General features: G+C 50.9%; 47 protein-coding genes and 1 tRNA gene (2 of these 48 running past the window's edge). 32 read left to right on the top strand and 16 right to left on the bottom strand.

Annotation, left to right across the window (positions count from 1 at the left end; genetic code table 11):
* The 7 genes from Q4501_RS10440 to Q4501_RS10410 all read right to left on the bottom strand — a co-directional run.
* A protein-coding gene (locus tag Q4501_RS10440) for a cytochrome c (protein WP_303596155.1) crosses the window boundary here: on the bottom strand, positions 1 to 185 show its 5' end (the start). 283 nt of this gene lie to the left of the window's left edge; 185 of the gene's 468 nt are visible here — the first part of the coding sequence; its start codon is at positions 183 to 185; its stop codon lies off the left edge, out of view.
* A gap of 290 nt (positions 186 to 475) precedes the next feature.
* Positions 476 to 552: transfer RNA gene (locus tag Q4501_RS10435), tRNA-Val, on the bottom strand.
* Positions 553 to 606: 54 nt separating this feature from the next.
* The gene (locus Q4501_RS10430) at positions 607 to 1557 is read right to left on the bottom strand and encodes a DMT family transporter (RefSeq protein ID WP_303596154.1); all 951 of its coding nucleotides are present in this window, start codon (positions 1555 to 1557) and stop codon (positions 607 to 609) included.
* Positions 1558 to 1677: 120 nt separating this feature from the next.
* Entirely contained in the window at positions 1678 to 2766 is a 1089-nt protein-coding gene (locus tag Q4501_RS10425) for a hypothetical protein (protein WP_303596153.1), read from the bottom strand.
* 36 nt (positions 2767 to 2802) lie between these two features.
* A complete protein-coding gene (locus Q4501_RS10420) occupies positions 2803 to 3876 on the bottom strand; it encodes a hypothetical protein (RefSeq protein WP_303596152.1) in 1074 nt (357 codons plus the stop codon).
* Between the two features lie 124 nt (positions 3877 to 4000).
* Complete coding sequence (locus Q4501_RS10415) at positions 4001 to 4618, bottom strand: YceI family protein (protein ID WP_303596151.1); 618 nt, start codon at positions 4616 to 4618, stop codon at positions 4001 to 4003.
* On the bottom strand, positions 4605 to 5345 hold the full coding sequence (locus Q4501_RS10410) for a CDP-alcohol phosphatidyltransferase family protein (protein ID WP_303596150.1): 741 nt from the start codon (positions 5343 to 5345) through the stop codon (positions 4605 to 4607). The genes Q4501_RS10415 and Q4501_RS10410 overlap by 14 nt, the downstream gene beginning before the upstream one ends.
* 182 nt (positions 5346 to 5527) lie before the next feature.
* Between Q4501_RS10410 and Q4501_RS10405 the strand changes: the two genes are divergently transcribed.
* The 4 genes from Q4501_RS10405 to Q4501_RS10390 are packed head-to-tail and all read left to right on the top strand — an operon-like array spanning position 5528 to position 9818.
* Positions 5528 to 6535 (top strand): zinc-binding alcohol dehydrogenase, encoded by a 1008-nt coding sequence (locus tag Q4501_RS10405; RefSeq protein WP_303596149.1) that lies wholly within the window; start codon positions 5528 to 5530, stop codon positions 6533 to 6535.
* A 10-nt stretch (positions 6536 to 6545) separates the two neighbouring features.
* Complete coding sequence (locus tag Q4501_RS10400) at positions 6546 to 6944, top strand: 6-carboxytetrahydropterin synthase (RefSeq protein ID WP_303596148.1); 399 nt, start codon at positions 6546 to 6548, stop codon at positions 6942 to 6944.
* On the top strand, positions 6931 to 8868 hold the full coding sequence (locus Q4501_RS10395; RefSeq protein ID WP_303596147.1) for a glycosyltransferase: 1938 nt from the start codon (positions 6931 to 6933) through the stop codon (positions 8866 to 8868). Before Q4501_RS10400 ends, Q4501_RS10395 begins: the two co-directional genes overlap by 14 nt.
* A complete protein-coding gene (locus Q4501_RS10390) occupies positions 8865 to 9818 on the top strand; it encodes a lysylphosphatidylglycerol synthase transmembrane domain-containing protein (RefSeq protein WP_303596146.1) in 954 nt (317 codons plus the stop codon). The genes Q4501_RS10395 and Q4501_RS10390 overlap by 4 nt, the downstream gene beginning before the upstream one ends.
* Here Q4501_RS10390 and Q4501_RS10385 read toward each other — a convergent pair.
* Positions 9793 to 10671, bottom strand: a complete 879-nt coding sequence (locus Q4501_RS10385; protein WP_303596145.1) for a RibD family protein — start codon at positions 10669 to 10671, stop codon at positions 9793 to 9795. The two genes, Q4501_RS10390 and Q4501_RS10385, sit on opposite strands and share 26 nt — an antisense overlap.
* Positions 10672 to 10787: 116 nt before the next feature.
* On the opposite strand from Q4501_RS10385, the gene Q4501_RS10380 reads away from it, so the two are divergent.
* Positions 10788 to 11204: a helix-turn-helix domain-containing protein gene (locus tag Q4501_RS10380; protein WP_303596144.1), complete on the top strand. Its 417-nt coding sequence runs from the start codon at positions 10788 to 10790 to the stop codon at positions 11202 to 11204.
* 30 nt (positions 11205 to 11234) lie between these two features.
* On the opposite strand, the gene galU is transcribed toward Q4501_RS10380, so the two are convergent.
* Positions 11235 to 12071: a UTP--glucose-1-phosphate uridylyltransferase GalU gene (gene galU, locus Q4501_RS10375; RefSeq protein WP_303596143.1), complete on the bottom strand. Its 837-nt coding sequence runs from the start codon at positions 12069 to 12071 to the stop codon at positions 11235 to 11237.
* A gap of 319 nt (positions 12072 to 12390) precedes the next feature.
* On the opposite strand from galU, the gene Q4501_RS10370 reads away from it, so the two are divergent.
* The 10 genes from Q4501_RS10370 to prpF all read left to right on the top strand — a co-directional run bounded on the left by Q4501_RS10370 (position 12391) and on the right by prpF (position 26099).
* Complete coding sequence (locus tag Q4501_RS10370) at positions 12391 to 13545, top strand: ShlB/FhaC/HecB family hemolysin secretion/activation protein (RefSeq protein WP_303596142.1); 1155 nt, start codon at positions 12391 to 12393, stop codon at positions 13543 to 13545.
* Between the two features lie 115 nt (positions 13546 to 13660).
* Positions 13661 to 15211 carry a glucan biosynthesis protein G gene (locus Q4501_RS10365; RefSeq protein WP_303596141.1) on the top strand — a complete coding sequence of 517 codons (1551 nt, stop codon included), beginning with the start codon at positions 13661 to 13663 and terminating at the stop codon, positions 15209 to 15211.
* A 38-nt stretch (positions 15212 to 15249) separates the two neighbouring features.
* A complete protein-coding gene (locus Q4501_RS10360) occupies positions 15250 to 15519 on the top strand; it encodes a hypothetical protein (RefSeq protein ID WP_303596140.1) in 270 nt (89 codons plus the stop codon).
* Positions 15512 to 17635 carry a glucans biosynthesis glucosyltransferase MdoH gene (mdoH, locus tag Q4501_RS10355; protein ID WP_303596139.1) on the top strand — a complete coding sequence of 708 codons (2124 nt, stop codon included), beginning with the start codon at positions 15512 to 15514 and terminating at the stop codon, positions 17633 to 17635. Before Q4501_RS10360 ends, mdoH begins: the two co-directional genes overlap by 8 nt.
* 50 nt (positions 17636 to 17685) lie before the next feature.
* Entirely contained in the window at positions 17686 to 19272 is a 1587-nt protein-coding gene (locus Q4501_RS10350) for a glucan biosynthesis protein (protein ID WP_303596138.1), read from the top strand.
* 119 nt (positions 19273 to 19391) lie between these two features.
* Positions 19392 to 20072 (top strand): GntR family transcriptional regulator, encoded by a 681-nt coding sequence (locus Q4501_RS10345; RefSeq protein ID WP_303596137.1) that lies wholly within the window; start codon positions 19392 to 19394, stop codon positions 20070 to 20072.
* A 47-nt stretch (positions 20073 to 20119) separates the two neighbouring features.
* Entirely contained in the window at positions 20120 to 21007 is an 888-nt protein-coding gene (gene prpB, locus Q4501_RS10340) for a methylisocitrate lyase (protein ID WP_303596136.1), read from the top strand.
* 25 nt (positions 21008 to 21032) lie between these two features.
* Complete coding sequence (gene prpC, locus Q4501_RS10335; protein WP_303596135.1) at positions 21033 to 22163, top strand: 2-methylcitrate synthase; 1131 nt, start codon at positions 21033 to 21035, stop codon at positions 22161 to 22163.
* A gap of 75 nt (positions 22164 to 22238) precedes the next feature.
* The gene (gene acnD, locus Q4501_RS10330) at positions 22239 to 24851 is read left to right on the top strand and encodes a Fe/S-dependent 2-methylisocitrate dehydratase AcnD (RefSeq protein WP_303596134.1); all 2613 of its coding nucleotides are present in this window, start codon (positions 22239 to 22241) and stop codon (positions 24849 to 24851) included.
* Positions 24852 to 24920: 69 nt separating this feature from the next.
* Positions 24921 to 26099, top strand: a complete 1179-nt coding sequence (prpF, locus tag Q4501_RS10325; RefSeq protein WP_303596133.1) for a 2-methylaconitate cis-trans isomerase PrpF — start codon at positions 24921 to 24923, stop codon at positions 26097 to 26099.
* An 85-nt stretch (positions 26100 to 26184) separates the two neighbouring features.
* Here the strand turns inward: prpF and Q4501_RS10320 are convergent, their stop codons facing one another.
* Positions 26185 to 26946, bottom strand: coding sequence for a PEP-CTERM sorting domain-containing protein (locus Q4501_RS10320; protein WP_303596132.1), 762 nt, complete (start codon positions 26944 to 26946; stop codon positions 26185 to 26187).
* 277 nt (positions 26947 to 27223) lie between these two features.
* Here Q4501_RS10320 and prpD point away from each other — a divergent pair, with 277 nt between their 5' ends.
* Together prpD and Q4501_RS10310 are read left to right on the top strand one after the other, a co-directional pair.
* Entirely contained in the window at positions 27224 to 28708 is a 1485-nt protein-coding gene (gene prpD / locus Q4501_RS10315) for a 2-methylcitrate dehydratase (RefSeq protein WP_303596131.1), read from the top strand.
* A 170-nt stretch (positions 28709 to 28878) separates the two neighbouring features.
* Positions 28879 to 29601 (top strand): PEP-CTERM sorting domain-containing protein, encoded by a 723-nt coding sequence (locus Q4501_RS10310; RefSeq protein WP_303596130.1) that lies wholly within the window; start codon positions 28879 to 28881, stop codon positions 29599 to 29601.
* 65 nt (positions 29602 to 29666) lie between these two features.
* Here Q4501_RS10310 and Q4501_RS10305 read toward each other — a convergent pair whose 3' ends face one another.
* Positions 29667 to 30707, bottom strand: a complete 1041-nt coding sequence (locus tag Q4501_RS10305; RefSeq protein ID WP_303596129.1) for an ExeA family protein — start codon at positions 30705 to 30707, stop codon at positions 29667 to 29669.
* 31 nt (positions 30708 to 30738) lie between these two features.
* Positions 30739 to 31647 carry an XrtA system polysaccharide deacetylase gene (locus Q4501_RS10300; RefSeq protein WP_303596128.1) on the bottom strand — a complete coding sequence of 303 codons (909 nt, stop codon included), beginning with the start codon at positions 31645 to 31647 and terminating at the stop codon, positions 30739 to 30741.
* A gap of 318 nt (positions 31648 to 31965) precedes the next feature.
* On the opposite strand from Q4501_RS10300, the gene Q4501_RS10295 reads away from it, so the two are divergent.
* The 14 genes from Q4501_RS10295 (at position 31966) to Q4501_RS10230 (ending at position 51231) form a co-directional block, all read left to right on the top strand.
* Positions 31966 to 33372 (top strand): TIGR03013 family XrtA/PEP-CTERM system glycosyltransferase, encoded by a 1407-nt coding sequence (locus Q4501_RS10295; protein WP_303596127.1) that lies wholly within the window; start codon positions 31966 to 31968, stop codon positions 33370 to 33372.
* Positions 33373 to 33411: 39 nt separating this feature from the next.
* Entirely contained in the window at positions 33412 to 34050 is a 639-nt protein-coding gene (locus tag Q4501_RS10290) for an XrtA/PEP-CTERM system exopolysaccharide export protein (protein ID WP_303596126.1), read from the top strand.
* On the top strand, positions 34050 to 35639 hold the full coding sequence (locus Q4501_RS10285; RefSeq protein WP_303596125.1) for an XrtA system polysaccharide chain length determinant: 1590 nt from the start codon (positions 34050 to 34052) through the stop codon (positions 35637 to 35639). The genes Q4501_RS10290 and Q4501_RS10285 overlap by 1 nt, the downstream gene beginning before the upstream one ends.
* A complete protein-coding gene (locus tag Q4501_RS10280) occupies positions 35639 to 36514 on the top strand; it encodes a polysaccharide biosynthesis protein (RefSeq protein ID WP_303596124.1) in 876 nt (291 codons plus the stop codon). The genes Q4501_RS10285 and Q4501_RS10280 overlap by 1 nt, the downstream gene beginning before the upstream one ends.
* A gap of 4 nt (positions 36515 to 36518) precedes the next feature.
* The gene (locus tag Q4501_RS10275) at positions 36519 to 37874 is read left to right on the top strand and encodes a hypothetical protein (protein ID WP_303596123.1); all 1356 of its coding nucleotides are present in this window, start codon (positions 36519 to 36521) and stop codon (positions 37872 to 37874) included.
* An 8-nt stretch (positions 37875 to 37882) separates the two neighbouring features.
* Positions 37883 to 38878 carry a polysaccharide deacetylase family protein gene (locus Q4501_RS10270; protein ID WP_303596122.1) on the top strand — a complete coding sequence of 332 codons (996 nt, stop codon included), beginning with the start codon at positions 37883 to 37885 and terminating at the stop codon, positions 38876 to 38878.
* Positions 38875 to 40701: a carbamoyltransferase C-terminal domain-containing protein gene (locus Q4501_RS10265; protein WP_303596121.1), complete on the top strand. Its 1827-nt coding sequence runs from the start codon at positions 38875 to 38877 to the stop codon at positions 40699 to 40701. Before Q4501_RS10270 ends, Q4501_RS10265 begins: the two co-directional genes overlap by 4 nt.
* A 21-nt stretch (positions 40702 to 40722) precedes the next feature.
* On the top strand, positions 40723 to 41850 hold the full coding sequence (locus tag Q4501_RS10260; protein WP_303596120.1) for a GNAT family N-acetyltransferase: 1128 nt from the start codon (positions 40723 to 40725) through the stop codon (positions 41848 to 41850).
* Complete coding sequence (locus tag Q4501_RS10255) at positions 41840 to 42955, top strand: FemAB family XrtA/PEP-CTERM system-associated protein (protein ID WP_303596119.1); 1116 nt, start codon at positions 41840 to 41842, stop codon at positions 42953 to 42955. Before Q4501_RS10260 ends, Q4501_RS10255 begins: the two co-directional genes overlap by 11 nt.
* On the top strand, positions 42952 to 45297 hold the full coding sequence (locus Q4501_RS10250; RefSeq protein ID WP_303596118.1) for a glycosyltransferase: 2346 nt from the start codon (positions 42952 to 42954) through the stop codon (positions 45295 to 45297). Before Q4501_RS10255 ends, Q4501_RS10250 begins: the two co-directional genes overlap by 4 nt.
* Positions 45297 to 47192 (top strand): asparagine synthase (glutamine-hydrolyzing), encoded by a 1896-nt coding sequence (gene asnB, locus Q4501_RS10245; RefSeq protein ID WP_303596117.1) that lies wholly within the window; start codon positions 45297 to 45299, stop codon positions 47190 to 47192. Before Q4501_RS10250 ends, asnB begins: the two co-directional genes overlap by 1 nt.
* Entirely contained in the window at positions 47189 to 48340 is a 1152-nt protein-coding gene (locus Q4501_RS10240) for a glycosyltransferase (protein ID WP_303596116.1), read from the top strand. The genes asnB and Q4501_RS10240 overlap by 4 nt, the downstream gene beginning before the upstream one ends.
* 38 nt (positions 48341 to 48378) lie before the next feature.
* Positions 48379 to 49719, top strand: a complete 1341-nt coding sequence (locus Q4501_RS10235; protein ID WP_303596115.1) for an O-antigen ligase — start codon at positions 48379 to 48381, stop codon at positions 49717 to 49719.
* Between the two features lie 69 nt (positions 49720 to 49788).
* Positions 49789 to 51231, top strand: coding sequence for an oligosaccharide flippase family protein (locus Q4501_RS10230; protein ID WP_303596114.1), 1443 nt, complete (start codon positions 49789 to 49791; stop codon positions 51229 to 51231).
* 31 nt (positions 51232 to 51262) lie between these two features.
* On the opposite strand, the gene Q4501_RS10225 is transcribed toward Q4501_RS10230, so the two are convergent.
* The 3 genes from Q4501_RS10225 to Q4501_RS10215 form a co-directional block, all read right to left on the bottom strand.
* Positions 51263 to 52183 (bottom strand): phosphotransferase, encoded by a 921-nt coding sequence (locus tag Q4501_RS10225; protein ID WP_303596113.1) that lies wholly within the window; start codon positions 52181 to 52183, stop codon positions 51263 to 51265.
* A gap of 5 nt (positions 52184 to 52188) precedes the next feature.
* Positions 52189 to 52659 (bottom strand): hypothetical protein, encoded by a 471-nt coding sequence (locus tag Q4501_RS10220; RefSeq protein WP_303596112.1) that lies wholly within the window; start codon positions 52657 to 52659, stop codon positions 52189 to 52191.
* A gap of 133 nt (positions 52660 to 52792) precedes the next feature.
* Positions 52793 to 53899 (bottom strand): glycosyltransferase family 4 protein, encoded by a 1107-nt coding sequence (locus tag Q4501_RS10215; protein ID WP_303596111.1) that lies wholly within the window; start codon positions 53897 to 53899, stop codon positions 52793 to 52795.
* A 1476-nt stretch (positions 53900 to 55375) separates the two neighbouring features.
* Here Q4501_RS10215 and Q4501_RS10210 point away from each other — a divergent pair.
* The gene (locus Q4501_RS10210) at positions 55376 to 56599 is read left to right on the top strand and encodes a hypothetical protein (RefSeq protein WP_303596110.1); all 1224 of its coding nucleotides are present in this window, start codon (positions 55376 to 55378) and stop codon (positions 56597 to 56599) included.
* 114 nt (positions 56600 to 56713) lie between these two features.
* Here the strand turns inward: Q4501_RS10210 and Q4501_RS10205 are convergent, their stop codons facing one another.
* Positions 56714 to 57671: the 3' portion of a glycosyltransferase family 2 protein gene (locus Q4501_RS10205; RefSeq protein ID WP_303596109.1), read on the bottom strand. It continues 14 nt past the right edge of the window; the window shows 958 of its 972 coding nt (coding positions 15–972); the start codon falls outside the window, past its right edge; it ends in the stop codon at positions 56714 to 56716.

Raw genomic sequence — 57671 nt, 5'->3', positions numbered from 1 at the left:
TGTTGTTCGTTGTAGGCGACATCACCGTCGATGGCCTGAGCCTTGATTTTGCCCATGTTCCATCCGGCAAACGTAAACGCGCTCTGACGGGTTTCAATCTGATCTTCCACATCCATTTGGGCTGCAACTGGAGTAGCTACCATAGCGCTCAGTGCCAGAGCCGCAAAAATTCCTGATTTACGCATGCTCTTATTCCTCTCTCATCTATGAAAATAATTAAGCCGATTATACCGCGTTAATGATTTCACAAATATGGCATGGTTTGAATCGATACGCTGTAAAATTCCGGTAAATCCCAGGTGACCAGATCAATGTTAGGACGGCCTTTTGGCGTTGGGAAACTTTGTTGGGGAAGCCGTTTGTGGAGCGGTGCTTACAAGGAGGGTTTGTCAGTCGTTCGATGAGAATAAGTACCCAGGCACAAAAAAAGCCAGTTCTTACGGAGGGCGCAAGTAACTGACTTTTCTTGCAGAAATGGTAGGACCACCCAGATTCGAACTGGGGACCTCTACCATGTCAAGGTAGCGCTCTAACCAACTGAGCTATGGTCCTGCGTTCTGCAACGGGGCGAAATATACTGACTCCGGCGTTTTTGGTCAACCTCTTTTATCCGGTTTTTCTTCTCCTCGATGAGCTTCTGAGAACTTTGCTAAAGGCACTCCAGCGATTAACGATCAGCGCAGCGAAGATCAACCCGCAGCCGGCCAACTGGGTTGCGGTCATGGTCTCACCAAACCATCCGGCGGCGAACAGGGATACCCAAACGGGTTCCAGCACCAGAATAACGGCACCATGGCTATGAGTGGACAGGCTCTGGGCATAGGTTTGTACAAGAAAACGCCCAGCGGTTCCTATGATAGCGCTGGCAAGAATCCACCAGATTAACAGTGGTGGCGGGTTGCCAAACGTTGGCCCCCAGGGCTCCAAAATGAATGATTCAACCAGTGTCACAATCCCCACAGTAAGCAGCGCAATGGCTGTAAGGGGCAGAGCGGGGATACGGTGTTTTTCAACGGTCTCACCCTGGCGATTGATGACCTTGCGCTGGTTCGCGGCCCGGGTATTGAGGGTGAAATACAGCGCAAAAATTGAAGCGGCCACCACGAAGAACATCTGCCCCGCCTCTGGCTGAAAACCGTTGCGAAGGGAGAGAAGCGCTAATCCGGAGACGGCAACGGGAATGGCCAGCCAGGTACTTGCGGGTTGCGCCTCCTTGAACGCGAGACGGGCAATAACGGGAACAATAACCACGCCCAGGCTGGTAATGAAGGCTCCTTCACCCATGCTGGAGGCATTGAAAAGACCCATGACCCAGAAACTCATGGCTACGCCGAAGACCAGCCCGACCCCGATGCCGCGTTTCACCTGATCGCGGCTGAGGCGTGATAGTGGTTGCCAGGCGAACAACGCCAGAAAACCGCCCGCAACCAAAAAGCGTACGGCCATGAATAACAAAGGCGGCATGAGCAATATGGCTTCTTTAGAAAAAACCCAGCTCACAGCTGCAAGCAGAGTAACTGTAACAAGTAAAAGGTCGGATTTTTGAGCGTCAGACATGGTGTGGGGAGTTCACCAGAGTTAGGGAAGTGGTGTATCCCGCCAATGTATAGTTTGCGAAGTAAAAAGGAAAGAAGGCTCATCCGTGAGCCGGGTTGAATCCCTTATACAAAGCCGCTGTTAATTGTTAAGCGTTGAGTAAACCAGTGCGGACATATCGGTCTGGTCTGAGCCGGGCACCTCTATATACCGGTCTTTCGAACCCCAGAGCTTCCACCAGGGACGTTTGCTGTAGCTTCTGCTTGCAAAGTCGACCTGCAAGCCGTTCAAGGTAGTGTTGTTCACCACCGGCACCGATATGTTGCCGGTCTCTGAGCCCAGAACGCCACTGTGTGTAACGCCTTCGTTCATCAGTACCGGATAGTGGTTGTAGTAGAGGCCAGAGGGCGCGCTCTGGCTGGTGACCTTGCCTGCGAGGCTGAGATTGCTGGTGCAGGAGTCGATACCCTGGGCTGAGGTTGCGCCACAGGATGAATGTGCAGGTACTACGCCGTCATCTTTGCCGGCTATGAAGGGCTTGGTGATGCCCGCATAGGGTGAGCCACCGGCGACGAAACGAAGCCTTGGTACAGAGTTAGGGCTTAAGGCAAGGTTTCTCGCTGTATTGGTTTGCAGGTCATTCACCACGCCCAGTTTGCCCGGCTCAGGTTCAATGCCTGTGAAAGCCTGCACGGCCGCTCGAAGTGGCCAGTTATACCAGGTCGGGTTGTACGCAAGGCTCAGCGCCAGGTTCGCCAGGTCTGTGCCACCACCAGCGCCAGCGTAGTCTATGGATGCAAGGATTTTCAGTGGGGGTAAACCTTCGTTCTGCAACCAACGCGCCTGGTTTTCCAGGAGATAGCGGGTGACAAGATCGCCAGTTGAGTGGGAGACAACTATGCAGAAGTCATTGCACAGTCCTTGCTGACTGATTTCGCGGATCTGCGCATAGGCTTGTTGCGCAATGGAGCCTTCTATCCGGCCGTCGCTTGGCCAGTCAATACGTGCTTCCGAGCGTGATAACCAGAATGTTTGCCAGTAATCCTCGCCGGCGTCTCTGATTGCCTGCAGGTTCGCAGGGGGGGTATCAAGGTCCTCCATTTGGAAGCCATGCACCAGAATCACATTGTGCCCGGCCAATTGCGCCTGGGCGGTCCCGGCCATCATAGCGCTGGTCAGCGCGGTGGCCATTGCAATTTTACAGGCATATCGGGTCTTTTTTGTTGTCATGATTGCTCCGTTTTGCTTGATTTTTATTGTGGTATCTCAGAACTTGTCAGCCAGTTGTTTCAACAGAGCTGCACGCTGTTCTGATTCGGGATTTACCGCCGGCGTGTCATTAAGAGCGTCAAGATCCGGCGGCTCAAAGCTAAAACCATCATCCGGGCCGAAGGCATAATGGGTTCGGTCACCGGGCTGGGCTGGTAGTTGTCGTATCTGCAAATTTCGTAGCTGGAACGCTCCGCTAAACGATTTGTTGGCGAGCACCGTACCGTGCGCTTTCAGTAAGACCGTGTCGGCAGTGCGATCGAGCCGTCTCTCGGCCTGGAGCTGGGCGACAGGTTGCTGCCCGTTATAGAGCTGGGCAGATAACGCATAGAATCCGGAAGCCTGCGGTGAAAAGGTAACGGGAATGACAAGATTGTTGTTGCTGAGATAGGTGTCTTCCAACCCTTCAAAATCCCCGAGATAGGGTTCTATGGTAAGGCTGGAGGCATGTCGCACGGGCTTTCCATCCACGAGTGCTTCGACAATAAGCCGGTATTCTCCTGGCTCTTCGTCGGTGCCAAGGCTGCCCTGGTAGTATCCGGTCTGGGCCTCCTGCTCAAGCGTTGCACTCCCGACCGAGTCTCTGGAATCAGGGCGCTCAAGAGTCGCCTTAAGCGAATAGCCCATTACCTGGGGCCCTTGCAGTGAGGCAACGACAAGAATGTCTTCACCCCGAGTGAAGCGGAATTTGTCGAGGGTGACCGTGAACTGGCCGCCGTTTTCCAGAGGCAAGGTCACAGGCTCATAGCGATTGCCTTGGTATCCCTCTGCCTGGGCTTCGGTCAGAGGGACTGACCAGGGGGGATATCGAACAGACTCGGCGTACTGATCCGCTACCCTGGCCAGCATAAACCCGACCGGATTATCTGAAGGCGGCTTCTTATGCCGGCCATCAGTCGGCTGAAAGGCTCCTTTCACGGGGCCGGGCCCGACGGTTTCCAGGTGGCCTTCACCCCCCTGGGGCAAGGTATTCCAACTGAGACCGAAGCGGTTCTCATCTGATAAAAGGTAGCCGGCGCCGACAACAATGGAGGCTGCGGCAAATACGGCTACGAGCGCCTTCGAAGGCATTCGTTTGTCCTTTTCTATTGTTATGTTGTCTGACAAATAGGCTTTTACTGCTCAGTGCCGGCTAAAATATAGTCAAAACCTGCGGCGATGCCGGCAAATTATGTGATTGGTCTCACAAACGCATTCAAAACCAGCCGGAATCCTTAATTGCCTCAAAACCAAACCGGAGGTTTACTTCGTCCCCCACAAGCGCCGGGTCCAACCCATAGGTCATGCCCCAGTCGCTGCGTTTCAGGGTGGTTTCAGCGCTGATGCCCAGGGTGTACTCTTCGTGGCCAATCGGGTACTCAGCGGCCTTGTTCAGCGCAACGTCCAAATCCACCGGTTGGGTTTTTCCGAGCATGTTCAGGTCACCGGTTACCACGCCGGTTGATTCCCCCGTTGGCTCAAAACTGGTTACGGTGAATGTAATGTCCGGGAACTTGTCGCTGTTCAGGAAGTCTTTGCCGGTAAGGTGGTCATCGCGCTTCTCATGATTGGTAAATACGCTTTTGCTTTTGAACGCCAGCTTTCCGGAGATCAGTTCCTGAGTGTCTTCGTCGTACACGAATTCGCCTTCGACCTTTCTGAACATTCCCATGACGGGTGCGTAACCAATGTGCATGATTTCGAAAACCATCGAGAAATGCTCATCGTCCACTTCAAATGTGGAGGGCTCGGCATTGGCGACGGTCGCTACAGGCGCCAGGGCTATGCAGGTGACAAAAGCCGGAGTCAGGAAAAACGATTCAGGCTGTTTCATGGTGAAGTCTCCTTTGGTAAAGCCAGTACACGTCAGTCGTAAAAGACCAGGCGAGTAACAACAGGGCGGTTGCCAGCGTCAGGCTGGCGAAGGTAGATGAGATGGGTGGCAGTATCGCGACCATCAGGGTAACGATTTGCCACACACAGATGGTTTTGCGACGAAAACTGTCGGGCAGGGGATTATTTAGCCAGGTTAACAAGGAAGCGGCGGCCACAAACAGGTAGCGCATCAGCCCCAGGGCGAGAACCCAGGCTCCGGCTTTACCGCTCATGATAACGGCTATGCATAAACCCAGAATCAATAGCGCATCCACTTCCATATCAAAGCGGGCGCCGAAGTCACTGCCGGAGTTGGTGGCCCTGGCAAGTTTGCCGTCGACGCCGTCGAGAACCAGGGCAAGAAGGGCGCCAATGGCATAGAGCCAGAGCGCAAACTCAGAGGCCTTCATGGGGATGAACGGAGACGCCGCCACCAACACGATAATAAGGCTACTTCGAAAAAGGGTAGCGCGATTTGCCCAACCGAAATCTACATCGCTGGGCCAACGTGCGAGCACGGCAGTGCAGATTGAGCCGTACAACAGAGTTGCGAAGGCAAGCATCAGCCAGGATGATGAATACAGTTGCGTAGCAACCAGTAGCCATAACATTGCGAGCGCAGCGCCCCAGAGTAAGTCCATCCAGGGCGGTATTATGGAGTGTTTCAGCTGCCTCTCAGAATCCATAATATAACTCCAGCGTATAGGCTTCTGTGTGTCGCCGTCGATGCATAACCTTCGGGGTTAATCGGTGCCCGACGAATAATAATGACTATAGTGTTCGGAATGCGTTAGTGCATACGACAGCGAATCCTATTTGGAGGTTGTTTCTATCTATCAATTAAGAGTGCTGACACAGGGAGGGCAGGATGAGTTCCGGCTTTAGCGGTTCATCAGACAAAAATGTGTCCCGGGCCTTCTGGATTACCGGGCCTGGAGAAGGTCATGTCCGCGAAGCGCCGGTGGTGTCTGGCTTGCCGGATAGCAACGAATCCCGGGTGGTTGTGCAAACGCTCTGGTCGGGTGTCAGCAGAGGCACGGAATCCCTGGTGTTCAATGGGCGGGTTCCCGAAAGTGAATTCGAGCGTATGCAAGCGCCTTTTCAGGAAGGGCGGTTCCCATGGCCGGTAAAATACGGATACGCCAATGTCGGGCGCGTACTTGAAGGGCCGGACGAACTTATTGATAAAACGGTGTTTTGTCTTTTTCCCCATCAGGAATGCTATTCAGTCCCTGCCAGTGCGGTGACACCTGTTCCCGATGGTGTACCGCCGGAACGGGCCATTCTTGCAGCGAATATGGAAACCGCCATTAACGGTCTTTGGGATGCCATGCCAGCGGTGGGTGATCGCATTGCGGTGGTGGGCCTTGGTGTTGTGGGTCTTCTTGTCAGTTGGCTCGCCAGCCGCATTCCCGGAACGCGAGTAACCGCTATTGATACTAATCCTGCCCGGGCTTCAGTTGCGGAGGCGCTGGGGCTAACGTTTGCAGCGGGTTCGTCGGCAGATGATCACGACCTGGTTATCCATGCCAGCGGTCATGAATCCGGCCTTAAAACCGCGTTGACACTGGCTGGGCAAGAGGGGAGGGTGCTGGAAATGAGCTGGTACGGCGACAAGCCGGTTTCCATCCCACTTGGGGGCGCATTCCATGCCCGCAGGCTCACGCTGAGGTCCAGCCAGGTTGGCCAGATTCCGCCGGCTCGCCTGCCACGATGGACATATCGCAAGCGCCTCGCGTTGGCGCTTGAACTGCTGCAATACGATGTTCTGGACCACCTGATTACTGGTGAAACGGCATTTCACCAGATGCCAGAAACCATGAGCCGAATTCTTGCAATTGGCAACGATACGCTCTGCCACCGCATAAAATATTGAGGAGCTTGTTATGTTCAGCCTTACAGTCCGGGATCACATGATGATCGCGCACAGCTTTAATGGGGAAGTTTTCGGCCCGGCTCAAAAAACACACGGTGCCACTTACGTGGTTGATATGACGTTCGAGCGCCACGAGCTGGATAGTGACGACCTTATTATTGATATTGGCCTGGCCTCAGAGGCGCTGAAGCAAGTGCTGAGTGAATTCAACATGAAAAATCTTGATGATATCGAGGATTTTCGGGGCCGTAATACCACCACAGAGTTCATGGCAAAAAAAGTATTCGACCGGATGGCTACCGCCATTCATGCCGGCCGGCTGGGTGAGACGGCAAAGGGCGTGTGTGCGCTGAAAGTAACTCTGGCTGAGTCCCACATTGCCTGGGCCAGTTATCATGCTGGAATCTGAAACGACCCTGCACTTTGTTGTGCCTGGAGATCCGGATCAGAATACAGGTGGTTATCGCTATGTGCGTAAACTGGCCGAAGCGCTGAACCTGGCCGGTGCAGCAGCGGAGGTAACTGGGTTGCCGGGCAGCTTCCCCAAGCCCGATGCAGTTGCAACACAGGCAATGGATAGCCTGCTTTCCCGACTTGCAGACGGCTCCCGCGTCATTCTTGATGGGCTTGCCATGAGCGCAATGCCCGACGTGCTCGAAAAGCACGCTCAGCGTTTGTATCTGGCGGCGCTCATTCATCACCCGCTGGCAGATGAAACCGGGCTGAGCCAGAGCGAACAGAGCTGGTTTTTTGAGCGTGAAAAGAGAGCACTGAAAATAGTTCGCGACGTTTTCACAACCAGCGCATTCACAGCTACCCGGCTTGCGGCTTACGGTGTTTCAGCAGGACGTATCCGGACTGCCGAGCCGGGAGTGGAAAGCCCGGCGGGCAGGGCTACGCTGACTGCCAATAAAGCCGTAGAAAATCAGGCTCCGCACATTCTCTGTGTTGCACACCTTTCACCGCGCAAGGCGCAGCACCAGCTTGTTGAGGCTCTTTCCGGTTTAAAGGAGCTGCAGTGGCATTGCATACTCGCAGGTTCATGCGAGCGTGATCTGGTCTATGCAAGTAGCGTGCGACAGCAGATTCAGGACTCGGGGCTGCGAAGCCGGATTGATCTTGCTGGCGAGGTAGATGGAGACAAGCTCGCCAGCTTATATCGGCAAGCGGACATATTTGTGTTGCCATCTTTATACGAAGGCTACGGCATGGTGATAGACGAAGCCGTGGCTGTGGGCTTACCGGTTATTTCATCGGATGGCGGCGCCTTGAAAGCTACCGGAGACAGGCCGGGCGTAATGTTATATCCGGCAGGGGATGTGAACGTTCTGCGAGCGAGCCTGCGTAAATGGATTGATGATCCCGATTCCCTGGCGCATGCCCGTGCGGTTGCCCGAGGCGAGGCCTGCAACACAAGAACCTGGGCGGATACAGCAAGCCTGTTTCTGCAAGGGCTTGGATACTTTGATCAGAACCACCGCGAGACGCATTTCCCGGGCGAATGGCTGCAGGTACGGGAGACGGCAGACCATCGTGCGCGCTCCGTAAATCTGACACATAAGCTGGAGCATTGGCTGCATGCATTACCTACTGATGATGGCCCTGTCAGAATTGTAGACATTGGCACCGGTCGTGGGTCAAATGTAGCCTATCTGGCCCCAGCGTTATCAATGTCTCAGGAATGGCTGTTAGTTGATCAGGATGAAAGTTTGCTCGCTGAAGCGGCTCTCAGGTCCAAGAAACTGGACGTGTCCATGAGAATGCTACAGCATCGCCTGATGCCGGGGGACTTTCACGGGTTTCTTCCTCATCACATCTCTTTAGTGACAGCTTCGGCGCTGATTGATCTGGTATCTGAAGCCTGGCTCGCAGAGCTTGTGAAAGAGGTGGTTTCAAAGCAGGCGGCCATTCTTGTTGTGTTGAGTTATACCGGTCGTTTTGCGCTTACGCCGGCTCACGAACAAGACGATTTGTTGATAGATCTGGTAAACCAGCATCAGCACGGCAATAAAGGCACTGGCGCCGCGCTTGGCCCGGATGCCGCCTCTGCGCTTGCGGAAAAACTGGCCTTAAACGGTTACGAAGTGCAGGTTGAAGAAACCCCCTGGCATCTCCCCTGCAAAGACGCAAGGCTGGCTGAAATGCTAATGGCTGGCTGGGTAACTGCGGCCAAGCAACGAAGCCCGGATGCCGTTGCTCTTCTCGATGCCTGGTTTGTCGCCAGAAAGCACCAGTTGGCAGCGGGCGAACTGGAAATTACCGTGTGTCATCAGGACGTACTCGGGCTTCCCCCAGTCCGCACAACAACAAAGATACCCGAACAACCAATATGACCTTTTCTCGCAGCACGGGTATTCGCATCGCATTTAAATGGGTGTCGACTGCTTTGATCATCCTGGCGGTGCTGTTGTTTGTTGATGTGAAAGCACTGATTAATGAAATTACGCGCATTCCGAAGACTGCGATGATTGCCGGCCTCGTTCTGGGGGTAATCCAGGTATTTCTGTCGGCCTGGCGGTGGCGGTATACCGCCGGGCTTCTGGGTCTGCCGATACCCTACATACAGTCGGTGCGGGAGTACTATCTGGCAACCTTTACCAATCAGGTTTTGCCCGGCGGCGTTCTGGGTGATGTTAACCGGGCACTTCGCCATGGCGCTGATACTGACAAGAGGCTGGCAGCCGCCCACGGGGTTGCTATCGAGCGTTTATCCGGGCAGGTAGTGCTGGCGGCCGTGGTTATAAGTGGCCTTATCTGGTTGTTTATTACTGGCAGGATTGTTGGCGCAGACCCTGTGGAGCGTGACTCTACCAGCCATCTTTACTGGCTCCTGGCGGGTTCATTTGCTGGGATTTACCTGCTGTGGTTTCTCGCACGCAGGAGCGATCGGGTGTGCAGATATTTCGCCACTCTGCGCGGAGATCTCGCCCGGGCCTTGCTCTCCTGGCCAGCTTTTCCATTGCAAGTGCTGACGTCGTTGATGGTGGTGGCAAGCTATCTGGCCGTGTTCCTCGTGTTGGCCACCGGCGCGGGTTATATCACCGATCTGCCTTCGGCAGCTGTCTCAGGGGCTCTGTGCAGTCTTCTCCTGCTGAGCATGGTGATACCGGTTACTGTCTCGGGCTGGGGTGTCCGTGAAGGCGCAGCGGTGGTTCTATGGCCAATGGCGGGCTTGCCCGCAGAGCAGGGTGTGGCACTGAGTGTGGCCTATGGTGCACTTATATTTGTCTCCAGCTTACCAGGTGCTCTGTTCCTGTTCAGTTCGCCGGCAAGGCAACACTGAAATCAAGATCAAACAGCATGTCGGTGCCCAGGTTTACGAATTGAGAGGCAGGCCTGAGCGCGTCATCCAACAAGTCAATTTCCGGCAGGGAAAAGGCCGGCCTGCCACTGCCGATAATCATGGGAGCCACCATGACATGGAGCCGGTTTAACAAGCCAGCTTGCAGAAAAGACGAAACAGTCATGCCACCGCCTTCTATAAAAATCTTTCTCAGCCCGAGATCAGCAAGAACCTCAAGAACACGTTTCGGGTTCGCGAGTTCTTTTCCACTGCCGAGGCAAGGAATATCGATTACCGAACTCCTGCCGTAACCATCAATCATGCCAGGACTATAGTCGCCAGCAACCAGGCGCAGTGTCGGTGCAGATCCGTCGGTAAACAGGTGGTGGCTTTCAGGTACCCGACGATGACGATCAATAACAATTCTTACCGGATTGGCTCCGCTGGCACAGCGCACGGTCAGCCGGGGGTTATCCGTCGTTGCCGTGCCGGCGCCGACAATCACAGCATCGGAAAGGGCCCTGATGCGGTGCAGGTGGGTAATCCCATCGCCGCCGTTGATAAAACGGGAATTCCCGGTAACCGTTGCGATCCGGCCATCGAGACTTTGGCCGAGCTGACCGATAACGTGCCAGGGTGCGGATTCAGCAAGTGGACGGCACAAGGGTAAAAAAACACTCAGTAATGCGCGGGCTTCTTCTGTTGCTTCCTGCAGCAGCCGCCATTCTCCATTGCGGTGCAGCTTGAGTACCGGCTTATCGGAGTCTTGACGCGTTAGCGTTGCACCCGAAAGGTTCTCTGCTTGCAGAATAAGATTCCAGGCGGCTTCTGTGTCCAGTGCTTTAAAAGTCATAAGTTTCCTGGGTGGTTGCGTTCAAATCAGTATAGGCAGATTGTGCATAAAGCTATATGTACGTTACATTTCCTGATTAACTCACTTTTCCTGATAATTTTGCAGAGGCGAATACCATGCGTTACCTGCAGACATTCAACCGCCGGTTACGGCAGATGCGCGAGGCAGGGCGCTTATCCTGCCAGGATGTCGCCGAGATTTGTGGTGTGGAAGAAGCGCAGGTAATACGCTGGGAAGCTTCAGATGCCGGGCAACGTACCTATCCGGATTTAGCGGCGTTGTTGGATTTCTGTATAAAAACAGATACACCTCTGGAAGATCTGCTGGATCTGACAGCCCCCGGCGACGGTGGACAGCTCGAATTACCGGGGCTGGTGTTCAGCAACAGCGATGATCTCTCAATGGCGTTGAAAGAGCTGGAGCAGGTAATAGACAGGGTTCAGCTTTCGGAGGAAGAGGCAGAAATGCTGCGCCGTTTCCGCAAGACGACTGCGGAAAATCGGCGCATGATATTGCAGATTTTGGGTACCTGAGCAGCAAATCGATCAGCTTGCTGCCCTTTATTACTGTTTCTTGTAGATGTTTTCGTATACGTAGTTGGTCGCTTCCACGAAGCCGTCAATGCTGCCGCAGTCGAATCTCTGGCCCTTGAACTGGTACGCCAGTACACAGCCATTTTTAGCCTGTTCCAGCAGAGCGTCAGTAATCTGAATCTCACCGTTTTTTCCCGCCGGCGTGCGTTCCAGAATGTCGAAAATATCCGGTGTCAGAATATAGCGCCCGATAATCGCCAGGTTGCTCGGCGCATCCTCTGGTGACGGTTTCTCAACCATGTCGGTAATGCGGTAAAGGCCATCTTTCATGGACTCACCGGCAATCACGCCGTATTTGTGGGTTTCATCAGCGGGGACTTCCTCGATCGCAACAATAGAGCAGCGGAACTGGTTGTACAGCTTGACCATTTGGGCCATAACGCCGTCTTCACCTTCACCAGGACCTACGCAAAAGTCGTCTGCCAGCACAACCGCAAATGGATTATCGCCCACCAGGTTGCGACCGCTCAGAATGGCATGGCCCAACCCTTTCATCTCAACCTGGCGGGTAAATGCAAAGGTATTGTTATCGATAAGATCGCGGATAGAGTTCAGCAAGTCTTCCTTGCCTGATCCTGCAATCTGATGCTCCAGCTCATAGCTGATGTCGAAATGATCTTCAATAGCGCGCTTACCACGCCCGGTAACAAATCCGAACTCATGAATACCGGCTTCGGATGCTTCTTCAACGCCGTATTGCACCAGCGGTTTGTTAACGATGGGTAGAATTTCTTTCGGCATCGCCTTGGTGGCTGGCAGGAAGCGGGTGCCGTATCCGGCAACTGGGAAGAGGCATTTTTTGATCATTCGGTTCATCCTTTGGTCAAGATTTGCAGCGTTTCCATGATTTGAATTGAGTTTAGCAAGTTATTTTGTGTGAAAGGAGAGGGTGCCGCGGGGTTCATTACATTTTGTAATTGCCGGGACGAGTAACTGTGTTCCCGTGATTTGCCTGATATTTCTCACATTTTACATCTGAATGTCGCCATAACCGGCTGTTTTTAATTATATTAAAATTGTAACTTTTGGCAGTTGCTACTGGATTCTGTCGGTGCGTTTTTTTAAAGTAGCAGGGCTATATTTAAAGCACCGTAATTCTTTCTTTTCATTTCATCGAGGCTTTTTCGTGGGACGCACTCTGCTGGCAGCCCTGATTTTTGGTTTTTTTACTTGCCAGGTGTCAGCGAACAATTCGAAAACGACCGCAGACTCCGCCTTGTGGGATCTCTATCCTGCAGATTTACTGCAGTCGGTCACCCAATATGTCGCTTCCCATATGGAGTTTTCAGGTAACTCCAGCCAAACCAACGACAGGTCTGATGGCAGCATAAACCTGATCAGCAATGATCTGATCTGGTCACAGCATGTGCTTGGTCTCAATTTCAGCGATTCTGTTGCCCGTGAGGGTCGTGCCGAATCTACAACACTGGCGCTGCGGTACGCTTTTCCCCTCGCAGGGAGCAATTTCCGGATCGATCTCGAGAATAGGGATTATGCGGGCGCAGTGAGCGGTTCGGGGCAGCGTTATGATACGCGTGGTGAGTACCGCAACCTGAAGGTAACGGGAAATCGATCGCTTTGGGCGTGGCAGGGCATTGAAATCGACAGTGTCTTTTCACATTCCAGTGGCAGTAGCAGTGCGTTCGAAGAGGCTTTGTGGGTTGAGAGCTCCACGCATCGGCTTTCGAGCTTTGGCCTGCAGGGCTCGGCGTCACGGGATCTGTTAGGCGGCCTTTATGCGACAACCTCGCTGACTGCTGTAGGTGGGGTTGATTCGGAAGAAATCGTGAATTCATCCAGCCGCCACAGCGATGTGGATGGCTTTCACAGGCTGGCCGTGGCAGCGTCTTTGAGTAGAGAAGTGTTGAGCTGGAATCTCGGGCTTAACGGGCGTTATCAGTTTGCACCTGACGACCTGCCAGCCTCCGAATACCTTCGCATAGCTGGCCCGGGACTGATGCGGGGCTTTAACGGGCAGTCGGTGCACGTGGCAAAAGGTGGATGGCTGCGAATGAACGCCCGTAGTCCGGATTATCACTGGCCGTTTGTATCAGAGCTCAATTCAACCATCACATTTTCCCTGCTGCAGGGGTGGGCACCGTATTCGGCCGCCCAATCGGATCGTTCTGGCACCACTAGTACCGGAGAGATTTCTCTGCAACTTTACTCCAGGGATTTTCGCGCCGACCTGAGTATTGGCCAAATGCTCAATGCCTCCAACGAGGCCTTGCTGATGCCCACCAGCCCTGATCTTTCCTTATCATTCACTGTTGGCATCTGACTGCCGTTCCTGCTTTTGTTTATACCTTTTTTGACTCCTCGTTACTAAGATGTCACTTGAGGCCTGCCATACAGCGGGTGTTACATTTGAACGCTGGTTTACAAGGAGTTTCGTAATGACTGGCTCACGGCTATCCGTATTTTTTACTCTGATCACGTTGATAACATGTTCCGGTTACGCTCAGGCGTTCGGGTTCAAGGACGTAGCAGACAAAGCCCGAAATTTGGCCGGCGAAGCCTACCAAAAGCCAGCCCAGGCCCCCGACTTCCTCAGAAACCTTGGCTATTCCGACTACCAGTCAATTCGATTCAAGCCTGATCAGAGCCTCTGGCGGGCCAGCGGATCACGGTTTCAGGTAATGATGATTCCACAAGGTAGCTTTTACTCCAACGCAGTTGGTCTCAATGTGATCGATAGTGAAGGGGTCCGTCCGGTGGAGTTTGATAAAACCCGGTTCGATTACCCCAGCCCGGAACTTGAAAAGAGGGTTCCTGCTGATCTCGGATATGCCGGGTTTAAATTGACTTACCCTTTATCAGGGAAGGATGCTCAGAACCAGTTTCTGGTTTTCGGTGGTGCAAGTTACTTTCGTGGCGTGGGGGCAAACCAGACTTTCGGGCTTTCAGGGCGAGGCATAGCCGTGGATACGGGCTTGCCATCCGGTGAGGAATTCCCCGCATTTACTGAATTCTGGATGGAGCGTCCCAAAGCGGGCGCCGACGTTATGGTGGCTTACGGTTTGTTGAACGGCCCGAGCCTCACAGGCGCCTACCGCTTCGAAATTCATCCGGGAAAAAGCACGAGAATGGATGTCACCGCGCAACTGTTTTTCCGGGAAGACATCGATCAACTGGGGCAGGCACCTTTAACTTCCATGTTTTTCTACGGCGAAAACACCCTGCGCCCCAGAGGTGAGTGGCGCCCGCAAGTGCATGATTCAAAAGGTTTGCTAGTTAGTGATGGAGTCTCCGGGGAGTGGCTCTGGCGCCCACTTGTGAACCCGGCAAAGCTGCAGTTGAGTTATCTTCATGTTGAGGGTCTTGAAGGTTTTGGTCTGATTCAGCGTGATCGGGAGTTTGATGACTTTCAGGACAGCGAAGCCCGGTATGACCGCCGGCCAAGCATGTGGGTAAAACCACTCGGCGAAGATGATAGCGGTTGGGGAAAAGGTGAAGTCGTACTTGTTGAAATTCCGTCAGGTGCAGAGTCGAACGATAACATTGCTGCCTTCTTCAAGCCTGATCAGGCGGCGGTAGCTGGTGCAAGCCGCAACCTGAAATACTCGGTAACCTTCGGAGAGCCTGATATTACCGGGCAGCCCAATGCCCGGGCTGTAAGGACATTTGTTGGTCACGGTAATGCGAACGATGACTCGGGCGAAGCCTTGAGGTTGATTGTTGATTTCAAAGGCGGTGAGTTAGCCGGGCTGCGACCAGGTGCGGCTGTTGTCAGCCAGGTCAGCGGAGCAGAGGGCGTTGAAGTCATTGAGCACTTTGTAGAATACATCGAAGCCAGCGATGTATGGCGCCTGTCGATCCTGGCAGAGCCGACCACCGGGCAGCCATTCAGGTTGCGAGGCTTGCTTAATAAGGATGACAAACCCGTTACGGAGACATGGACCTATTTCCTCGGACCTGAAACAGACCTTCGAGGGAACCCCCGGTAGCTGGAACCAGAAGCGAAATAACAGGCAAGGAGACAAGCATGGAAGACATTTCCTTTCAGCAGGTTTTTGGCCGTGTATATAGCTATCTAAGTGAAGCAGGCGTCGAAATGACCAGTGAGCGATGCCGACAAATGCTGCAACTTATTGATGATGCTATGGCCGAAGTGGGAGAAGACAAGGGCGGGCATCGCCTTTTGGAAAATGTAATGGACCGGTTGCCTGATTACTTCTCTATCCCCGGGGCAATCATTCCGGCAGCAGCGCCACCGTTGTGCCGGGGCAGTATCGGGTACCGCAGCCGTGGATAACACATTAACGGCAGGCTCTGAAAAACACCGCTGGCGACTCGTTGCGAATATCCGACGGGCGGTATTGATGCTCTTTGTCTTTGGTCAGACTACAGTGGCATCCTATTACCTGCTCTGGGTATTGCCGTACCACGGGGGCACCCTGCTGGAATTGGGGATGCTGGCACTTTTCGCGATCCTTTATGCCTGGATTGCCGTCGGTTTCTGGACGGCAGTATTCGGCTTTCTGATTCGACTGATGGGCGGTGATCGCCATTCGATACTCAAGCGCCATAAAGAAGCGGAGTTGCTGAAAACACCGCTGGCAAAAACGGCCGTGCTACTGCCTATCTACCATGAGCCGGTGCACTGGACGCTGAGCGGTCTTAAAGCCGTATACCGGGATATCGAACGTACCGGCCAGATCGAGCATTTTGAATTCTACATACTTTCCGATAGCCGAGACCCTGACGTCTGGCTGGAGGAGCAGGTTGCATGGAATCAACTGGCCAAAGAGCTTGGCGGTGAGGGGCGCATCTTCTATCGCCGGCGCCCGGTAAACCTTAATTATAAAAGTGGCAACGTGGCCGACTTTCTCCGTCGTTGGGGAAAGCGTTGCAAGTATATGGTCGTGCTCGATGCAGACAGCCTGATGACGGGCTCCACCATTGTTCGCATGGTGAGGCTGATGGAGCGCGAGCCTGGCGTGGGTATCCTGCAGACCAACCCGAATATTATCAACGGTCATTCCTTGTTTGCCCGGGTTCAGCAGTTTGCCAACAGGTTTTACTCTACGTTGTTCGCCAGTGGCCTTGCAGCCATTCAGATGGGTGATGCGGCATTCTGGGGCCACAACGCCATTTTGCGTATCGAACCTTTCATGAAGCATTGCGGGCTACGCAAGCTACCGGGTATCGGGATCTTCGGCGGCCCGATCATGAGCCACGATTTTGTCGAGGCGGCTTATATGGGGCGGGCCGGCTACGAAGTCTGGCTGGAACCAGGTCTGGGTGGCAGCTATGAAGAGTCTCCGCCAACCCTGGCCGACGAACTGGCACGAGACAGCCGATGGGCCAAAGGTAACCTACAGCACCTGTGGGTTATGTTTCGAGAGCCGGGCCTTCGGTTTGCTCATCGTATGGCGTTTCTCAACGGTATTATGGCGTACGTCGCTTCTCCTTTGTGGTTGGGGTTTCTGATTCTTACCACCATTGCGGCTGCCGATATGACACTGTCGCCCATCGAGTACTTTCCCGAGGGTCATCAGGGGCTGTTCCCGCTCTGGCCTGAGTGGAGGCCGGAATGGGCTCTGGGTCTTGCGCTGAGTACGCTGGCTTTGCTGTTTTTCCCGAAGTTTCTGGCCATTCTTGATGCCGTGATCCACAGGTTTACCAAAGAATTTGGCGGTCTTTTCCGGCTGTTCTGCAGCGTGATGCTGGAAATCGTGATTTCAGTGTTGCTGGCTCCAGTGCGTATGTGGGCGCACAGCCGCTACGTGGTATCGGCATTACTGAATGTTTCTTTGCAATGGGCGGGGCAGAACCGGACGGAAGAGACAAGCTGGAAGGAGGCTTTCATCACCCAGCTGCCTGGCATGCTTCTGGGCGGCGGATGGTCGGCATTCGCCTGGAGCCTGGATACCATGTTTTTCCTGTGGTCATTACCCGTGGCTTTGCCGCTGATTCTGGCCGCGCCGACGGCGGTGTATCTCAGTCGTAACTCCCTTGGCGAGGCGCTCAGAAAATGCCGCCTTTTGCTCATACCTGAAGAAATTAGAGCCATGCCACTGCTTGAAGACGCAGTCGCGTTTCGCTCTCGTGCCGTTACCGGCTCTCCACTCACACCCCTTGAGCAGGCCGTATTGAGGCTTGATCACAACTGCTTGCACCAGGCCTTGGCCTGGGATCACCGTTTGGGTTCTCGTGAGGTGGAGCTGAAATCGTGTGTGGCGCGCTGCCTTGGCGAAGGGCCGAATGCCTTATCACGCGCGGAAATGAGCCAGGTGGCAAGAGACCGCCAATCCCTGAAGGCATTGCATGAAGGTGCGTGGAGAGCTTCCCCCGCCAGTTACTGGGGCCGCGCCATAGGGCGCCTCAATACCCAGGCGAAAAGCTCGGGCGAAAGAAACATCGTTTGATACGAGTTGCACTTTAAGTCTGCCAGTTTGTCATTAAGAGGTGAGAGTTTATGGAACGACGAACGCTTATGAAAACCCTGATAGCCGGGCTTGGGGCCAGCGCGTTGCCGCTCAGCTCTGTGGTGTGGGCACAGGACACACAGCCTGGCACTGGCAATAACGAAAAACCCTTCAGCTATGCCTGGTTAAAAGGCTATGCACGGGACCTGGCAGCGCATCCTTACATTTCTCACGAGGGTGAACTGCCCCAGAGTCTGAAACAGATCTCCTGGGACGACTATCAGGCCATCCGTTTTCGCGAGGATCACGCGTTGTGGGCGGATAGCGAGTCTGCCTTTCAGGCGCAACTTTTCCATCTCGGACTGTATTTTCAATCGCCGGTTACAATCCATGAAGTCATTGACGGGAAAGCGACAGAGCTCCGCTACAACCCGGATTTTTTCGATTATGAAGGTGAGCAACCACTGGGGGACTTACCGGGCAATCTGGGTTATGCGGGCTTTCGGCTTCATTACCACACCAACTTCTCTCTGGATCTTGCGGCCTTCCTTGGTGCCAGTTACTTCCGCGCGGTGGGGTCGGAAATGCAGTACGGCATGTCTGCCCGAGGCCTAGCCATTGATACCGCTGTGGAAGGAGACGAAGAGTTTCCGAGATTTAGCGCCTTCTGGCTGGAGAAGCCTCAGCCGGGCAGCCAGGTGATCCGGGTTTGGGCCTTGCTTGATTCGCCGAGCACAACAGGTGCTTATGCGTTTGTTCTGGACCCCGGAAGCAACATGGTGATGGACGTTGATGTGGCGCTTTACCCACGGACGGAGATCAAACGGGCTGGCATTGCGCCTCTTACCAGTATGTATCAGGTTGGTGAGAACGATCGACGCATGGACTACGACTGGCGCCCGGAAATCCATGATTCCGATGGTCTGGCTATGCTGTCCGGCACCGGCGAATGGCTCTGGCGACCGCTTGAGAACCCGGCACATCTCCGTTTTAACAGCTTTACTGATAACAATCCCAAAGGCTTTGGTCTGCTGCAGCGTGACCGTAATTTTGACCACTATCAGGATGATGGGGTGTTTTACGAGCGCCGTCCGAGCGTTTGGGTGGAGCCGAAAGGCGAGTGGGGCAATGGCAGTATTGATCTGGTTGAAATCCCCACAGTGGATGAAACCTTCGATAACATTGTTGCATTCTGGCATCCGGAGCAGCCACTGCAGCCAGAGCAGGAATATTTGTTCTCATATCGATTGCATTGGGGGGAGCGGGCCCCCGTCAGCCCTCGTGAACTTGCGACAGTTCAGGCAACCCGCACAGGGTTGGGCGGTGTGATCGGGCAAAAGCGTGAATATTTCTCCTGGCGATTTGCCGTGGATTTTGCCGGAGGCGTGCTTGATATGCTGGGTGGCGATGCCGAGGTAGAAGCGGTCATCAGCGCCAGCCGGGGAGAGGTGGAAATAACCTCTGCGCGTCCATTGTCTGCAATCAACGGCTATCGGGCCATGTTCGACCTTGTGCCCGGCAATTCTGAAGAGCCCATCAACATTCGCATGTATTTGCGCCTGGGCGATGAGCCTCTTACTGAAACCTGGGCATACCAATACACGCCGCCACCGGCCTCTGAACGCAAGCTCTACTGATCAACCGTTGATCAGTGGCGAATGATCCGGGATTGTTAACAATGCGACTCAGGTATTGTTGACAATATCCGGTATCCGGCGTAGATTTCGACAACCTCAGCTATTATTGTTGACAAAATATGTCGGAACTCGCTTCACAAACCTACACCCGCGCCGATGAGGCTTTCGATTGTCTGCAAACAGCAATCGTCAAAGGGGATCTTGCACCGGGTGACAAAATCGGTGAGCTGGATCTCTGCTCCCGCTTCGAGCTGACGCGTGGCCCGCTTAGAGAGGCTCTTGGCCGTCTCGAATCCCGCGGCCTTCTGGTTCGTCGCCCCCATGCCGGTGTAAAGGTTGTTTCCGTCAGCGCCTCTGAGTTGGTGGAACTCTACCGTATAAGGGAAGTTATGGAGGGCTTGGCGGCGCGTCAGGCTGCCGAACGCATGACTGACCAGGAGATTGCCGACCTTCAAGCCACTCTGAATGCCCATGAAGCCATGATCGACGAGGCTCGCGGCCAGGCCTATTATCAGGCTGAGGGTGACTACGATTTCCACCATCGCATTGCCACAGGTAGCCGGAACACGAAACTGGCCCAAATGCTCCTCGGCGACCTCTATTACATGGTGCGTATGTACCGTTACCGTTTAAGTACCTCCGCCGGGCGTCCCCACCTTGCTCTCGGGGAACACCGTCGTATTGTTGAAGCCATCGCTCAGCGTGATGGCGAACTCGCAGAATTTCTCATGAAAAGACACATCAACGCAGCACGCAAAAATATCGAAAAAAAGATTGAAGAAGGTCTTTTAACTATCTGAATTAAATCGCCAATCAAACGAACGATATCAAAAGAGAGGGAAATGATATGTCCAGCAAGCTCTCCCCGGGCGCACGTTTTCGCAAAGCCCTGAACGACAACAAGCCCCTGCAAATTGTAGGAACCATCAATGCCTACGCCGCCATGATGGCGGAGAAAGTCGGCCATCAGGCCATCTATCTTTCCGGCGGCGGTGTGGCGAATGCCTCCTACGGCCTGCCAGACCTGGGTATGACCAGCATGAACGATGTAGTGGAAGATGTGCGCCGCATTACCGCAGCCACCGACCTGCCGTTGCTGGTGGACATTGATACCGGCTGGGGTGGGGCATTCAACATTTCCCGCACCATTAAAGAAATGGAGCGCGCGGGCGCTGCTGCGGTTCACATTGAAGACCAGGTGGCGCAAAAGCGTTGCGGACACCGTCCGAACAAGGAAATTGTTTCCAAAGAAGAAATGGTCGATCGCATCAAAGCGGCTGCGGATGCTCGTGAAGACAAAGATTTCTTCATCATGGCCCGTACTGACGCGTTTCAGAAAGAAGGCCTTGAAGCAGCCATCGATCGTGCGAAAGCCTGCATTGAAGCCGGCGCCGACGGTATTTTTGCTGAAGCCGTTACCGAACTTGAGCATTATAAAGCCTTCTCTGAGGCTCTGGGTGATGTTCCACTGCTGGCCAACATTACCGAGTTTGGTGCAACACCGCTTTACAACCGCAAAGAACTGGGCGAATCCGGCGCCAGCATGGTGCTGTATCCGTTGAGTGCCTTCCGTGCCATGAACAAAGCGGCGGTCACCGTATACGAGAATATTCTTGAGAAGGGCGATCAGAAAGATGTTGTTGATCTGATGCAGACTCGTATGGAACTTTACGATTACTTGAACTATCACGACTTCGAGCAAAAGCTGGATCAACTGTTCCAGCAATCCAAATAATTAGATAATTACGGGAGAGTGACCCATGGCAGAAGCAAAAAAACTTGGTGGCGCTGGCCTGCGCGGACAGGTCGCGGGCGAAACGGCATTGTGCACCGTTGGAAAAACCGGCACAGGTCTGACCTATCGCGGTTACGACGTAAGCGATCTGGCGGACAATGCCCAGTTTGAAGAGGTGGCTTACCTGCTGCTGCGCGGCAAGTTGCCGAACCAACAGGAACTGGATGCATACAAGGCAAAACTCCAGAGCTTGCGTGGGCTGCCCGAAGCCTTGAAGACCGTTCTCGAACAGATTCCCAAAGACGCTCACCCCATGGACGTGATGCGTACCGGCTGCTCCATGCTGGGCAACCTGGAAACCGAGATGGACTTCAGTGAGCAGGACGACAAGATCGACCGTCTCCTGGCAGCCTTCCCGGGCATTATTACCTACTGGTACCGCTTTGTTCATGACGGCGTGCGCATTGATACCGAAGGCACCTGTGACTCCATTGGCGGCCACTTCCTTGAGTTGCTGCATGGCAAAAAGCCAAGCGAGCTGCATGAAAGGGTGATGAACGTATCCCTGATCCTTTACGCCGAGCATGAGTTTAATGCCTCTACCTTCACCGCACGCGTTTGCGCATCGACTTTGTCTGATATTCACAGCTGCGTAACCGGTGCGATCGGTACGCTTCGCGGCCCACTGCATGGTGGCGCCAACGAAGCAGCCATGGAGCTGATCCAGAAGTTCCAGAGCTCTGAAGAAGCGGAAGAAGGCTTGATGGGTATGCTGGCGCGCAAAGAGAAGATTATGGGCTTCGGCCACGCGATCTACAGCGAATCCGATCCACGTAACGTGATCATCAAGAAGTGGTCTGAAAAATTGGCTAACGAGGTAGGTGACACGGTTCTGTATCCAGTGTCCGTTCGTTGCGAAGAAGTCATGTGGCGCGAGAAGAAGCTTTTCTGCAACGCCGACTTTTTCCATGCGTCGACTTACCACTTTATGGGCATCCCGACCGAACTGTTTACGCCAATCTTTGTTATGTCCCGCGTATCTGGCTGGACTGCCCACGTAAAAGAGCAGCGTGCCAATAACCGGATTATCCGCCCGAGCGCGGATTACACCGGGCCGGAGCATGCAGAATGGCTGCCGATTGAGAAGCGGGCATAGAAAGATTTCCCCCTCTCCCTAACCCTCTCCCACAAGGGGAGAGGGGGCCAACATATTTCGATCAAGGGTATCTCCATGAACACCAACTACCGCAAACCCCTTCCAGGCACCGACCTGGACTATTTCGATACCCGCCAGGCCGTGGAAGATATCCAGGCCGGCGCCTATGACAAGCTTCCGTATACGTCCAGGATTCTGGCTGAACAACTCGTTCGCCGTTGCGACCCTGCTGCACTAACGGATTCTCTGAAACAGCTTATTGAGCGTAAACGGGATCTGGATTTCCCTTGGTATCCGGCTCGCGTGGTCTGCCACGACATACTGGGTCAGACCGCTCTGGTTGATCTGGCTGGCCTGCGTGATGCTATCGCCGAAAAGGGTGGTGACCCTGCCAAGGTGAACCCCGTGGTTCCCACGCAGCTGATCGTGGATCACTCCCTCGCGGTTGAGCATGCTGGCTTCGAGAAAGACGCGTTTGAAAAGAACCGTGAAATCGAAGATCGTCGAAACGACGACCGCTTCCACTTCATCAACTGGACCAAAACTGCGTTCAAGAACGTGGATGTGATCCCGCCGGGTAACGGCATCATGCACCAGATTAACCTGGAGAAAATGTCTCCGGTGGTGCAGGCCCGTGCTGATGGTGAAGGCAAAAAGGTCGCCTTTCCGGATACCTGTGTAGGTACTGACAGCCATACGCCAATGGTTGACGCCCTGGGCGTTATCTCTGTGGGTGTGGGTGGCCTGGAAGCCGAAAGCGTAATGCTTGGCCGTGCCTCCATGATGCGCCTGCCGGATATCGTAGGTGTCGAACTCACCGGTAAGCTTCAGCCGGGCATTACCAGCACAGACATGGTACTGGCCCTGACCGAGTTCCTGCGCAAGGAGCGTGTCGTCGGTGCCTATCTGGAGTTCTTTGGTGAAGGTGCAGACAGCCTGACCGTAGGTGATCGGGCCACCATCTCCAACATGACGCCGGAGTACGGCGCCACAGCAGCCATGTTCTACATCGATGGCCAGACTATTGATTACCTGAAGCTTACGGGCCGTGAAGACGAGCAGGTGGCTCTGGTCGAGCAATACGCGAAAGAAACCGGTCTCTGGGCCGACGCCCTTAAGACCGCCGAGTACGAGCGAGTTCTGAAATTTGATTTGTCTTCGGTCAGCCGCACACTGGCCGGCCCATCCAACCCTCACGCCCACCTGCCGACCTCCGAGCTGGCAGAGCGTGGCATTGCAGGCGAGTGGGAACTGGAAGAAGGCAAAATGCCGGATGGTGCCGTTATTATCGCGGCCATCACCAGTTGTACGAATACCAGCAACCCGCGCAACATGGTGGCTGCAGGCTTGATTGCCCGGAACGCCAACAAGCTCGGCCTGACCCGTAAGCCCTGGGTTAAGTCTTCCCTGGCACCGGGTTCCAAGACCGTAAAAATGTACCTGGAAGATGCTGAACTGCTGCCCGAGCTGGAAAACCTCGGCTTTGGTGTCGTCGCATTTGCCTGTACTACGTGTAACGGTATGAGCGGCGCACTTGACCCAGCGATCAGAGATGAAATTGTTGATCGTGACCTGTATGCAACTGCAGTGCTTTCAGGCAACCGTAACTTCGACGGCCGGATTCATCCATACGCGAAGCAGGCATTCCTTGCATCGCCACCGTTAGTTGTGGCTTATGCCATTGCGGGCACCATCCGCTTCGATATCGAAAAAGATGCGCTAGGTTACGACAAAGACGGAAACCCGGTCACTCTGAAAGACATCTGGCCGGATGACGCGGAAATCGACGCCATAGTGAAAAAGTCGGTGAAGCCGGAACAGTTCCGCAGCACCTACATTCCGATGTTCGACATCACCCGTGATGCCCAAGCCAACGCCGATCCGCTTTATGACTGGCGCAAGATGAGCACCTACATTCGCCGCCCGCCATACTGGGAAGGTGGCATGGTTGGCGAGAAGACCCTCAAGGGTATGCGCCCTCTGGCGGTGCTGCCAGACAACATCACTACAGATCACCTGTCGCCCTCCAATGCCATCATGATGGACAGTGCTGCCGGTGAATATCTGCACAAGATGGGCGTACCAGAAGTCGATTTCAACTCGTACGCAACTCACCGTGGCGACCACCTGACCGCACAGCGCGCAACCTTTGCCAATCCCAAACTGTTTAACGAAATGGTTCAGGATGAAAACGGTAATGTGAAGCAGGGCTCTTACGCGCGTATCGAGCCGGAGGGTAAAGTCACCCGCATGTGGGAAGCCATTGAAACCTACATGGATCGCAAGCAACCGCTGATCATTATTGCCGGTGCTGACTATGGCCAGGGCTCTTCCCGTGACTGGGCGGCCAAAGGCGTCGCTCTGGCGGGTGTTGAAGCGATTGTGGCAGAAGGGTTTGAGCGTATTCACCGTACCAATCTGGTGGGTATGGGCGTGATGCCCCTGCAATTCGAAGAAGGCACTACTCGCAAAACCCTCGATATTGAAGGGACTGAAACCTTCGATGTGGAAGGCACGCCAGCTCCCGGCGCCAAGCTGACGCTGGTTATCCATCGCAAGAACGACAGCACCGAACGGGTGCCGGTAACCTGCCGACTGGATACCGCAGAAGAGTTGTCTATCTACTCAGCTGGCGGTGTGTTGCAGCGTTTTGCCCAGGACTTCCTGGAATCGGAAGGCGCAGCATAAAAACGGAGCCCTGGCTGCCGGAAAGTAAAGCCAGGGCTCCGGCTTCAATATCCTAATGAGAGCAACGAAATGACTCACGCTCCGCAAATCAGAATTCCCGCGACCTACATGCGTGGCGGCACCAGCAAAGGCGTCTTTTTTCGCCTTGAAGATCTTCCTGAAAGGGCCCGCACCCCGGGTCCCGCTCGGGACAACATGTTGCTGAGAGTTATTGGCAGCCCCGATCCCTACCAGAAGCAGACCGACGGTATGGGCGGCGCTACATCCAGCACCAGCAAAACTGTCATTCTGAGCAAAAGTACCCAGCCGGATCACGATGTGGATTACCTGTTTGGTCAGGTGAGCATCGATAAGCCTTTTGTGGACTGGAGCGGCAATTGCGGCAACCTGACCGCGGCAGTGGGCGCCTTCGCGATCAACAGTGGCTTCGTGGCCAAAGATCGTATCCCGGAAAACGGTACAGCGATTGTGCGCATATGGCAGGCCAATATCCGTAAAACGATCATTGCCAATGTGCCGATCACCAATGGTGAGGTTCAGGAAACCGGCGATTTTGAACTGGATGGCGTCACCTTTCCCGCCGCCGAGGTTCAGGTAGAGTTTATGGACCCCGCCGACGGCGAGGGTTCCATGTTCCCGACTGGCAATCTGGTCGATGAACTGGAAGTGCCAGGTGTTGGCACTCTGAAAGCCACTATGATCAATGCCGGCATTCCGACAGTGTTTATCAATGCGGATGAAGTTGGTTATAAGGGCAGGGAGCTGCAGGATGACATCAACAGCGACCCCAAAGCCCTGGCGATGTTTGAAACCATCCGTGCCCATGGCGCCCTGAAAATGGGGCTGATTCAGAACATTGAAGAAGCTGCCTCCCGCCAGCACACGCCAAAAGTGGCTTTCGTGGCTCCACCGAAGGATTACACGTCATCCAGTGGCAAGAATATCGCTGCCGGTGATATTGATGTGCTGGTACGTGCGCTGTCCATGGGCAAGCTGCACCACGCCATGATGGGTACAGCAGCTGTAGCTATAGCAACCGCAGCGGCCATTCCGGGCACGCTGGTGAACCTGGCTGCAGGCGGTGGTGATCGTACTTCAGTCACGTTTGGTCATCCTTCAGGCACCCTGCAGGTAGGCGCAGAAGCTAAGGAAGTGAACGGTCAGTGGACGGTAACCAAGGCTATTATGAGTCGCAGCGCCCGAATTCTGATGGAAGGATGGGTAAGGGTTCCAGAGGATAGCTTTTAAGTAAAAGCCATTTGGTCTTTCGACCAAATGGCTTTAATTTTCAGTAGAGTCTATTTAACTGCTTGAGACTCTGCATCAGGTCCTGTCAGGAGCGACGCGCCAAAAATCGGCGTCTTGCTCCGAAACCAATCAATCCCATCGCCAGCAGTGCCAGAGTTGATGGCTCAGGAACCGGTTGCGGATCCGGATCTGGTGTAACCTGACCAATGTCGCCGATTACCATATCATCGAATGCGAAAAAGTCACCGCCACCCGCATTGGTAAATGAAATGCTGGTGTATGTTTCCTCGAGATCGTAGAAACCGAAGAATAGAGTTGCATTAGCGCTATTCGGGATATTCAGAGAATGGGGGACCGTAAGCTCTGAGGTTTCTCCAACGGAGCTGGTGAGGTTCAGTATCATCTGATCGGTCACAAAGTCTCCGATATCGATACCGTTAAAGCCAAAGGCGCTCACCGGATCCACAAAATCAATCGTAAAGGCTCCCGTGGTGACTTCCCAGTAATTGACCCCGGATGTTGGAAAGCGTCCGGGACCTGAATTGCCAATAGAGCCTGTACCGGTTATCGTCGCATCCAGAGTTGTCCCGGTGCCGGGAAAGCTCAGGCTAAGAGGTGAGCTGTCGCCGGAAGAGAAGGATTCAAAGTCTTCGCTTCCCACACCAGAAAGATTTGAAAGGAAATCATTCCTGGCTTGGGTAGAGTTCGGCCCTAGCACCCCAGCGGTCGCAGGATCTTCCCCGAAAAAAGTAATTGGTGCAGCCATTGCATTTGCTGCACCGCCCAAAAGAACAAGCGCCATTGACGCGCCTGCGATACGTCCACCGAATTGAAATTTCCTGCTCATTGGTTTCGTCCTTATCTATTTTTTTTGCCCGGTGTGCAATTGGGCGTTAAGAGGCTTGTAGCCTGCACCCTGATTTAGCAATCAAGGGGCCAATACCTAAATTGCTATTTAAATCAGCAGGATGGAAATGCCCCCAGAGTCAAGAGTGTGAAAAAGTGTTAAATTACCTGACAGTTTTTCTGGGTATCGGGTCGGTATGTCGGGCTTGTATACACTGAATTCCCGGACAAAAAGGCTAGACTTCATTGGTGCGACGTAAACAAAGGAGAGTGACCCTGTGTCAGCAACATTCGATCTGAACGAGCGCCCGGATTATGACGAGGTCCTACAGAAAATCGCTGACTACGTGCTTGACTACAAGATTGCCAGTGACGATGCCTGGAAGACCGCACGTCACTGCCTGATGGATACCCTCGGGTGCGGCTTGCTCGCTCTGCGTTTTCCTGAATGCACTAAGCACCTGGGACCTTTGGTTGAGGGTACGGTTGTACCTCATGGATCCCGGGTGCCGGGTACGTCATTCCGTCTCGACCCCGTAAAGGCGGCATGGGACATCGGCTGCATCGTACGTTGGCTGGATTACAACGACACCTGGCTGGCGGCTGAGTGGGGTCACCCTTCGGATAACCTGGGTGGCATTCTGGCGGTTGCAGACCACCTGTCCCAGAAGCGGGTAGCTGAGGGTAAATCCCCTATCGCGATGAAAGCGGTTCTCGAGGCCATGATCATGGCCCATGAAATACAGGGCATTCTGGCACTGGAAAACTCGTTCAACAGGGTAGGGCTGGATCACGTTGTGCTGGTAAAAGTCGCCTCAACAGCAGTGACTGCCAAGCTTATGGGGGCTAACCGGGAGCAACTACTTTCCGCGCTTTCTCATGCCTGGGTGGATGGGCAGGCGCTGCGTACCTATCGTCACGCCCCTAATGCCGGGTCACGCAAGTCCTGGGCGGCGGGTGATGCGACATCACGGGCAGTTCGCCTAGCGGATATTGCCATGCGCGGTGAAATGGGTATTCCCAGCGCCCTCACGGCGCCCCAGTGGGGCTTCTACGACGTGTTGTTCAGCAAAACCAACAAGGATCAGGCTCTGAAGCCGGAAGACAAGCGTGAGTTTTCATTGCCTCAGGGTTTCGGCTCCTACGTCATGGAAAACATCCTTTTCAAAATTTCCTTCCCTGCCGAATTTCATGCCCAGACGGCTGCTGAAGCTGCTGTAACGCTTCATCCACAGGTCAAAGACCGATTGGGCGAGATCGATCGAATCGTCATCACCACGCACGAGTCCGCAATCCGTATTATTTCCAAGCAAGGTAAACTGGCAAACGCAGCCGATCGGGACCACTGCCTGCAGTATATGGCTGCAGTACCACTGATTTTCGGCAACCTTAACGCAGAACACTACGAAGACAGCTTTCATGAAGCTAACCCGATAATTGATACGCTGCGTGAAAAGATGGAAATCATTGAAGATGAGCGTTACACACGCGAATACCTTGAGGCAGACAAGCGCTCTATCGCTAACGCTATTCAGGTGTTTTTCAACGATGGCTCGAGTACTGACAAGGTTGCGGTGGAATATCCCATCGGCCATCGCCGGCGCAGGAAAGACGGTATTCCGCTATTGGAAGAAAAATTCAAAGCAAATCTCTCAACCCGCTTTGTCGGGCAGCGTTGCCAGCAAATTTTTACCCTCTGTAATGATCAGGAGACGCTTGAGCGGACGCCAGTCAATGAGTTTGTGGGTTTGTTTGTCGTGTGAAGGCTTTACTCAGTAGCAATGAGTGTCAGGAACCTTTACGCTCCAAGTGTCTGATAGAAGTTAAGTTTCTGAATATTATGGGTTATTTATTTTGGCACAGGGTTTGCAATTCTGTTGTAAAGGTCGCTTTAGGTTACTGCGACTAAACCAGGATGCCAGGAGTAGTACCAATGAAAACAGCCATTAAATTAGCAGTAGCGGGATTGACACTGAGCGTGTCTTCATTGGTTAGTGCCGTGCCAGTACTGACAATCAGCGGTGAGGGCAATGCTGCCGCTACAGCTGCAGAAACGGCTTTTCTGTCGACATTAGGTGGAAGTGGTCTTACTGAGACCTTCGACAGAGGGTACACCGTGGGTGCACAGGATCTGACAATTGATTCAGTTCTTGTTGCGGGGACTTCTTTCACTAGCGTCACGCAGGGAGTAGGTGGTGCTTGTGATAATGGCAGTTTCAACTGTTCGGACGGGCTTGCTGTTCTCAACAACAGCGCCTCCCCATTCAGCGGTCGCTTTTCACTATCTTCGCCTAACTGGCTCGACAGTATGGATGCTCGTGAAATGGAAATTTCACCAACCGCAGGCTATAACGCTATGGGCTTCTATATGACCGATCCGAACGATTCGGGTGGCCGTTTCTCCATAGGCGGTGTGGATTTCAGTTTCGGTGATATTTTTGGTAGTGCGCTGGGTAGTGGTAAGGTTTTCTACATCAGCTTGTTTGATGCTGCCGGTCTTGGTGATATGAGCATTTTCTCTAACGCCAATGGCGACGGCTATGGGCTGGATAACGTAACCATTGGTTCTGTTGCGGTGCCAGAGCCAGGTACATTTGCACTCTTGGGGCTTGGATTGTTGGGTCTTGGTGTTACACGGAAAAGAGCGTCGAAATAATCGTTCAGGGTTAGTTTGAACAAAAAATCCCGGGCTTGCCCGGGATTTTTTCGTTATAACCGGGCTTATTTGCGCCCGGGTGAGAGCGGTTTCACGTTGTCTGGCGTTCCAAAGCTTTGCTTTGGAGTGGATTGTTCTTCCGGGAAGGCATTGGCAAGGCGGCTCTCAATTCTCTCCAGTGCTTCTGCCATCCGCAGCAATGCGTTAGCCGCGCCGGCTAGCTCGCCTGTGTGTTGGTCGCTTTGTGCTTGTGCCGGGTGTTCCCGCTTCCGGAGTTCGGCTGTTTTGGGCGTATTCGTCGGTAGCTCGTCCCCCAGCAAATCCTTGCGAATGGATTTGAGATCATGGGGGTCAATAAACGGGCGGTCTTCCGAATAGGCGCACATCATCATGCCGTCGCACAACTTGTTGATCAGCCGTGGTATGCCTTTGCTCAGCTTGTGGATTTCGCGGACCGTATCGCCATCAAAAAGCTTGTTACCGCCGTGGCCGGAAACCAATAGCCGGTAGTCGATGTACTCGGCTGTTTCTGCGTAAGTGAGCCCTTCCAGGTGAAAGAACAGTTTCACACGCTGAGCGAGTTGGGGGATGTCCAGAACCGCTTGCTTCAGTTCCGGCTGGCCAAGAAGAATGACGCGCATTGAAGGCCCGCCCATGCTTTCCATGCCGGCCAGCATGCGGATGTCTTCCAGGTTTTCCCGGGTAAGATTCTGCGCTTCGTCGATGGTTAGTACCACCGGAGTGCCAGCGGAAGCCATTCTCTCCAGGTAATCTGTAATCTGAAACAGCATGGCAACCTTGCTGTCGTCGGCCACCTGCAGCCCGGCTTTCCGAAGAATCAGGCCAAACAAATCCTTTGATTCAAGATTGGTATAGGCAATATTAAGCAGCTTCAGATTGCCTTCAAGGTTACGGACTGTCTTTTTCAGCAGGGTAGTTTTGCCCGAGCCAATCTCACCACTGATCACTACGAAGCCCTCAGAGCTCCAGATCGCTGAGGACATATACACATAAGCCCGCGAATGCTGCTGGCTCATGTAAATAAAATCGTCTTCCGGTGTGATGCGGAAGGGGTGTCTGTGGAGACCGAAAAATTCAAGATACATATTCAGTTCCTATTCAGCTCTGTGCCCTGAATCAGGCGAGGCGGATCATCTGATCGCTGCGCAGCAGGGTTTTGTCTGGTTCATAGGCATTATAGCTTTCACTCACGGTTCCGAACCGGAAGTCCCCGAGTAGTCGTTCGAGGCGATCGTGGCACTGATCAAGGTTAGTATAATGCCGGAAGCGTGAGAACCAGCTTGCGTCATTGTAACGTGGCTGCTCCGGGTCTATCTCCCAGGGGTGCAGATAAAACATCTGAGGGCGCGCACCGAACCCCGATGCGTTGCGGAACAGGTAACGAAACACCGGATAGGGGAACTGACGGAAATAACCGCCACCGGCGGCAGGTATGGAAAGCCCCATTATGTGGGCGGTGGTCAGTGGGAACTCGCGGATGATGGCTCCGCTGGCAGTTTCTATCGAGTAGGGTGCAGACGGTGAACCGGGAATACCGTAGCGATCGTGTCGAATCGGGAAAATGCTCGAATCCCAAGTAAAGCCGACCTCGCTTAGTACATCCAGTGCCCAGAGGGACTCCCGGGTAATGGAGTAGCTCGCGGCTCGGTAACCTTCTACGGCTTTGCCTGTAATGTCTTCCAGCAAAGCTTTAGAGCGAATGGTTTCTTCACGAAACACGTCCCGAGTCTGATTATAAATCAGCTGGTGGCTGTATCCATGGGAGGCAATTTCGTGACCGTGGTCAGACAGCTTGCGGATAAGAGTAGGGAATCTCTCGGCTACCCAGCCTAATACAAAGAACGTTGCCTTTACTTGATGTTTATTAAACAGGGATAGCAGGCGCTCCGTATTCTGTTCCACTCGTGAGGGCAGAGAGTTCCACTGGTCCGGATGAATCACTCCAGAAAGGGCAGCAACGTGGAAGTAATCTTCTACGTCTATACTCATGGCGTGCAAGGGTGAAGATGGTTCCGTACCGGGCATGGGATCTCCTGTCCAATGGTGCTGATAGCCTATGTTACTAACCATCTGTTTGCACCGATTGTTCAATTTTCACCTACTGACCGTGCAAATACAATTCTTGAAGCGAGTAAATTCCCGTTGCCAAGAAAAACAATGTAAAACTGTGTTACCAAAAGATACAATGAGTTGTGATTACTTCTTGGTCAGCGCAAAATAGGCCATAGAATAACAGGGAACCGGTGGCGCGGAGTCGCTCTAGTGTCAGGTTGAGTGTTCGCCGCCGGAGAATTTGATGTTGGTCTGGCGCATGGAGTTGTGCAGACGACAAGGAAGTTCGGCGTGTCCTATATACGGTTTCGGAAGCATTACCTTCATATCCCTTATCTGGTGCTTGGTGCGCTGGAATTCATCGTTTTATATTTGATTTTTACCTTTCTTGGGCTCCTGCTCTCTATTGCGGGTGTCGGTTATCCTTCTGTGATCACAAGTCCTCTGTCGTCCGTCCTTTTTGCATTGATCCTGAGCTGTGGAACCCTGGCCATGGGCGGCTATTTAGCTATGGTTCATGAGAGTGTTTCAGCTCTTTTTTTCCGTACCTTGGTTGCTTACTGTTTTGTTGGCGGGATAGGGCTGAAGCTTCTCTATCTGGTGCTTCCATCTGCCGATCCGGGCAGCACGAATTTGTTCTGGGCTGTGATTTTCGCCTCTGTCGTCGTGATTGGCATGCGGCTCTTGTTTCTCTGGGTTGTGGATCTGAAGCAATTGGTGCGCCGTGTGGTGATTTTCGGAGGGGGTGATTTCGCAGCAACTCTTCTGGACGAATATGAGCGCAACATGCGCGCACTCGGTGTGCAGATCATCGGCTGTATCGCAGAGAATCCGAATGGCGCAGTTCCTGCTGACAAATTGCTACCCACACCCTATGATTTTTACCAATTCTGCCGTCAAAACCGGGTTTCCGAGATTGTTATTGCGCAGCAAGAGCGTCGTCGCAAGGAAGGCGGTTGGTTGCCAGTGCCCGAGCTGATGGAGTGCAAACTGCGCGGTATTGCCATAACCAATGGCATAGATTTCTACGAGCGGGAACTGAAAAAAGCCAAGCTGGATATGGTGCACCCATCCTGGATCGTATTTTCAGAGGGGTTTCAGGCCTCCAAAACCCGTGACATTGCAAAGCGTTCTCTGGACTTGCTGATCAGTCTCACGCTCCTGGCTGTGATGTTGCCGTTTATTATTCTCACTGCCATTGCGGTGTTTCTGGAGACCGGGCGACCTATCCTGTATAGCCAGAACCGAATCGGAATGCTGGGCAAAGAGTTTCGAATCTACAAGTTTCGAAGCATGCGTCAGGATGCAGAAAAAGATGGTAAAGCTCGCTGGGCATCCGCCAACGACAACCGTGTAACCAGGGTGGGCGCGTTCATACGAAACACACGCCTGGATGAGCTGCCGCAGATCTATAACGTGATCAAAGGCGAAATGAGTATCGTTGGGCCGCGCCCGGAAAGGCCGGAGTTTGTCTCGGAACTGAAAGAAAAGATCCCGTTTTATGACACCCGACATTATGTAAAGCCTGGCTTAATGGGCTGGGCACAGCTTAAATACCCCTATGGAGCATCGGTAGAAGACGCCCGGGGCAAGCTGGAGTACGATCTTTACTATTCCAAAAATCACAGCCTTTTGATGGATTTCCTCATCATGATCCAGACAGTGGAAGTAATTCTCTTGGGGAAAGGCGTTCGGTAATAAACAGACGAAGAAAAAACAAGGATTTGGAGGGCGTTTATGACTATTACTACGTTAATGCGAGCGGGATTAATTGCAGTTCTCGGGCTATTCATTGCAGCCTGCTCTGGCCTGCCGTCTTCCGCTGAAATGCCGCCGGCATCAGAACTGGAAGCTGAGCCTTACGAAATTGGTGTAGGAGATACCGTCTCTGTGCACGTATGGCGCAACCCGGAGCTGGGCCAGTCCATCGTTGTTCGACCAGATGGCTTTATCTCCTTGCCTCTGATGGGCGATGTAAAGGCAGAAGGTAAAAAACCTGAAGATCTGGCCTCTGAGATCAGCAACACCCTGGGGGAATATATTCGTACCCCGGAAGTCACGGTGATGGTCACCAACCCGCTAAGTAAAGAGTTTCGAAACCGGATACGTATTACCGGCCAGGTTGCTTCGCCACAGTCCGTTGCTTTCCAGCCAGGCATGACGGTGCTGGACGTTGTGTTGATGGCCGGCGGTGTTACCGATTTTGCCGCCGACAGCCGTGCCATTCTGCACCGCGAGATCAATGGTGAGTACCAGAGTTTTGGTCTGGATCTCGAGGCCATTCTTACTGACGGTGATATGCGCACGAATCATAGCCTGCAGCCGGGCGACGTCATCAGTGTGCCCCGTAAGCAGTTGTTCCGGGGCGAGCTCTGATGGATATACAGTTCATAATTGATACCCTTCGTGCGGTAAAGCTTGAGCTTTACCGGCACAGGCTGGCAGCGGTCATCATCTTTATGACCGTTACAGCAGGGGTGTTGACGCTGGGCTATGTAACACCGAAGAGTTATACCTCGCAGGCTGTTTTGTACGCAGACCAGTCCAATATTCTCCAACCGCTGCTTCGAGGCAAAGCTGAGATGACTCAGCTTGACCGTATCAACGAAGCCCGGGAGATGATGCAAAGCCGTTCATTCCTTGAGCAGATCGCTCTGGATACCGGGCTGATAAGAGGCGGTGAAACGGATGCTGTGCGCAACGGAAAGATCAGCACCCTGCGCAAGCAGGTCGGTATTCGGGTATCCAACAGGAATTTCCTGGAGCTGAGCTATACCAGTGGAAGCCCTGATGAGTCCTTCCAGGTCCTCAGTGCGGTGCTGAACCGTTTTGTTGAGCGTACCGTGCGTAAAAAACGTTCCGAGAGCCAAGGGGCGTTTGAATTTATCGATTCCCAGGTCAAAACCTATCAGCGCCAGCTCGAAGAGGCCGAGCAACGGCTGAAGGAATTCAAATCCGGCAATCAGGATGGAACCGAGAGCAGTGTGCTCGCCAGGATTGAAAGCCTGCGAAGGGATATTGAAAACCTGAAGCTGGAAATTCAGCAAACTGAATCCGAAGTGCAGTTAACCCGGCGGCAGCTTGAGAATGAGCAGCCAGTGCGTCGCATCACTATCGACCCTGGCAAGTCGTCCGCCGAACGCCGACTGGCCAATATGCGGCAGGAGCTGGATTCGCTGTTGTTGCGTTATCACGAACGTCATCCGGACGTCGTCAGTATTCAGGACCAGATTGCTGACCTTGAAAAGCGTGTGTCCACGCAAACTGATGATGACCGGGACGGTGGTGTGACCGAGGTTATGGAAAACCCGGTTTACGAAAACCTCAAAATACAGTTGTCTGATAGCACGACACGTCTGGCCGTTCAGAGAAACCGCCTGGCGTCGCTGGAGCGGCTTCTCGAAGAGGGGTTCGAGCGTTCCCAGCGAGTCGCAGAGAACCAGGCGGAGCTCTCAGAGCTCACGCGAGACTACGATGTTACTCGTGGCGTTTACGAAGACATGCTTCAGCGTCGGGAAAAAGCCCGGCTGTCCATGACTCTGGATGTGCAGGGTGAAGGCGTGAGTTACAAGATTCAGGAGCCGGCAACGTATCCGACTCACTGGGATGGCCTGCAGCTTTACCAGGTCGGCCTGGCCGGCCCATTCCTGGGTAGCGCCATGGTGCTGGGTTTGCTGGTGATGCTGGTGATGTTTGATCAGCGTCTACGCTCACCCCGGGCGCTGCAACTGGCGTTGCCGGAATCCATTCCAGTGCTGACCACCATTCCTCACTACCGCAGCACTTGGAAGGACCGTTTGCTGCGCAAGGATGTTCTCTCGATCCTGATCATACTGGCGGTTTTCATGGTCGCGTATTTAGCCGTTCTCGTCTTCAGTGTAATGGGTATTACCCCGGAACAGCTGATCAATAAAGCCAGCGAATTAACCGGGCTGGTATCTGGAGAAGCGGGAGGAGGCAATTGATGGATGACAACAAACTCTACAATGCACTTCTGAAAAGCCAGGATGAGCGCCGTCAGTTCGAGCGAGACAGGGGCGAAGCAAAAGCTGAAGATGGTTTTCGTAAAGAACGACCATACGCAGGCTCGAATCGGGACAAGCCGAACTGGACTCGTTTAGAGCATGATCGCAATGAATACCCGCCCACCGTTTACGATTCGTCGATGTCCCTTGGGTTAATCAGCAACCCCAATCCGTGGAGCCGTGAACAGTTGCGGGAGCGGAAAATAATTTATTCCGGCATGTCCGATAAAGAAGTGATGGACGCCTATCGCGAGCTGCGTATACAGCTGCGCAACCGCGCCGGCGAGGGCAATTTCACAGTGATGTTCAGTAGCCTCGGTAACGGCTCCGGTGGGCTTCTGACGGCATTTAATCTTGCCGCGTCTTTCGGGCTGGATTCCCATAGCTCGGCATTGCTCGTGGATTGCGACCCTTACAGCAATGAGCTGGAAGCCCTGGTTTCAGCTCCGATGGAGTACGGCGTTACGGATTTCGTTGGCGATCGATCGCTGACTATTAAGTCCATTATTTATCCCAGTGGTGTTGAGCGTCTTTCGGTGATTCCTGCGGGTACTCAGGCATCCTCTGCAGTTGAGTTGTTTTCTGCCGTACGAATGCGCGAACTGATTACTGAGCTGAAGGCCCGTTATCCGGATCGGTGCATAGTGTTGAATGCACCTCCTTTCCGTGAAAATACTGAGGGACGGATCCTTGAGCGCTTCGCAGATCAGATCGTCTTTGGTGTTCCTTTTGGGGAAGTCACCGGAGAGATTATTGCGGATTCTGTAGACGCGCTCGGGTCTGATAAATTCTCCGGCCTGATTTTTCAGGAGTAGCCCCATGGAACGCAGAGCAGGGAACGCAAGCAAATTTCGTCTCACCCTTCTTTATGCAGGTGTTGTCTGTTCAGCCTGGCCACTTGCGGTTACAGGGCAGAGTTTCAGTGACAATGTTGAAACACTCTCTGGTTCGGCCTCGGTGTTTACGGGCGTAAAACACACTCGAACGGATCAGGGAACGTCAACTGACACCAACACAGAACCCACGCTCGGTATCTCCGGGCAGATAGGTGGCTCCCTGGAAAGTGGGGCCAATTCACTTGCTTTGCTATATGGCGGAACTCTGGAAACAGATCAGGAGGGCTCCGGCGGCGGGCTGAGAGACAACAGCTCCATCACCGGCGCCTCCCGCTATGCGTACTTTGATCCCGGTAGCCGCGTCGATTTCAATCTAGGCCACACGGTCAGCTCGGTGCGCAACGACACCGGGTTCGTGATAAACCCCTCCAGTTACGATACCCGGAATACCTTGAGTGCAGGTGCAGGGCTGCGTTTTTATCCGGGTGAACTTTCAACCCTGAGGTTTTTTGCCCAGGCAGGGCGAAGCTTTGGTGAAGATGATCTCAATGACCAGAAATCCTATACCGTTGGTAGCGAGTTTTCACGAAGGCTGAGTGAGCGTTCCACAGGTAGCCTTAACGTCAGTCGCAGTTGGTCTGATGAAGACAATACAGACATCACCATTGATTCCGCACAACTGGTATACAGCCTGCAGTTGGAGAGCGGGTCCTTCAGTATCGGGGGCGGGGGCAGCAAGGCAGAAATCGAGTATGCCGGCGGCGGCACCACGAGTGAGTATGACGCGATGACGGGTTTCGTAGAGCGTGCCTGGGTCACCACCGACTGGAGTTCCGCTGTGAAGTACGACCGCAGTATGTCTGATAGCGCCACCGATCTGTCACTGAACGTGCCGCCTGAGTTTTCATTTCTGCCGGATACCATTAGGTTAAGAGACCTCACGGTCAGCGATTCACTGTCTATTACCCACAACAACCAACGGGTATGCGATGCCTGCGACCTTGGGGTATACGCTGCAGGTGCCATCCTGGAATCGCAACTTTCCGGAGCTACGACTCATGAGTACCGTGCCGGTATTAATCTTGGTTTCCAGTTAGACGCGCTTCAGAGGCTCAACTTCGGATATAGCTGGGAAGGCGATGCAGATGAAGATGCTGATGTGATCGTTGACGAAGTCCACCGAATAAACATGGGCTGGACCCGTCAGCTTGCTGAACACACAAGCTTTGGTGTGCAGCTCTATCAGTCTTATCTCCGTTCGTCACTGAGAAATAATCAGGACCAATACGAGCTGCGCTTTGTGTTGAGTCGCGGTTTCGCAATGAGCGGTCAGCGTTGATCCAAATTATGTTTGAACAAAAGAAAGAAATACGCCTGCCTCCGGAGACACCGCCACAACTGATCGTGGTGATTGATACTGAAGAAGAATTCGACTGGAGCGCGGAGCCAGATGCTAACGCCAATCGTGTGTCAGCCATGGCGCACATCGATCGGGCCCAGGAAATCTTCAACGAGTACGGCATTTGCCCCTGCTACGTCATTGATTACCCGGTAGCCAGTCAGCCCCAGGGATATGGACTGCTGAAACAATTCGCAGCAAAAGGACAGTGTGAAATCGGTGCGCATCTCCACCCCTGGGTAAATCCTCCTCAGGAGGAAGCGGTAACCCGGTCGAACATGTATCCAGGTAATCTTCCTGAAGCACTGGAGAGGGAAAAACTCCGGATTCTTAGTGAAACCATTGAGCAGAATTTCGGCAGGGCGCCAGTGGCGTATAAAGCCGGTCGATACGGTTTTGGGCCGAATACCACGGGTATTCTCCAGGAGCTGGGGTTTGATATTGACCTGTCTGTCTGTCCACCCCTGGATTCCCGGGCGGATGGAGGCCCGGACTACCGCAAATATAATGCGTACCCATTCAGGTTTGGCGGTTCAGACCGACCGATTCTGGAGATTCCCTGCACCGGAGGGTTTATCGGTTGGGCGAGCCCGTTGGCTGTTCCACTATATGAGGTTGCGCAACGACTGCGCAAATTCAGGGCGCCGGGCATTCTGGCCCGTGTCGGTGCGGTAGACAGGCTCATGCTGTCACCGGAAGGCTTTACGCCAGCAGAACACATCAAGCTTACCCGGGCCCTTTACAAGCAGGGCGTGCGCACTTTTACCTGGAGCTTCCACAGCCCGAGCGTTGTGCCAGGCCACACAACTTATGTTCAGAATGAAGCCCAACTGAAGGCGTTTCTGGACAGCTTTCGGCAGTTTTTCGATTTCTTTTTCAATGAATTAGGCGGACAGGCGTCTTCGCCAACCCGCATTCGCAAGTATATGGAGAGTAAGGCATGAAGGTGCTCGGGATATCCCCGCTAGACAAAGACTCAACGGTTTCAATTGTTGAGGATGGCAACATTCTCTTTGCCGCTGGCGAAGAACGGTTTTCCAGAGTAAAGCAGCAATCCGGCTTTCCACGCAAGGCACTGGAGAAGGCACTTTCATACACTGGTCTCTCCATGAGCGATTTTGACCAGGTGTGCTATCCGTTCCTTGCTGCGGAGAATGAACAAAAGCTATTCACGAAAAACCTGGAAGATGAAAAAGCTTTTATTAAAGCATTCCAGCCCAAGGATCTTGGCCCTCAGATTAAAGAGGCACTGGGCCGCGTTCCTGATCGTAACCAGCCGATTCATGGCCTTGAGCACCCGAACGCCATTATGGAAAAGGGCTTTCTCCATAACTCCTACTACAACATGGCAGGCATTCAGAAGCTCGCGTCTAACAATGCAGCTCTGAAATCCTCCAGACACTGGGGTGAAGGTGCTACAGAGTCCTTCCGGCAATGGGAAGCTGAGCTCAATCAAGGCTTGAACGAAATGGGCTGGACGAAGCCCGTAAAACGCATGGACCATCATCTATCCCACGCGGCCAACAGCTTTCTGTGCAGCGGCTATGAGCGTGCGCTGTGTGTGACCCTGGATGGTTATGGCTCAGGGCTGGCTGGCTCGGTTAGTGAAGCCCGCGATGGTAAGATTCATCGTCTGCATGGCTTGCCGTATCCAAATTCGCTGGGAACCTTGTACGAACACGTTACCTCGAGCCTCGGGTTCAAGCCCAGTCGCCACGAAGGCAAGATTGTCGGTCTGGCTTCGTACGGTGACCCAAGCATCCTTGGTGATATTCTGCTCTCCCGCATTGAACAGACTCCGGGCGATTTCCGGATCTACGAAGCCAATAACGTGTTCTTCTCGCGTTACCTCGCTTCGAAGTTTCCGAAGATCGACGTTGCAGCAGCCTATCAGTATGTCCTCGAAAAAGTGGCAACCAACTATATCCGCTACTGGGTCGAAAAAACCGGCATCGATACCATTGTGCTCTCGGGCGGCGTAACCGCGAATGTAAAACTGAACCAACGTATTTTTGAAATCGAAGGCGTGAATAACATCTTCGTGTACCCGAATATGGGTGACGGTGGCTGTGGCACCGGCGCTGCGCTCTATCACAGCTGGCCAGGTGGCGTTAGACCCTCTATTACCAACGCCTACATGGGGCCGGACTATTCCGAAGCCGAAATTGAAGCGGCTCTGAAAACCGAGAACCTGAAATATCGCCGTCCGGAAAATCTTGCAGCAGAGGTTGCAGCGTTAATTCATGGCGGTGAAGTGGTGGCACGATTTGATGGTCGGATGGAATACGGCCCCAGATCGCTGGGCAACCGCTCCATTCTTTACCATGCCCGTGAGCCGGAAGTGAATCAGTGGCTGAACAAGCGTCTGGGCCGTACTGAGTTTATGCCGTTCGCACCGGTTACTCTCTACGAAGCCCGGGAGAAGTGCTACCACAACATAAAAGGCGCAGAGCACGCTGCGGAGTTCATGACGATCACCTTCGATTGCACTGATTTTATGCGTGAAAATTGCCCTGCTGCTGTTCATGTAGATGGTACAGCCAGACCGCAGCTTATCCAGCGCGAGGCTAATCCCGGTTACTACGACATCCTGAAAGAATACGAAAAACTCAGTGGTATCCCGAGCCTCATCAATACCAGTTTCAATATGCACGAAGAGCCGATCGTGAACTCTCCGGAAGATGGTGTCAGAGCCTTTATTCAGGGTGCTCTGGATTATCTTGCGATAGGGCCATTCCTGGTAAAACACCCGAACCCGGGGCACTGATCTGGTAGCGGATGTAACGCCATGACAGCAGGATTGCTGACAGTGACTACAGAGCCAGCGGCCGCGTGCGCAACTTTGCGAAGCGACTGGCTGGATCTGGAACGCCGGGCACAACCCACGGTGTTTCTTTCTTGGCAATGGCTCGGGCACTGGCTGAGTGTCTACAAGCCGGATGCTCTGGTACTGCGCGTAATGGAGGGTGAGCGCCTGATTGGTCTCGGGCTAGTGGTCGAAACCGATGAGCGTCGCCACGGTGTACTGAAATCCCGGTGTCTGCGCCTGCATCAGACAGGGCACAAACTGCTGGACCAGATCTGGATTGAGTACAACGGATTCCTGGCTGAGCGAGGTAAAGAAAACGCGGTGGCAAAAGCCAGCCTGGAATATCTGTGCAATACCATGCCCGATTGGGACGAGTTCATTCTGGGCGCCATCGATGCCGAAGAAGCGGACCAATACGCCAAAATCACAGGCCTATACAAACATCTGCGCTGGGAAGCGCCGTGTTTCGGGGTTGACCTGGATGACTTGCGCCGCAACGGCGGCCACTATCTTGATACGCTTTCACGTAACACCCGCCATCAAATCAACCGTTCCCACCGACTGTACGGCGAACGCGGCGAAGTGAGGCTAGTGCGGCCGGATTCAATAGAGCAAGCGCTGGCCGTATTTGATGCAATTGGCCCCCGGCATCTTGAACGCTGGGGAAATGGCCCTGATCAAAGCGGATTTGCCAACCCGGACTTTGTACGATTTCACCGCGAGCTGATTCGTGAGCAGTGGGCTCAGGGCGGCGTTGATCTGATTTCTGTGATGGCCGGTGATGAGGAAATTGCATTTTTCTATAATCTGCTGCACAACCAGGTGGTGTACTTTTACCTGGGCGGGATGGTCGTAGAAACCGATAACCGCCTGAAGCCAGGGTTAGTCGGCCACAGCTTGTGCATTGAAGACTATCGCCACCACGGTTTTCATTATTATGATTTTATGGGTGGTGATGAGCGCTACAAATCAAACCTCGGCCACTTCCATCGCAATCTGGTTCAGATCGCGTTGCAGCGCCCGCGCTTCAAACTGAAGCTTGAAGACGTCGCAAGGCGAGCAAGGAACCGCTGGCTCGGGGAGGCGGGTACTGGCTATGAGCGTTGATATCCAGGTTCGGGCTTCACGCTTCAACGTTTTCCCGGCACACGAATACGATGAGTATGTGGCAGAACACCATCAGGCAACGCCTTACCATCTGCGTGCATGGCTGCAGGCGACCGAGAGTGCCTATGGCCATACCAGCTGGTTGATTACCGCGCATCACGAGGGGAACTTATGTGGTGTGCTGCCGATGGTAGAGGTAAAGCCACCTATCGGAGGCGGCAGCCTGGTTTCACTGCCATTCTGCGATCTTGGCGGCGTGCTAGCAGACAACGCTGGCATTCGTGAACGGCTGATTGACGAAGCCAAAGTACTGGCAGACACAAATCACATCAAAATCCTTGAGCTTCGTGAGGGCGGACCCGCCCTAGAAATGGGGCAGGGGGATCCAGAAAAGCAAGGCAAACTGACGGTCCAGGCGCTGCCAGCGCACACCAAAGTACGAATGTTGTGTGACTTGCCCGAAAACAGCGAAGCCTTGTTCAAAAGCTACAAGCCCAAATTGCGCAGCCAGATCCGTAAGGCTGAAAAAAACGGTCTCAGAGCGGAATTGCGGGAAGGGGCTGATGCGATTGATCTGTTCTACGACGTATTCAGTCAGAATATGCGTAGATTGGGTTCTCCAGTGCACAGCCTGGAATGGTTCAAGGATCTCAAGGCGGCCTATGGGGATTCACTCCTGACTGGCGTGGTCTTTCAGGGCGACAAGCCGGTAGGTGCTGGCATCGTGTTGCTGGGCGGCAAGCAGGCCTGTATTCCCTGGGCATCCACGCTGGAAGAGTTCAACCGACTGGCCCCCAATATGCTGTTGTACTGGACATTCCTCAGCCATGTATGCGATCTGGGGTATACATGCTTCGACTTTGGCCGCTCCACTCTGGGCGAGGGTACTTATCGCTTCAAGAAACAGTGGGGTGCTCAGCCCTATGAGCTTATATGGACTGACTATCTTGACGGGGTGAAAAATACAGCTCGTGCTGAGACAAGCAGAGTCAGTACATCCAATGTATCCCGGCTCCGCCCCCTTATTGAAAATATCTGGCGGCGGCTACCGCTGCCAATGGCAAACTGGCTTGGCCCCAAACTTAGGCGTTACATCACCTTATGACGTTTGTACTCCTGTTAACTCTTCTCTGTCTCGCTGTTCCCATTTATGTGTACATAGGGTACCCGGCTTTACTGTGGCTCCTTACGCGAGGCCTGCCGGATATCACGCATCGTCGGGGGGATCAGAAACCTTCGGTTGCACTGGTTATCTCCTGCTATAACGAAGAGGGTGTCATCCGGGAAAAGCTGAAAAATGCTCTGGAACTGGACTACCCTGAGGACCTGCTTCAGATCATCGTAGTATCAGATGGTTCGGATGATGGTACCGATGAAGCGGTAAAGGAATTTGAGGACAAAGGCATCACTCTCATTCGCCAGGAAGGGCGACTGGGTAAAACCATGGGCATCAACCTGGCCATGGAACAGATTAACGCAGATATCACCGTATTCAGTGATGCCAACGCCATGTATGCCAGTGATGCGATCAGCAAGCTGGTGCGAAACTTTGCTGACCCGGATGTAGGCTATGCTGTAGGTGCTGCGCTCTATACCGATGGCGATGAGGGCGCCAGCGCCCGTAATGAAAATCTCTACTGGCGCTACGAGCTGGCTATCAAATCCATGGAATCCCGCCTGCATTCTGTAGTGGGCGGAGACGGCGCTATCTACGCCATTCGCACCAGACTCTGGGAGCCCTTACAGCAGCAGGATATCAACGACTTCGTGAACCCTCTGCAGATTATCGCGAAAGGCTACCGTGGTGTGTTTGATGCTGATGCACGTTGCTTCGAAGAAACTGCTGGCGACTTCGACCGCGAAGTAGCACGGAAGGAACGGATCGTAAATCGTAGCATCCGTGGTCTGATGCGGGTGGGGCAGGTGATGAATCCTGCGAAATCCGGTGTTTTTGCCTTTGAAGTTATTTCCCACAAATTACTGCGGTGGCTGATTCCGATATTCCTGCTTGCAGGCGTAGCCGGGAGCATTATTCTGGCTTTTGCGGGCTTCTGTCTGTTTCAGATTATCACCGCCGGATCAGTCTTGTTGTTGGCTCTGACGCTCCTGGGGCACCTGTCCTCTGACCGGAACAAACTACCAGCCTGGATCGCCACGCCTTATTACTTTGTAATGGTGAATGGTTATGCAGTGAGGGGCATTGTGAGAGCTGCCCAGGGGCGAACTCAGGTTACCTGGAACAGTGCCAGAAACACAGAAACTGAAAATACCGGTGTGTCAGATACGGATACCAGGCTGCGAGTACTTGAATTTATTACCCCAGCGGGTTTCTACGGGGCGGAACGCTGGGTTCTGGCTCTTGCAAATAACATTAACCGTGACGATGTTATCTGTGATCTGGCGGTGACGCGGGAATCGCCTGATCAAGACCTGTCAGTAGCCGAGTACTACCCACACAATGACGGCCAGCAAGTTCATTATCTCGAAATGCGTGGCCGCTTTGATTTCCGGGTGGTTGCCAGCCTGTGCGACGTCATCCGCAAACGCCGGATAGACGTTATTCACACTCACGGCTACAAATCCGACATACTTGGGCTTCTTGCCGCCAAGCGGACGGGTATCGCGTGTGTAAGTACTCCCCATGGTTTTTCGGGGAACGTAAGCTTCAAACTTGCGACTTTTATTCGCATTGGCACTCACATGCTTCGTTACTTTGACCAGGTTGTTCCTCTTTCAGAGGAGCTGATGGACGATATGAAACGGTTCAAAGTACCCGAGTCCAGAACTTCGTTTATACGGAACGGTGTTGACCTCACAGAAATCGACACGGCCCTGGCGAACCTGCCAGAAGACAGGCGCGTCAAATCGGACTCACGAATTATTGGTTTTATCGGGCAGATGATCCCCCGGAAAGGCATACCAGACCTGATCGCGGTTTTTGACAAGCTCTATCAACAAACGCCCGACCTGCGACTACAGCTTCTCGGAGATGGCGTTCAAAGGCCAGAGCTGGAGCGCCAGGCCGCTGAATTGAACAGCGCTAGCGCAGTTGAGTTCCTGGGATTCCGCAGTGATCGCCTGGAACTACTCTCAAACTTCAGCCTGTTTGTCATGACCTCCTCTCTGGAAGGTATTCCCAGGTGCATGATGGAAGCTATGGCCGTCGGAGTGCCCGTGGTCGCCTATGATATTCCCGGTGTTGATCAGCTGGTGGAACATGGTAAAACCGGGCTGCTTGCCCCATTTGGAGACAAGGCCGCACTGGAAGCTTGTTGTAAGCAGGTACTTGATGATCCTGAGCTGGCCGATACTCTCAGCCGAAATGCACGGGAAATGGTTCATGAGCGCTATTCAGCCGCCCGCATGGCCAACGAATATGAAGCTCTGTTCCGAAAGCTGACAGGCAAATCAGAAAGCGTTGAGTCTAAACCTGAGGAGGCCAATTAATGTGTGGGCTGGCCGGCTTCCTCCGCACTAGTTCAACTCCTGAAAGGGATGCCCATCAGCGTTGGCTTGAAAACATGGGGCAGGCGATTATCCATCGTGGCCCGGATGCAGGCTCCACATGGCTGGATGATTCAGTCGGGTTGGTTCACCGAAGGCTCAGCATTCTTGATCTAAGTGATGCGGGAACCCAGCCCATGGTGTCCGCCTCTGAGCGCTATGTCATTGCCTTTAACGGCGAAATCTATAACTTTCAGGAATTACGTGAGGAACTCGTCAGCCAGGGCCACAGTTTCCGCACAAGAACGGATACGGAAGTTCTGCTTGCACTCTACGAAATCCATGGGCCTGCGTGTCTACAACTGCTCAATGGTATGTTCGCTCTGGCCATCTGGGATCGCACCGCCCGCAAGCTGTTTCTGGCTCGGGATCGCCTTGGTAAAAAGCCGTTGTACTTTTACGAAGCTGATGGACAGTTTGCGTTCGCCTCGGAGCTGAAGGCCCTGACGCCGGCACCCTTTGTGAAAACTGAACTGCGCCATGACGCAATCAAGGATTTTTTCGCCTATCAGTACGTGCCGGACCCGAAAACTATCTACAAAAACGTCCATAAACTGGCTCCCGGCTATTGGCTGATGACAGACGGGGTGCAGACACATCAGGAACAATACTGGGATGTGTCTTTCGGGACGCCTTCAAGTGCCAGCCTGGGTGAGCTGGAGGACGGCCTGTACAACCTGATTGACGATGCGGTTCGCTTGCGTATGGTGAGTGACGTGCCACTAGGAGCCTTCCTGAGCGGTGGCATCGATTCGAGTGCCGTTGTTGGCTTAATGGCAGGCCACACCAGCAAACCGGTTACAACCTGTGCTATCGGGTTTGATTCAAAACGGTTTGATGAAGTCCATTGGGCAAAAAAAGTTGCGGAGCAATTCAAAACCGATCATCACGAATTCACGGTAAAGGACAATGTTGCGGAGAGTCTGGGCAGCATTGCGCGCTTCTTTGACGAACCCTTTGCAGACCCTTCCTTCGTACCTACGTATTTTGTATCCCAGCTGGCGCGCCAGAAAGTCACTGTGGCACTGGCTGGCGACGGTGGTGACGAGAATTTTGCGGGTTATAGCAAATATTACACGGATTACGTAGAAAACCGGTTAAGAAGCCTTTTTCCCGGGGCTTTCCGCCGTAACCTGTTTCCCGGGCTTGCACGCCTGGCCGGGCTGGTAAACAGCGCGCCGACGCGGAAGGCCAGATCGCTTCTGGGTACACTGGCGGTGGATCCGGACGAAGCGTTTTTTATCACCAACAGTTTTTTCCGGAGAGATGTGTGGAATGATCTCGCAACGGGAGAATTGAAACGGGAAACCCAGGATTACGATCCTGCGGATATTACCCGCGCACATTACAAGAATGCGGATACAGACGATCATCTTTCCCGCATTCTCTATACAGACATTAAAACCTACCTTCCTGGAGACATTCTGGTGAAGGTGGATCGTATGAGCATGGCAAACTCGCTTGAAACCCGTGCTCCGCTTCTTGATTACCGGGTGGTGGAGTACGCCGCACAGATACCAGCTGCCCTGAAACTTCACGGGAAAGAGAAAAAATACATTCTTAAAAAAGCGTTTGAGCGCATGCTGCCGGAAGATGTTCTGTACCGGAAGAAAATGGGCTTTTCTGTCCCCTTGGCGCACTGGCTTCGGTATGAATTGAAGCCTACGGTTGAGCAGCTTTTGCTATCTTCAGATAGTGGTGTTGCAAACTTCTTCGAAACTGCCGGTATCCGAAAGTTATGGCAACGGCATCTGGAAGGTGATGACCAGTTTACACAGGAGCTATGGTCCTTATTGGCTTTTGAGCTTTGGTGGCAGCAGTATCAGGTGAGTAGATGATTGGCGATAAGAGTGGGAAAGTATCTCAACACCTCGGTAAGTCACTGAAGGTTTTGCACGTTACCTTCAACATGGGAATTGGTGGCACGGAACAAGTTATTCGGCAGCTCGTTCAGGGCATGGCTTCGGAAGGGGTTGAGTCTGAAATTCTTTGTATTGATGGTCAGATAGGGCCAATTGGTGAAGCGCTTGAAAAGTCGGGCACCCCGGTTCATAAAGTGGCACGAAAACAAGGGTTTGACCGGTCGTTGATTACGGCAATCCGGAAGCGAGTGAAGGAAGGGCAGTTTGATGTGGTGCACTGCCATCAGTATACGCCCTGGATATATGGTTGGCTGGCTGCTCTTGGAACACAAGCCAAGGTGGTTTTCACAGAACATGGTCGTTTCTATCCTGACAGATACCGCTATAAAGCAATGCTTGTCAATCCCCTGATGGCCCTGTTAACGCCAGCCGTCGTGGCGATTTCAAAGGCAACCAAAGATGCACTCGTAACCTACGAATTTATCCCGAGAAAAAAGATCCAGGTAGTTTATAACGGAATATCGCCACTGAAGCGGGATGATCTGGAAGTACAAAAGGTGCGAGAGAGCTTGGGGATTCCCCAGGATGCTTTTGTTGTGGGTACCGTTTCCCGGCTCGATCCGGTTAAAAATCAAAGTATGATGCTTAGAGCTTTTAAAGAGTTCAATGAAAAATCTCCAGATAGCTATCTGTTGATGGTAGGTGATGGACCAGACAAAGAAAAACTGGTCGCATTGGCCAAGGAACTGGGGATAGATGAGCGAACAGTATTTACGGGATTTATTAATAATCCGGTGCATTACCTGTCTGCTATGGATGTATTCCTCCTATCTTCACATACGGAAGGAACATCGATGACCTTGCTTGAGGCAATGAGTTTGGGAATGCCTTCGGTAGCAACCAGAGTTGGTGGGAATCCTGAGATCATCGAGGATGAACTAACTGGGCTGCTCACAGTTCCTAACAGTCCACATTCTTTTGCGGCTGCTTTAGAGGCGCTCCATAAGAGGGAAGCTGTACGAACGAACATGGGTGATGCAGCTCGCTATAGATTCTCTGATAGCTTTAGCGCAAGGGTTATGGTGTCCAAGTATATAGCCATTTACTATGGAAATAATGAATGATGTCAATACCTATGTTCTACGTATGGATTAACTAGAGAATGGGAAAAATCGCCCTTCTATTCTTGTTTTTATTTATGGCAGGAATTTTCGCTGCTCTATTCATCACTCCTGTCTCGTCTGTACTAGTTTACCAATTAGTTTATTTCGTTAATCCAGATAGCCGGTGGTGGGCTGCTAGTATACCTGGGCTGCAGTATTCTTTTATTTCGGCAATTACGATGTTGTTCATACTAGCGATTCGATATAAAGAGTTATCGAAAAATGCACAATGGAATAGGCAGCCTGTTTTTAAATGGATGTTAGCTATTTTAGCTATGTATGTTTTTATGATTAACTTTGCAATAATTTCTGATGTTCATAAGACGTTCACGTATGATTTTGCAAAGCTTATAGTTATCATCCTTGCCGCATACAAGTTAGTCTCTTCTGAAAAAGCTTTGGATGCATGCCTGTGGGTTTATGTCGCGGGTGTTACTTATCTTGGATATATTGCATATAGTGTAGGACGAAACGCACAGGGTCGCGTTGAGGGTATCGGTATGGTTGACACAGGCGGTGACGGGAATATGACCGCGGCTGCAATGGTTCCTGCGTTAACTATTCTGACTTATATGGCTTGGATGGGTAACAAAAAAATAAAAGTTTTAGCTATTTTTTGTGGAGCATTTATTGCAAACGGTATTGTTCTCATCAATAGCCGGGGTGCGTTTCTTGGTGCAGTTGTCGGTACATTGTTTTTCTTGTTTTACATGATCTTTTCAAAGCATCAGCGAAAAGGACAGAGAGGGACGGCCATTCTAGTAATTTTGGTGGCCTTGGCAGGCACAATTTACGTAACTGATGAGGCATTCTGGTCCCGAATGGAGACTTTGCGAGAAGTTGATGATGGTGGCAAAAGTGGCTCTCACCGAATAGATTTCTGGATGGCAACGTTTGACGTCTTGCAAGATTATCCGCTAGGAGTAGGGGTTCGGGGGTTTATCGAATTAAGTCCGAATTATCTGCCTGAACGCTATTTCGAAGGGCGGAAAGAAGGTAAAGCAACTCACTCTACCTGGTTTCAAATTCTTTCGGAGATTGGTTGGCTAGGATTTATATTCTTGTTTGCTTTACTTGTTTCAACTTTCAATCTATCGAGAAATACTAAGCGACATTTAGTTTGCGTCGAAAACTATAACGCTTATTTTAAGATGTTAGCTTTGGAGGGGGCTTTGATAAGTTTTTTAGTTTCGGCTAGTTTTATTGATAGAGCAAGATCAGAAGTTCTTTATTGGTTAATTCTTTTTATCGCTATAGGCTCCAATATTTACTATCTTCGATTTATTGGTCAAAAATCCGGAGGTTTAAAGGTCCGGAGTAGTAAAAGTTATATTGAATAATGTTGTTATTTTTAATTTTGTTAAATACTTTGAGTATTTTTAATGTGAACGTTAAAGAAGTTGAAATTTATGTCTAATGTTAGAGTGGCGCTAATATATTCCTCTCTAGGGCGTTATGCCTTAATGATTGTTGGCTTGATAAATACAGTAGTTGTTGCGCGTCTTCTTAGTCCTGAAGAAATCGGTACATTTGCAATTGCTAGCTCCGTAGTGATGATAATGGCAGAGTTCCGGATTTTGGGCGCTAATACTTATTTGATCAGAGAGAAAGAGCTAACAAAAGACAAGATAATGTCAGCGTATGGTTTGACACTATTAATATCTTGGGGGTTAGGTGTTTTTGTAGTTGTAGCTGCGATGCCTGCCTCTAAATTCTTTAATATTCCTGATTTGACAAATATATTCTTTATACTTTCTGTTAGCTTTATTTTTGCTCCCTATATCAGTATACCGAACGCTTTGTTAAGTCGAGAGTATAAGTTTAAAGAGATAACTATAATTAGATTGTGTTCTTCTTTGACAAATATATCAACTACCGTTTTGTTTATACTTAATGGGTTTAGTTATTATTCTTTGGCGTTTGGCAACCTTTCTTCAGTGCTAGTGCAATTTTCACTTTATATGTATTTTACAAGGAGTGTGAAGGTCTACAGGCCGCGCTTCGCTGATATAAAGCCCATAGCGAAACTTGGAATATTCATGTCTTTCAGTCATGTAGTACGAAGAGCCCACTTCACAATTCCAGATATGATAATCGGGAAAGTTGGTGGCCCCGGACAAGTTGGGATATTTTCAAGAGGGCTTGGCTTTATGGTGTTCGTATCGGACGCACTTCTCTCCGGTATATCTCCAGTTGCCTTGCCCTACCTGTCAGATGTTCGTAAAAGAAATGAAAGTATGGTGAAAGCTTATACCCGTGCAGCTCAACTTATCGTGGGTGTTGTCTGGCCAGTGTTGGCGGTTGCCAGTGTGGCAAGTTTACCAGCTATAAGGCTTATGTTTGGGGATCAGTGGGACTCGTCGGCACCTATTGCTTCGGTGCTGGCGTTTTGGGCGATGCTTCGTGCTAGCCACGTTCTTGCGCCGCAGGCTCTAGTGGCGGTTGGAAAGGAAGGGGCGATGTTATTAAAAGAAATTGTTGTCCTTTTGTTTTTTTTAATGCTAATTTTTTCAGTTTATCCTAAATGGGGATTACTAGGGGTTGGATATGCTTTCATTTTTTCTGGTTTTATAGATTTCCTCGTTTCGAGCTATTTCATGAAATTAAAAGTCGAACTCGAATTTTTTGTTTATTTACGATCTTTGTTCTCAAGTGTGGTTGTGGCAGCCTCTTGTTGGATGTCGACTTATCTGATTTCTTGCGTATTTCCGTATGATACTACGGCACCAATTTTTTCACTCTTGCAAATTTCTATCGTATTACCGGTAGTTTGGATTTCTACGATTTTTATCACTAAGCACCCAATAAAAAATGAAATTATTAGGTTGTATAAAATAAAGTTTGGCAATTAATCTGGGAAGTAATTAAAGACATAAAATCGTTCTACTTTTCATATGAGTTTATAAATTGCTGCTTAATAAAGCTATCCAGGATTCTCTTAAGAGAAGCACGATAAGGTGCTCGTTTAACGCTATTGCTCCATGGTCCTAGACGGAGTAGAAGGTGATGAAGGAAATGCCATCTTATTAGCTCTTCGTGAATACTTAAAGCATTAGCTGATGTGACTATGGACGAATGACTGAATACATTTGCACGTTTAGCAGGTTCATTCCCGCACGACGGAAGCGACAGGGCGAGGCTGAAGTGATCATACAACGGCATCTTTGTTATTAAAAAATCTTCAAAATCAATCACTGTAATATGATTCGTATCAATAATCAGGTTATTCAGGCAGAAGTCTCCATGCTGCGGTATTGATGGACAAGTGGTTGAGTATTTTAGGTCATCAATTGCCCTTTCTAAAATGATTTTAAGCTGACCGCTCAATGTCTCACCAGTACTTAAGTAAGCTAAACGGGCTTTTTTCAACTCTTCGTGCGGCTGAATTTTTTTTATTATGTTGTATTCGGATTGAGATATGGTGTGTTGAAATTCTCTTAAAGTTTTCCATATTCTTTTTTCAAGCTGTTCTCGTGCGTTTTTGCTCCTAATTTTTGCCTTGAGTTGGAACCAAGGAACACCTTTGACTCCTCTCTGGACATCATATTTTTTTCCTTCATGTATGTATATTCCAACGGGCTCAGGAAGAAAGTTTCCTGCTAGCTGGTAAATTTTTTTGTGGATATTGCTAGAATGAAGATCATGATCGTCACTGATTTTTCGGATAACGTACATAGGGTAATCATCACTTTCGGTAAATATCAGATAAATAGGCCTGGTCGTGCTAATGCAGGCTATCGAAAGTTTGGAAAAGTTGTTAGGAAGTAAATCTGTAGTTGAAAGAAAACTTTTAATAAAATTCATATATACTATTCTCTATTAATAATAAGGCCGAGGGCACCAATAGAGGCGGGAAAACCTAGAATCTTTCTGATGAGGTATCCTATTAATTTTTTTGAAAAAGAGTTTTTATGAGGGAGGATGTTTTTATATACATACCTCTCGGCAAAGGTGTGCAACTCATAAACGCATGCTGGATACTCCAAGGATGGATATATTCCAATAATAGATTTTACCGATAGATTTTTCTCGTTTTTGAGTTTTTTTGTGATATTTTTTAATAGCTTTTTAGTTCGGTATAAATTAATTGCTTTGTAAATTTTTTTTTTATTAATTTTATTTATTGATACGATTATACAGAATTCTTTTTTGTTGAAAAAAGATGGGTTGTCCAGAATAGTTGATAATGAAGAGTCATCTAGGCTAATTATAATTATAGGGATGTTAAGTACATCCCTTAATTGTCCTGTATGCTCTTCTGTGGAATTTATATTATTCATAAAACTCTCAAATTGATAACTTGTTAGCCACTTTATGTTACACCTTAAGTTTTAATAGTATGTATCTTATTATTTTAAGAAAATAGAGAATATAGCCAATTTATTTTTTGTATCTTTAAATTTAAAGAATAGCCTAATTTTTTAGCGATTCCGTGTATATCTCTAGCATCTTTTTTTGACGGTTTTCCATCGAAAACTTTGTTCTACTTACTTCTAGAGCAGATTGCCCGATCCGTTTTCTTTCAGAGTAGTTTTCGATGAGTAGACGGCATTTTTGGTATACATGCTCTGTGACAAATTCTTTAAAATCTTTAGGGATTGTGTTGACTATATATCCTTTAGACGACTTTATGAATTCATGATCCCTAATTGGAATCATCAACCCAGATTCTCCATCTTCAATCATTTCTGGTATTGCGCTGATGTTAGTAGTTACTATGGCTCGGCCAAAAGCCATCGCCTCTTGTATAGAAAATCCCCAAGCTTCTTGATATGTTGGGCATAAGTAAATATCGGATTCTGGTATTATCTTATTCATTAGTGTTTCTCTATCGTAAAATCCGATAGATATTTCTGGGCATTTGTCTATTTTTTTTAAGTATTCTAACTCCAGTTCTCTGTTGTTTGTCTGAAATTTTCTGCTTGAACATATGGTTAGGTGAATGTGCTCATACTCGTTTCTTAGTCGAAGAAAAGCGTCTACTACATTAGCGCCGCCTTTACGAAGAAATTCCCCAACGAAAAGCAAGTTAACCTTATTTTCGTTGTACTTAATCATATGGTCAGGAATAAGTCTAACAGCCGGATAGACAACATCTGTTTTCGACAAAATATCCGGATCATTAATGTTTCCATATTCAATCAGAGAGCGCTTTCCATGATGACTTTTAAAAAGTAATTTTTTGAAATTGTCCTGTTTTAATAGTTGTTTAACAAAAATCATTTTTATTACTCTGGGCGTAGGTATCCCGAATAAATCAAAGGTTCCAGCTGAGGAAAAATGGGCTGGTGTATAGACCCAAGGTTTTTTTGTTATTACTGGAAATAATGGTGCTTCTATGATGTCATGATCATTTGAGTTTACATATGAATAGACACCCTTTGCTGCAGACCTAAATATATATTTTGTTATTTTATTCGTGGATTCAACCTTCGAGTACTCTACTCCAGGAGGCGGGAATTTGGAGTACTCCTTAGCGATTCCGTGCATTTCTGTGATTCCAACTCTAATGTTTTTCATTTCAATCCCTATTTTGAAAAATAATATTTTAGGTGTTCTATATATTGTTATTTTAAATCAAAGTTTTTTGGTCTTTTGTTTGTTGTAGATTAAATAAAATATTATAGATTTATGCTATTTCAGTCTCCAAAAAACTTTAAAACTACGTGCTAGGACGATTCATTTTTAAGAATCTGACGTTGAAGAACACTACTAGAAGCATAACATGAGGTTAAAGATGACTGAACCTCTTCATAAATATCTTTTCGTCTCTATGATTGTATCTCAGTTAACGTAGTGACAGGAAAAAATCATTCGTCTTTCGCCCAAGCAACGGATTTATAACAGTCTCAACGCGATCACGTCGGCTCATTGCTAATCCAGATTCCGCGGCCAATGTGCCACTGCAATATAAGGTATAGGCCATTGCGGAGTTGGTAGCTACTAAAAATAGCCTTGGTTTTATATAGGTTTCGTCAGGTACCCCGCTCAAATTCGAGGTTGTGGAGCGCTGGCCCAATTTCGCGCGAACTAGCTAGTTGTTTATCACTTTAAATTATTTGGTGTTGTCAGAACTATTAGCATTCTTGAACCGAATAGGCGCTAGCCGTCCGTCGTGTATCACATTGGCCCCGAGACTGGTCTTGAGTTTGGAAGGAGACGGTAAAGGTGGTATTGCCAAACTAGCCTGTAGAACATACAGACGTTTACAAGGTAACCACCTAAATCAATAGGTGCTCCTATTGATTTAGGTGGTGTCATATTGCTGTAAATGTGGTTGGGTCGGTCTGGGGTAGATCTGATTCGCATGACAGGTTATTCATTTTAGTTCTGCTCGTTAGGGTGAAGATTTGGCTCCTTCTAGGCCCTTTTTAGCTGGCTCATCAGCGATGCTTCGACAGGCACGACTAGTGACAGCTTCGTCGTTCCAGTGTCTAATTGGCCTATCAAGCAATATGTGTTGAGTGATCTAACATCGAGAGAATGGTAGACGTTAATAGTATCTATCTCGTCAAGCATCTCACCGCCGGCTGTCAAATTTTGATCCAAAGCTGTTCTGGGCTAACGACTCACTCTTTTGGATGATATCCTAAGGCCATTATGGTTGGATGAGTAGGTCTGCGGTGAGCTGGGCGTCTTCCCGGCCAAGGCGCACACGGGAGTAGCGGGAGGGGTTTGGCCTTGAACAATAGATATCTAGTCAAACTACCTTCTGTTTCACTCAGAGGTATAGGATGTCGTTTTTGAAGGCGATTTTGCGCGATATATTCAACCACCACAGAGCCCCCACGAATTTAGCAGCGCTCATTCGGGTGGTGAGGCTCATAAGTTTTGGGGTCGAATTATAGATTAGTATCCGATAGAAACCAAAGTCTACAGTTAGCGCCCTATACTTACAGAACATTACTAGCAAAACGCTAGGTCATCACGTCTAACTAGATAAGAATAGATTATTCTTTGAAGATTGATACCAAACGCGTAATGAGGATAGTAGCTATGACTTCTCTGAAAATGCAGATGGGCAGTTTCCTGCTGCTGACAACCTTCTTAACAGCTCCTTTAGGGGCTGAAGTGATTTTTGCAGAGAGCTTCGATGGTCAGCCAGATTGGACGAGCGGCCTCCGTGAAAACGATAAAGGTGAACTTTCAATGGGTGGCAGCGCCTCTGGTGGATGGGAGGTTGATATTGTGCAAAAGGCTGGCGTGCATAATATTCCTAACGGATGGTCCTACGTTCGACAAACCCCATCATGGGCACCTTCGCTAGGTGACCTCGATAAGCACGAAAACATTGAGATTAGCTCGCTCTCTACCTTGGAAAATCCTAATAGAGCAAGAGGAGGTACCGGAAAATCTTTTGTTACTTGGCGGGATAGTGATATATCAAAGGGCGAAAATTCTTTTGGCTCTGATGGAATACTGATGAAGTATTTTTCGCAAGGCTTCGACCAGTTATACGTTGAGTTTTGGATAAATTTTTCAAATACCATGATCGACACCTATTACAATCCGGACTATAAACTTGACACAATCGGATTGAGCAAGGTTTTTCGAATCTATCATTGGACTGGTGATGGCAATGTGTTTGATTACTACTCCGATAAAAACCCAAATTTCATATGGGGTTTTGAAGGACGGCCAACTTCACAATCCGGCTATGGGTTCCGAAATACTCTTTCCGCACTAACTCGCCGAGATGATAAGTACGGAAACGATCCGAAACAGAGTAGGTTTATTGATTATAATGGAGAACCGTCGAATAAGCTTCCTTCATCGTATCACCCTAAGGCGTTGGCATCGTATGGGGATGCGCAGTTAGTTGATCGTTCAGCCAGTGGGTTTATAACTGCCGAGAATGGTGCTGTCGATATTGATCAAGTTTTTGGCGATGAGACACATTGGACTAAAATGGCATTCTTTGTTCGAATGAACAGTTCCCCAGGGGCATATGACGGTCAGTTAGTACAGTGGGTTGACGACAAAAAAATTGTTGAAATAAACACGGTACAGTGGGTGGCAGCAACACGAAATATGGTGCAGTGGAACAGTTTTGCAATTGGCGGGAATGACAATTTTAATAAATATCCCGATGAACTCAAGCATGAAGAGTGGTATGCGATTGATGATATTTTGGTGTCGACTGAGATACCTGACTACCTGACAGTAGATTTGAATGAAATGGCACCACCAACACCACCGCTTAAAATTAATGTCGATTAGGTATTTATTTTTATCACTCATTGGCGGAGTTAATAATAGCTCGGCTGATGAGATGGTAGTAGGGTTGTGTGATTATTATAAATTGAAATAGTGTATGTATTTGTAGTCGGTGGTTTATCTAAATATTTTGGAAAATCCTTTTAGGAGACCAATAGATCGTCCGGCTATGTAGAGAGTGTCGATAAAGTATATTTTAACTAATGTGGCCGGTCTAAATGTTATAAATCTTGCGCGAAACATGCGTTTTCCGGATAGAATTGCGGGCACAAAAGCGCAGAATAAGAGTATAAATGAATTTTTTATTGCATCAATGCTGAATATACTTTGGATCGTAAGTGTAGATAATGATAGAATAAATAGTGCAGTAATTATAAATATGGGGTCTTTAGCTGATTTTAATGGATTTTTTATATAATTTTCTGAATGCCATATTTGGCGTTTCATGAATTGAATGGGAGTTTTTGCGTTTCCTAAGTGAATGATATCGAACGTATGATCAATAATAATGGATATGCCTTTTGAAACTAAAATCTGGTGTAACTCCGTATCCTCACCTGAAGTCATAGCTTCACTAAAACCACCAACCTCCCTAAAAATTGTTTTAGATAACACTGTGCTTGCACCAATTAGATGTTTCGGTAGAGTAGGGTTACCTTTCCTTTCCAGCAGCCAAAACCTTTCAATCCATGTTGCATTTTTGGACAGCTTGGCGGCGCCTCCATAAACACAATTGGGCTTTTCTTCAATTAGCTTTTCAGCCCTGCTTAGCCAATTTCTGTCCATAAGGCAATCAGCATCTATAAAAACGAGAATCTGCCCACGAGCCTTTGCAGCGCCGTAGTTTCGTACAGCCCCAACATTCCCCTCCGTAAGCTCAAAAACCCTGGCCTGGCCGATGTTAATTGCAATCTCATAGGTTCGATCCTGAGATCCATTGTCTACAACGATCACTTCATACTGGGCGCAGTCATAGTCAGAGTTAAAAATGGATTGAAGGCATGAACCGATGTGTTCCTCTTCGTTATAGGCCGGTATCACGATTGAAAAATAGGGTGAAGAGCGTTCTGTTTTC

Source organism: Marinobacter sp. 2_MG-2023, from assembly GCF_030546935.1.
Classification (GTDB): domain Bacteria; phylum Pseudomonadota; class Gammaproteobacteria; order Pseudomonadales; family Oleiphilaceae; genus Marinobacter.
Note: the sequence above shows the minus strand (reverse complement) of the source record. Positions and strands in the feature narration are given on the sequence as shown.

Coding starts and splice junctions, on each gene's coding strand:
- prpB (WP_303596136.1), top strand. CDS start 20,120: ATGTCCAGCAAGCTCTCCCCGGGCGCACGTTTTCGCAAAGCCCTGAAC.
- Q4501_RS10365 (WP_303596141.1), top strand. CDS start 13,661: ATGACTGGCTCACGGCTATCCGTATTTTTTACTCTGATCACGTTGATA.
- Q4501_RS10280 (WP_303596124.1), top strand. CDS start 35,639: ATGGATGACAACAAACTCTACAATGCACTTCTGAAAAGCCAGGATGAG.
- Q4501_RS10275 (WP_303596123.1), top strand. CDS start 36,519: ATGGAACGCAGAGCAGGGAACGCAAGCAAATTTCGTCTCACCCTTCTT.
- Q4501_RS10400 (WP_303596148.1), top strand. CDS start 6,546: ATGTTCAGCCTTACAGTCCGGGATCACATGATGATCGCGCACAGCTTT.
- Q4501_RS10410 (WP_303596150.1), bottom strand. CDS start 5,345: ATGGATTCTGAGAGGCAGCTGAAACACTCCATAATACCGCCCTGGATG.
- asnB (WP_303596117.1), top strand. CDS start 45,297: ATGTGTGGGCTGGCCGGCTTCCTCCGCACTAGTTCAACTCCTGAAAGG.
- Q4501_RS10240 (WP_303596116.1), top strand. CDS start 47,189: ATGATTGGCGATAAGAGTGGGAAAGTATCTCAACACCTCGGTAAGTCA.
- Q4501_RS10350 (WP_303596138.1), top strand. CDS start 17,686: ATGGAACGACGAACGCTTATGAAAACCCTGATAGCCGGGCTTGGGGCC.
- Q4501_RS10405 (WP_303596149.1), top strand. CDS start 5,528: ATGAGTTCCGGCTTTAGCGGTTCATCAGACAAAAATGTGTCCCGGGCC.
- acnD (WP_303596134.1), top strand. CDS start 22,239: ATGAACACCAACTACCGCAAACCCCTTCCAGGCACCGACCTGGACTAT.
- Q4501_RS10260 (WP_303596120.1), top strand. CDS start 40,723: ATGACAGCAGGATTGCTGACAGTGACTACAGAGCCAGCGGCCGCGTGC.
- Q4501_RS10255 (WP_303596119.1), top strand. CDS start 41,840: ATGAGCGTTGATATCCAGGTTCGGGCTTCACGCTTCAACGTTTTCCCG.
- Q4501_RS10395 (WP_303596147.1), top strand. CDS start 6,931: ATGCTGGAATCTGAAACGACCCTGCACTTTGTTGTGCCTGGAGATCCG.
- Q4501_RS10270 (WP_303596122.1), top strand. CDS start 37,883: ATGTTTGAACAAAAGAAAGAAATACGCCTGCCTCCGGAGACACCGCCA.
- Q4501_RS10285 (WP_303596125.1), top strand. CDS start 34,050: ATGGATATACAGTTCATAATTGATACCCTTCGTGCGGTAAAGCTTGAG.
- Q4501_RS10320 (WP_303596132.1), bottom strand. CDS start 26,946: ATGAGCAGGAAATTTCAATTCGGTGGACGTATCGCAGGCGCGTCAATG.
- Q4501_RS10380 (WP_303596144.1), top strand. CDS start 10,788: ATGCGTTACCTGCAGACATTCAACCGCCGGTTACGGCAGATGCGCGAG.
- Q4501_RS10310 (WP_303596130.1), top strand. CDS start 28,879: ATGAAAACAGCCATTAAATTAGCAGTAGCGGGATTGACACTGAGCGTG.
- Q4501_RS10385 (WP_303596145.1), bottom strand. CDS start 10,671: ATGACTTTTAAAGCACTGGACACAGAAGCCGCCTGGAATCTTATTCTG.
- Q4501_RS10215 (WP_303596111.1), bottom strand. CDS start 53,899: ATGAAAAACATTAGAGTTGGAATCACAGAAATGCACGGAATCGCTAAG.
- Q4501_RS10345 (WP_303596137.1), top strand. CDS start 19,392: ATGTCGGAACTCGCTTCACAAACCTACACCCGCGCCGATGAGGCTTTC.
- Q4501_RS10230 (WP_303596114.1), top strand. CDS start 49,789: ATGTCTAATGTTAGAGTGGCGCTAATATATTCCTCTCTAGGGCGTTAT.
- Q4501_RS10360 (WP_303596140.1), top strand. CDS start 15,250: ATGGAAGACATTTCCTTTCAGCAGGTTTTTGGCCGTGTATATAGCTAT.
- Q4501_RS10265 (WP_303596121.1), top strand. CDS start 38,875: ATGAAGGTGCTCGGGATATCCCCGCTAGACAAAGACTCAACGGTTTCA.
- Q4501_RS10305 (WP_303596129.1), bottom strand. CDS start 30,707: ATGTATCTTGAATTTTTCGGTCTCCACAGACACCCCTTCCGCATCACA.
- Q4501_RS10235 (WP_303596115.1), top strand. CDS start 48,379: ATGGGAAAAATCGCCCTTCTATTCTTGTTTTTATTTATGGCAGGAATT.
- Q4501_RS10250 (WP_303596118.1), top strand. CDS start 42,952: ATGACGTTTGTACTCCTGTTAACTCTTCTCTGTCTCGCTGTTCCCATT.
- Q4501_RS10210 (WP_303596110.1), top strand. CDS start 55,376: ATGACTTCTCTGAAAATGCAGATGGGCAGTTTCCTGCTGCTGACAACC.
- Q4501_RS10390 (WP_303596146.1), top strand. CDS start 8,865: ATGACCTTTTCTCGCAGCACGGGTATTCGCATCGCATTTAAATGGGTG.
- Q4501_RS10290 (WP_303596126.1), top strand. CDS start 33,412: ATGACTATTACTACGTTAATGCGAGCGGGATTAATTGCAGTTCTCGGG.
- Q4501_RS10225 (WP_303596113.1), bottom strand. CDS start 52,183: ATGAATTTTATTAAAAGTTTTCTTTCAACTACAGATTTACTTCCTAAC.
- galU (WP_303596143.1), bottom strand. CDS start 12,071: ATGATCAAAAAATGCCTCTTCCCAGTTGCCGGATACGGCACCCGCTTC.
- prpC (WP_303596135.1), top strand. CDS start 21,033: ATGGCAGAAGCAAAAAAACTTGGTGGCGCTGGCCTGCGCGGACAGGTC.
- Q4501_RS10420 (WP_303596152.1), bottom strand. CDS start 3,876: ATGCCTTCGAAGGCGCTCGTAGCCGTATTTGCCGCAGCCTCCATTGTT.
- prpF (WP_303596133.1), top strand. CDS start 24,921: ATGACTCACGCTCCGCAAATCAGAATTCCCGCGACCTACATGCGTGGC.
- Q4501_RS10220 (WP_303596112.1), bottom strand. CDS start 52,659: ATGAATAATATAAATTCCACAGAAGAGCATACAGGACAATTAAGGGAT.
- Q4501_RS10415 (WP_303596151.1), bottom strand. CDS start 4,618: ATGAAACAGCCTGAATCGTTTTTCCTGACTCCGGCTTTTGTCACCTGC.
- Q4501_RS10300 (WP_303596128.1), bottom strand. CDS start 31,647: ATGCCCGGTACGGAACCATCTTCACCCTTGCACGCCATGAGTATAGAC.
- Q4501_RS10430 (WP_303596154.1), bottom strand. CDS start 1,557: ATGTCTGACGCTCAAAAATCCGACCTTTTACTTGTTACAGTTACTCTG.
- Q4501_RS10425 (WP_303596153.1), bottom strand. CDS start 2,766: ATGACAACAAAAAAGACCCGATATGCCTGTAAAATTGCAATGGCCACC.